The 55,788-nt window shown below is 71.0% G+C and carries 56 protein-coding genes and 3 pseudogenes (2 of these 59 only partly in view); 40 read left to right on the plus strand and 19 right to left on the minus strand.

Annotated features, from left to right (window positions below):
- Positions 1-724 carry the 5' portion of a CoA transferase subunit A gene (locus ACZ3TS_RS22790; RefSeq protein WP_467620673.1) on the minus strand. Its footprint begins 59 nt before the window's first position, so the window shows 724 of its 783 coding nt (coding positions 1-724); it begins with the start codon at positions 722-724; its stop codon lies off the left edge, out of view.
- A gap of 211 nt (positions 725-935) precedes the next feature.
- On the opposite strand from ACZ3TS_RS22790, the gene ACZ3TS_RS22795 reads away from it, so the two are divergent.
- The 3 genes from ACZ3TS_RS22795 to ACZ3TS_RS22805 all read left to right on the plus strand — a co-directional run bounded on the left by ACZ3TS_RS22795 (position 936) and on the right by ACZ3TS_RS22805 (position 2,721).
- A complete protein-coding gene (locus ACZ3TS_RS22795; protein ID WP_467620676.1) occupies positions 936-1,403 on the plus strand; it encodes a MarR family winged helix-turn-helix transcriptional regulator in 468 nt (155 codons plus the stop codon).
- Between the two features lie 93 nt (positions 1,404-1,496).
- On the plus strand, positions 1,497-2,255 hold the full coding sequence (locus tag ACZ3TS_RS22800) for an IclR family transcriptional regulator (protein WP_467620679.1): 759 nt from the start codon (positions 1,497-1,499) through the stop codon (positions 2,253-2,255).
- Positions 2,256-2,388: 133 nt separating this feature from the next.
- Entirely contained in the window at positions 2,389-2,721 is a 333-nt protein-coding gene (locus tag ACZ3TS_RS22805; RefSeq protein WP_467620682.1) for a hypothetical protein, read from the plus strand.
- A 59-nt stretch (positions 2,722-2,780) separates the two neighbouring features.
- Here ACZ3TS_RS22805 and ACZ3TS_RS22810 read toward each other — a convergent pair whose 3' ends face one another.
- Both ACZ3TS_RS22810 and ACZ3TS_RS22815 read right to left on the minus strand, forming a co-directional pair.
- Positions 2,781-3,773 (minus strand): DUF3048 domain-containing protein, encoded by a 993-nt coding sequence (locus ACZ3TS_RS22810; protein ID WP_467620684.1) that lies wholly within the window; start codon positions 3,771-3,773, stop codon positions 2,781-2,783.
- 183 nt (positions 3,774-3,956) lie between these two features.
- The gene (locus ACZ3TS_RS22815; RefSeq protein WP_467620686.1) at positions 3,957-5,027 is read right to left on the minus strand and encodes an ATP-dependent DNA ligase; all 1,071 of its coding nucleotides are present in this window, start codon (positions 5,025-5,027) and stop codon (positions 3,957-3,959) included.
- Positions 5,028-5,102: 75 nt separating this feature from the next.
- Between ACZ3TS_RS22815 and ligD the strand changes: the two genes are divergently transcribed.
- The 3 genes from ligD (at position 5,103) to ACZ3TS_RS22830 (ending at position 8,460) form a co-directional block, all read left to right on the plus strand.
- Positions 5,103-6,146 carry a non-homologous end-joining DNA ligase gene (gene ligD, locus ACZ3TS_RS22820; RefSeq protein WP_467620689.1) on the plus strand — a complete coding sequence of 348 codons (1,044 nt, stop codon included), beginning with the start codon at positions 5,103-5,105 and terminating at the stop codon, positions 6,144-6,146.
- A 203-nt stretch (positions 6,147-6,349) separates the two neighbouring features.
- Entirely contained in the window at positions 6,350-7,291 is a 942-nt protein-coding gene (locus ACZ3TS_RS22825) for a multicopper oxidase domain-containing protein (RefSeq protein WP_467620692.1), read from the plus strand.
- 113 nt (positions 7,292-7,404) lie between these two features.
- Positions 7,405-8,460, plus strand: coding sequence for a LacI family DNA-binding transcriptional regulator (locus ACZ3TS_RS22830; protein WP_467620695.1), 1,056 nt, complete (start codon positions 7,405-7,407; stop codon positions 8,458-8,460).
- Positions 8,461-8,500: 40 nt separating this feature from the next.
- Here the strand turns inward: ACZ3TS_RS22830 and ACZ3TS_RS22835 are convergent.
- Positions 8,501-8,752, minus strand: a pseudogene (locus tag ACZ3TS_RS22835) (beta-1,3-glucanase family protein); the annotation flags it as partial.
- Positions 8,753-8,882: 130 nt separating this feature from the next.
- A complete protein-coding gene (locus ACZ3TS_RS22840; RefSeq protein WP_467620698.1) occupies positions 8,883-9,674 on the minus strand; it encodes a VOC family protein in 792 nt (263 codons plus the stop codon).
- 259 nt (positions 9,675-9,933) lie between these two features.
- Between ACZ3TS_RS22840 and ACZ3TS_RS22845 the strand changes: the two genes are divergently transcribed.
- Both ACZ3TS_RS22845 and ACZ3TS_RS22850 read left to right on the plus strand, forming a co-directional pair.
- Complete coding sequence (locus tag ACZ3TS_RS22845; protein WP_467620816.1) at positions 9,934-10,182, plus strand: WhiB family transcriptional regulator; 249 nt, start codon at positions 9,934-9,936, stop codon at positions 10,180-10,182.
- Positions 10,183-10,303: 121 nt separating this feature from the next.
- Positions 10,304-10,519: a hypothetical protein gene (locus ACZ3TS_RS22850; protein WP_467620700.1), complete on the plus strand. Its 216-nt coding sequence runs from the start codon at positions 10,304-10,306 to the stop codon at positions 10,517-10,519.
- Positions 10,520-10,649: 130 nt separating this feature from the next.
- On the opposite strand, the gene ACZ3TS_RS22855 is transcribed toward ACZ3TS_RS22850, so the two are convergent.
- From ACZ3TS_RS22855 to ACZ3TS_RS22870, 4 genes are all read right to left on the minus strand, one after another.
- The gene (locus ACZ3TS_RS22855; protein WP_467620703.1) at positions 10,650-11,117 is read right to left on the minus strand and encodes a hypothetical protein; all 468 of its coding nucleotides are present in this window, start codon (positions 11,115-11,117) and stop codon (positions 10,650-10,652) included.
- 253 nt (positions 11,118-11,370) lie between these two features.
- A complete protein-coding gene (locus tag ACZ3TS_RS22860; protein WP_467620706.1) occupies positions 11,371-12,345 on the minus strand; it encodes an acyl-ACP desaturase in 975 nt (324 codons plus the stop codon).
- Positions 12,346-12,546: 201 nt separating this feature from the next.
- Positions 12,547-13,323 carry a dimethylargininase gene (ddaH, locus tag ACZ3TS_RS22865; RefSeq protein WP_467620709.1) on the minus strand — a complete coding sequence of 259 codons (777 nt, stop codon included), beginning with the start codon at positions 13,321-13,323 and terminating at the stop codon, positions 12,547-12,549.
- Positions 13,324-13,448: 125 nt separating this feature from the next.
- Entirely contained in the window at positions 13,449-15,077 is a 1,629-nt protein-coding gene (locus ACZ3TS_RS22870; RefSeq protein WP_467620711.1) for an ABC-F family ATP-binding cassette domain-containing protein, read from the minus strand.
- A gap of 289 nt (positions 15,078-15,366) precedes the next feature.
- Here ACZ3TS_RS22870 and ACZ3TS_RS22875 point away from each other — a divergent pair, with 289 nt between their 5' ends.
- Together ACZ3TS_RS22875 and ACZ3TS_RS22880 are read left to right on the plus strand one after the other, a co-directional pair.
- Positions 15,367-16,041: a GOLPH3/VPS74 family protein gene (locus ACZ3TS_RS22875; RefSeq protein WP_467620713.1), complete on the plus strand. Its 675-nt coding sequence runs from the start codon at positions 15,367-15,369 to the stop codon at positions 16,039-16,041.
- 73 nt (positions 16,042-16,114) lie between these two features.
- Entirely contained in the window at positions 16,115-16,948 is an 834-nt protein-coding gene (locus ACZ3TS_RS22880; protein ID WP_467620715.1) for an isocitrate lyase/PEP mutase family protein, read from the plus strand.
- A gap of 84 nt (positions 16,949-17,032) precedes the next feature.
- On the opposite strand, the gene ssgD is transcribed toward ACZ3TS_RS22880, so the two are convergent.
- The gene (ssgD, locus tag ACZ3TS_RS22885) at positions 17,033-17,449 is read right to left on the minus strand and encodes a spore wall synthesis regulator SsgD (protein ID WP_467620716.1); all 417 of its coding nucleotides are present in this window, start codon (positions 17,447-17,449) and stop codon (positions 17,033-17,035) included.
- Positions 17,450-17,720: 271 nt separating this feature from the next.
- Here ssgD and ACZ3TS_RS22890 point away from each other — a divergent pair, with 271 nt between their 5' ends.
- The 4 genes from ACZ3TS_RS22890 to mmpA all read left to right on the plus strand — a co-directional run bounded on the left by ACZ3TS_RS22890 (position 17,721) and on the right by mmpA (position 20,139).
- Entirely contained in the window at positions 17,721-18,800 is a 1,080-nt protein-coding gene (locus ACZ3TS_RS22890) for a WD40/YVTN/BNR-like repeat-containing protein (RefSeq protein WP_467620719.1), read from the plus strand.
- 60 nt (positions 18,801-18,860) lie between these two features.
- Entirely contained in the window at positions 18,861-19,187 is a 327-nt protein-coding gene (locus ACZ3TS_RS22895) for a plasmid stabilization protein (RefSeq protein WP_467620721.1), read from the plus strand.
- Between the two features lie 32 nt (positions 19,188-19,219).
- A complete protein-coding gene (locus ACZ3TS_RS22900; protein ID WP_467620723.1) occupies positions 19,220-19,930 on the plus strand; it encodes an endonuclease V in 711 nt (236 codons plus the stop codon).
- Positions 19,931-19,992: 62 nt separating this feature from the next.
- Complete coding sequence (mmpA, locus tag ACZ3TS_RS22905) at positions 19,993-20,139, plus strand: morphogenic membrane protein MmpA (protein WP_467620726.1); 147 nt, start codon at positions 19,993-19,995, stop codon at positions 20,137-20,139.
- A gap of 5 nt (positions 20,140-20,144) precedes the next feature.
- On the opposite strand, the gene ACZ3TS_RS22910 is transcribed toward mmpA, so the two are convergent.
- Positions 20,145-21,320, minus strand: a complete 1,176-nt coding sequence (locus ACZ3TS_RS22910; RefSeq protein ID WP_467620729.1) for a saccharopine dehydrogenase family protein — start codon at positions 21,318-21,320, stop codon at positions 20,145-20,147.
- 310 nt (positions 21,321-21,630) lie between these two features.
- On the opposite strand from ACZ3TS_RS22910, the gene ACZ3TS_RS22915 reads away from it, so the two are divergent.
- From ACZ3TS_RS22915 to ACZ3TS_RS22940, 6 genes are all read left to right on the plus strand, one after another.
- Complete coding sequence (locus ACZ3TS_RS22915) at positions 21,631-22,767, plus strand: CaiB/BaiF CoA transferase family protein (protein ID WP_467620732.1); 1,137 nt, start codon at positions 21,631-21,633, stop codon at positions 22,765-22,767.
- Entirely contained in the window at positions 22,767-23,780 is a 1,014-nt protein-coding gene (locus ACZ3TS_RS22920; RefSeq protein WP_467620734.1) for an LLM class F420-dependent oxidoreductase, read from the plus strand. Before ACZ3TS_RS22915 ends, ACZ3TS_RS22920 begins: the two co-directional genes overlap by 1 nt.
- A 16-nt stretch (positions 23,781-23,796) precedes the next feature.
- The gene (locus tag ACZ3TS_RS22925; RefSeq protein WP_467620736.1) at positions 23,797-24,939 is read left to right on the plus strand and encodes an acyl-CoA dehydrogenase family protein; all 1,143 of its coding nucleotides are present in this window, start codon (positions 23,797-23,799) and stop codon (positions 24,937-24,939) included.
- A 21-nt stretch (positions 24,940-24,960) separates the two neighbouring features.
- The gene (locus ACZ3TS_RS22930; protein ID WP_467620739.1) at positions 24,961-26,175 is read left to right on the plus strand and encodes an acetyl-CoA C-acetyltransferase; all 1,215 of its coding nucleotides are present in this window, start codon (positions 24,961-24,963) and stop codon (positions 26,173-26,175) included.
- Between the two features lie 41 nt (positions 26,176-26,216).
- Complete coding sequence (locus ACZ3TS_RS22935) at positions 26,217-28,415, plus strand: 3-hydroxyacyl-CoA dehydrogenase NAD-binding domain-containing protein (protein WP_467620742.1); 2,199 nt, start codon at positions 26,217-26,219, stop codon at positions 28,413-28,415.
- A 133-nt stretch (positions 28,416-28,548) separates the two neighbouring features.
- Positions 28,549-28,830 (plus strand): hypothetical protein, encoded by a 282-nt coding sequence (locus tag ACZ3TS_RS22940; protein ID WP_467620745.1) that lies wholly within the window; start codon positions 28,549-28,551, stop codon positions 28,828-28,830.
- A gap of 3 nt (positions 28,831-28,833) precedes the next feature.
- Here the strand turns inward: ACZ3TS_RS22940 and ACZ3TS_RS22945 are convergent, their stop codons facing one another.
- The gene (locus ACZ3TS_RS22945; RefSeq protein ID WP_467620748.1) at positions 28,834-29,547 is read right to left on the minus strand and encodes a MerR family transcriptional regulator; all 714 of its coding nucleotides are present in this window, start codon (positions 29,545-29,547) and stop codon (positions 28,834-28,836) included.
- Between the two features lie 257 nt (positions 29,548-29,804).
- Between ACZ3TS_RS22945 and ACZ3TS_RS22950 the strand changes: the two genes are divergently transcribed.
- The 3 genes and pseudogenes from ACZ3TS_RS22950 (at position 29,805) to ACZ3TS_RS22960 (ending at position 32,768) form a co-directional block, all read left to right on the plus strand.
- A complete protein-coding gene (locus ACZ3TS_RS22950) occupies positions 29,805-31,271 on the plus strand; it encodes an amino acid permease (protein WP_467620750.1) in 1,467 nt (488 codons plus the stop codon).
- 61 nt (positions 31,272-31,332) lie between these two features.
- Positions 31,333-31,824, plus strand: a pseudogene (locus ACZ3TS_RS22955) (macro domain-containing protein).
- The gene (locus ACZ3TS_RS22960) at positions 31,821-32,768 is read left to right on the plus strand and encodes an adenosine kinase (protein WP_467620752.1); all 948 of its coding nucleotides are present in this window, start codon (positions 31,821-31,823) and stop codon (positions 32,766-32,768) included. The pseudogene ACZ3TS_RS22955 and the gene ACZ3TS_RS22960 overlap by 4 nt, the downstream one beginning before the upstream one ends.
- Here ACZ3TS_RS22960 and ACZ3TS_RS22965 read toward each other — a convergent pair.
- A pseudogene (locus ACZ3TS_RS22965) lies at positions 32,740-33,276 on the minus strand (FAD-dependent oxidoreductase); the annotation flags it as partial. The gene ACZ3TS_RS22960 and the pseudogene ACZ3TS_RS22965 sit on opposite strands and share 29 nt — an antisense overlap.
- 66 nt (positions 33,277-33,342) lie before the next feature.
- Here ACZ3TS_RS22965 and ACZ3TS_RS22970 point away from each other — a divergent pair.
- The 3 genes from ACZ3TS_RS22970 to ACZ3TS_RS22980 all read left to right on the plus strand — a co-directional run bounded on the left by ACZ3TS_RS22970 (position 33,343) and on the right by ACZ3TS_RS22980 (position 36,459).
- Positions 33,343-34,362, plus strand: a complete 1,020-nt coding sequence (locus tag ACZ3TS_RS22970; protein WP_467620755.1) for an oxidoreductase — start codon at positions 33,343-33,345, stop codon at positions 34,360-34,362.
- Between the two features lie 89 nt (positions 34,363-34,451).
- On the plus strand, positions 34,452-36,092 hold the full coding sequence (locus ACZ3TS_RS22975; protein WP_467620758.1) for an ABC-F family ATP-binding cassette domain-containing protein: 1,641 nt from the start codon (positions 34,452-34,454) through the stop codon (positions 36,090-36,092).
- 163 nt (positions 36,093-36,255) lie between these two features.
- Positions 36,256-36,459 carry a hypothetical protein gene (locus tag ACZ3TS_RS22980; RefSeq protein ID WP_467620761.1) on the plus strand — a complete coding sequence of 68 codons (204 nt, stop codon included), beginning with the start codon at positions 36,256-36,258 and terminating at the stop codon, positions 36,457-36,459.
- Between the two features lie 84 nt (positions 36,460-36,543).
- Here the strand turns inward: ACZ3TS_RS22980 and ACZ3TS_RS22985 are convergent, their stop codons facing one another.
- The 3 genes from ACZ3TS_RS22985 to ACZ3TS_RS22995 form a co-directional block, all read right to left on the minus strand.
- Positions 36,544-38,898, minus strand: a complete 2,355-nt coding sequence (locus ACZ3TS_RS22985; protein WP_467620764.1) for a Tex family protein — start codon at positions 38,896-38,898, stop codon at positions 36,544-36,546.
- A gap of 144 nt (positions 38,899-39,042) precedes the next feature.
- On the minus strand, positions 39,043-39,180 hold the full coding sequence (locus ACZ3TS_RS22990) for an LPFR motif small protein (RefSeq protein WP_467620767.1): 138 nt from the start codon (positions 39,178-39,180) through the stop codon (positions 39,043-39,045).
- 52 nt (positions 39,181-39,232) lie between these two features.
- Positions 39,233-40,099: an SCO6745 family protein gene (locus tag ACZ3TS_RS22995; RefSeq protein WP_467620769.1), complete on the minus strand. Its 867-nt coding sequence runs from the start codon at positions 40,097-40,099 to the stop codon at positions 39,233-39,235.
- 211 nt (positions 40,100-40,310) lie between these two features.
- On the opposite strand from ACZ3TS_RS22995, the gene ACZ3TS_RS23000 reads away from it, so the two are divergent.
- Positions 40,311-40,946, plus strand: a complete 636-nt coding sequence (locus ACZ3TS_RS23000) for a DJ-1/PfpI family protein (protein WP_467620818.1) — start codon at positions 40,311-40,313, stop codon at positions 40,944-40,946.
- On the opposite strand, the gene ACZ3TS_RS23005 is transcribed toward ACZ3TS_RS23000, so the two are convergent.
- Complete coding sequence (locus ACZ3TS_RS23005) at positions 40,933-41,682, minus strand: enoyl-CoA hydratase/isomerase family protein (protein WP_467620771.1); 750 nt, start codon at positions 41,680-41,682, stop codon at positions 40,933-40,935. The two genes, ACZ3TS_RS23000 and ACZ3TS_RS23005, sit on opposite strands and share 14 nt — an antisense overlap.
- Before the next feature lie 270 nt (positions 41,683-41,952).
- Between ACZ3TS_RS23005 and ACZ3TS_RS23010 the strand changes: the two genes are divergently transcribed.
- Positions 41,953-42,462 (plus strand): ATP-binding protein, encoded by a 510-nt coding sequence (locus ACZ3TS_RS23010; protein WP_467620821.1) that lies wholly within the window; start codon positions 41,953-41,955, stop codon positions 42,460-42,462.
- A 67-nt stretch (positions 42,463-42,529) separates the two neighbouring features.
- Here the strand turns inward: ACZ3TS_RS23010 and idi are convergent, their stop codons facing one another.
- Both idi and galE read right to left on the minus strand, forming a co-directional pair.
- Positions 42,530-43,123: an isopentenyl-diphosphate Delta-isomerase gene (gene idi / locus ACZ3TS_RS23015; RefSeq protein ID WP_467620774.1), complete on the minus strand. Its 594-nt coding sequence runs from the start codon at positions 43,121-43,123 to the stop codon at positions 42,530-42,532.
- Positions 43,124-43,448: 325 nt separating this feature from the next.
- On the minus strand, positions 43,449-44,429 hold the full coding sequence (gene galE / locus ACZ3TS_RS23020; RefSeq protein WP_467620777.1) for a UDP-glucose 4-epimerase GalE: 981 nt from the start codon (positions 44,427-44,429) through the stop codon (positions 43,449-43,451).
- Between the two features lie 395 nt (positions 44,430-44,824).
- On the opposite strand from galE, the gene ACZ3TS_RS23025 reads away from it, so the two are divergent.
- From ACZ3TS_RS23025 to ACZ3TS_RS23080, 12 genes are all read left to right on the plus strand, one after another.
- Positions 44,825-46,645 carry a DUF5941 domain-containing protein gene (locus tag ACZ3TS_RS23025; protein ID WP_467620823.1) on the plus strand — a complete coding sequence of 607 codons (1,821 nt, stop codon included), beginning with the start codon at positions 44,825-44,827 and terminating at the stop codon, positions 46,643-46,645.
- On the plus strand, positions 46,642-47,394 hold the full coding sequence (locus ACZ3TS_RS23030) for a phosphocholine cytidylyltransferase family protein (protein WP_467620780.1): 753 nt from the start codon (positions 46,642-46,644) through the stop codon (positions 47,392-47,394). The genes ACZ3TS_RS23025 and ACZ3TS_RS23030 overlap by 4 nt, the downstream gene beginning before the upstream one ends.
- Complete coding sequence (locus ACZ3TS_RS23035; RefSeq protein WP_467620783.1) at positions 47,382-48,443, plus strand: iron-containing alcohol dehydrogenase family protein; 1,062 nt, start codon at positions 47,382-47,384, stop codon at positions 48,441-48,443. The genes ACZ3TS_RS23030 and ACZ3TS_RS23035 overlap by 13 nt, the downstream gene beginning before the upstream one ends.
- Entirely contained in the window at positions 48,421-49,200 is a 780-nt protein-coding gene (locus ACZ3TS_RS23040) for a CDP-alcohol phosphatidyltransferase family protein (protein WP_467620785.1), read from the plus strand. The genes ACZ3TS_RS23035 and ACZ3TS_RS23040 overlap by 23 nt, the downstream gene beginning before the upstream one ends.
- A gap of 8 nt (positions 49,201-49,208) precedes the next feature.
- Positions 49,209-50,090 carry a glycosyltransferase family 2 protein gene (locus ACZ3TS_RS23045; RefSeq protein ID WP_467620826.1) on the plus strand — a complete coding sequence of 294 codons (882 nt, stop codon included), beginning with the start codon at positions 49,209-49,211 and terminating at the stop codon, positions 50,088-50,090.
- Positions 50,091-50,190: 100 nt separating this feature from the next.
- Positions 50,191-51,120 carry an ABC transporter permease gene (locus ACZ3TS_RS23050; protein ID WP_467620788.1) on the plus strand — a complete coding sequence of 310 codons (930 nt, stop codon included), beginning with the start codon at positions 50,191-50,193 and terminating at the stop codon, positions 51,118-51,120.
- A complete protein-coding gene (locus tag ACZ3TS_RS23055; protein WP_467620791.1) occupies positions 51,113-51,901 on the plus strand; it encodes an ABC transporter ATP-binding protein in 789 nt (262 codons plus the stop codon). The genes ACZ3TS_RS23050 and ACZ3TS_RS23055 overlap by 8 nt, the downstream gene beginning before the upstream one ends.
- Before the next feature lie 359 nt (positions 51,902-52,260).
- Complete coding sequence (hpnC, locus tag ACZ3TS_RS23060; RefSeq protein WP_467620794.1) at positions 52,261-53,163, plus strand: squalene synthase HpnC; 903 nt, start codon at positions 52,261-52,263, stop codon at positions 53,161-53,163.
- Entirely contained in the window at positions 53,160-54,110 is a 951-nt protein-coding gene (gene hpnD / locus ACZ3TS_RS23065) for a presqualene diphosphate synthase HpnD (RefSeq protein ID WP_467620797.1), read from the plus strand. The genes hpnC and hpnD overlap by 4 nt, the downstream gene beginning before the upstream one ends.
- A complete protein-coding gene (locus tag ACZ3TS_RS23070) occupies positions 54,110-54,250 on the plus strand; it encodes a DUF6380 family protein (protein WP_467620800.1) in 141 nt (46 codons plus the stop codon). Before hpnD ends, ACZ3TS_RS23070 begins: the two co-directional genes overlap by 1 nt.
- Positions 54,247-55,695: a hydroxysqualene dehydroxylase HpnE gene (gene hpnE / locus ACZ3TS_RS23075; protein ID WP_467620803.1), complete on the plus strand. Its 1,449-nt coding sequence runs from the start codon at positions 54,247-54,249 to the stop codon at positions 55,693-55,695. Before ACZ3TS_RS23070 ends, hpnE begins: the two co-directional genes overlap by 4 nt.
- A protein-coding gene (locus tag ACZ3TS_RS23080) for a polyprenyl synthetase family protein (RefSeq protein ID WP_467620805.1) crosses the window boundary here: on the plus strand, positions 55,692-55,788 show its start. It continues 1,040 nt past the right edge of the window; only the first 97 of its 1,137 coding nucleotides appear in the window; it begins with the start codon at positions 55,692-55,694; its stop codon lies beyond the right edge, outside the window. The genes hpnE and ACZ3TS_RS23080 overlap by 4 nt, the downstream gene beginning before the upstream one ends.

The raw sequence follows: 55,788 nt of genomic DNA on the forward strand, positions 1-55,788 counted from the left end.
TGTCCGCCGCCTGCTCCGCCGTCAGCGCCAGCACCCGCTGCACGAAGATCCCCGGCAGGTGCACCGCGTCCGGATCGATCTCACCAGGCTCCACCAGCTCCTCCACCTCGGCGATCGTCACCCGTCCCGCCATCGCCGCCAGCGGGTTGAAGTTGCGGGAGGACTTGTTGAAGACGAGGTTGCCGTGCCGGTCGCCCTTCGCGGCCCGTACCAGGGCGAAGTCGGTGCGGATACCGCGCTCCAGCACGTACTCCACACCGTCGAACTCACGGACCTCCTTGGGCGGTGAGGCCAGCGCGACACCGCCGGAGCCGTCGTAGCGCCACGGCAGCCCGCCCTCGGCGACCTGCGTGCCCACGCCCGCCGGGGTGTAGAAGGCCGGGATTCCCGCCCCGCCGGCCCGCAGCCGCTCCGCCAGCGTGCCCTGCGGGATCATCTCCACTTCCAGCTCCCCGGACAGATACTGCCGCGCGAACTCCTTGTTCGCGCCGATGTAGGAACCGGTCACCCGCCCGATCCGGCCCGCCGCCAGCAGCACCGCGAGACCCGACTCCATCGCCCCGCAGTTGTTCGAGACGACCGACAGCCCCGACACCCCACGCTCGAACAGCGCCTGGATCAGCACGTTCGGCACACCACTCAACCCGAACCCGCCCACCGCCAACGACGCACCTTCCGGCACATCGGCCACCGCCTCCAGGGCCGTGGCGACCACCTTGTCCATCCGTGAAGCCCCATCTCTTCCTAGCGTCCCGACCATAAATTAATCAGGGCACTGAGTATTTCAGCGAGGTTGCCCTCACGCTGCCACTGTCGGCACGGAGGCGTCAAGGCCTCGAATTATGGTCCCGTTTGTGAGGTGTGCCGCTGCCGGACGGTGCTGTCCTGGACGAGTATCGTTCAGTACACCAACGAAAACGACCACGGGAGCACACATGGCCGCGGTGGACCTCTCCACCCACCCGGGGCACCTGGCCCGGCGGTTGCAGCAGGCGCACTACCTGCTGTGGAACACGATCGTCTCGGAGGAGATCACCTCACCGCAGTTCGCGGTCCTCAACGCGCTCGTCGCCGAGCCCGGGCTCGACCAGCGCACTGTGGGGGAGCGGGTGGGTCTCGACCGGTCCACCATCGCCGAGGTGATCAGCCGGCTCGGCCGCAGGGGCCTCCTCGACAAGGTCCGCGACCCACAGGACGGCCGCCGCTTCCTGCTGCGCCTCACGGAGGAGGGCATGCGCACGCACCGCAAGCTGACGGTGCGCACCACCCGGATGAACCAGGTCTTCCTGGCTCCGCTCTCCGCCGAGGAGCAGACCCTCTTCTTCGATCTCATCCAGCGTGTCTCGGAGGCCGCCGAGGGACTGCGCAACCCGGCGGCACCCCTCACGGCCACCAGGGCCTGAAGAGGTCCGCCCAGCGGACCTGTGCGCAGTACCGTGCAGGTGCAGGGGGGCGTCACCGGGCCGTGGTGCGGTCCTGGGTCGAGAGGATCAGTGATGGCAGCCGAGGCCGAACCAGCAGGGATGCGAACCGTGCAGCGGGCGATCGACATCCTGGGACTCTTCGACGAGAGCCGCCCCGCGCTGTCCATCCGCGAGATCGTCTCCGCGTCGGCTCTGCCCAAGACCACCGTGCTGCGTCTGCTGGGTACCCTCCGGCTCAACGGTCTGCTCTGGGTCGACGAACACGGCCGCTACATCGCGGGCCCCGCCCTGCTGCGCTGGTCCCGACTCGCCGAGCAGGCCTGGCGGCTGCCGCCCGCGGCAGGAGTGATACTGCGGGACCTGGCCGCCGAACACAGGGAGACGGTGCACCTGTACGTGCGCCGCGACATCCGCCGCGTCTGCATCGCCCAGGAGGAGGGGCCGCAGTCATTGCGGCAGGTCGTTCGGGTCGGGGACGAACTTCCGCTGTGGGCGGGCGGCGTCTCCAAGGCGCTGCTGCTGGACGCTCCCGAGTCCCTGCTGCGTCGCGTCGCGGCGACCTCGCCGTACGGGGCCGCGCATCTGGAGACGCTGCACGGGTGGATCGAGGAGGCGCGGGCCCTCGGGTACGCAACGAGCCACGCCGAGCGCGAGGAGGGGCTGTCGGCGGTGGCCGTGCCGGTGCGGGGACGGGGCGGAGCAGTGGCCGCGGCCCTGTCCTTCGGCGGGCCCAGCACCCGCTTCACCGACGAGCGCGTACGCCGCTTCGTCGACGGACTGACTGCGGCGGCGCGTGAGCTGGCCCGGGTGGGGTTGCCGTTCGAAGGGTGAGCGGGACCTGGTCGGACGGTGGCCCCTGTGGTCCGTTCAGCGGACCGGGCGCGCCATTGTCCGGATCGGCGACTTAGACTGGCGGCCTCGGCAGCGCGCCGTATGCCTACCCCTGAAGGAAGGCGGCACCACCGTGGACCGCACCGTCGTCACCCGTTCCCCGCACACCTCCGCCGACTGGTGGGTCACCGCCGACCAGGCCCGGCACGCGGCGCAGGGCGGACTCGCGGGTGCCGCGACGGCACCGGATCTGCTGCGCACGCTCGCCGAGCTCGACCGGGCCCGCCGCGAGACGGTGGTCGCCGTCGGTGCCGCCGTCGAGGCGCTGCTCGAAGGAGGCGTCGCCTGGGAGGCGATCGCGGCGGCCCTGGGGTTCGACTCCGCAGAGGAGGCCCGCCAGGCGCTCGCCGCCGCCCGCGAGGACGCGGGCGTGGCGATCGAGCGCCGACTGGGCCGCCGGGCGTAGGTCCCCCCGCTCGGCCGGCCGTCCCGCGATCGCCGAGGCTCTGTCGTCCCGGGGCTCGTTCACGCCTTCGCCAGCACGACCCAGACCTGCCCCCGCGCGAAGTTCACCGGCTTGCCGTCCGTCGTCGTGAACTGTGTGCCGTCCGCGGCGGACGCGCGCCGCCACTTCACGTCGAACACCCGGCCGTCCCGCAGTACTTGGGCCTTGCCCGAGCCCACGGTCTGCGAGTACGGCGAGTTGTTGCCGAGGACGTCGTGGAACCGGGACGTGCGCACCTGTACGTACTGCACCACCACCGTCGCCGCAGCCACCCGCGCGCCGTTCGTCGTCACCGTCGGCGTTCCGTCCATCGCCACCAGCCACCGGTGCCGCTGCGCGGACCAGGTGAAGGTGAAGCGTGCGGCGGGGAAGCGGACCGTGCGGCCGGTCACCGGAGTTCCGCCGCGCGGTGCGGCGCCGAAGCGGAACCCGGTCGTCAGCGCGGCGGCGCCCGGGGCGGACTTCATCAGCCGCTGCGGCCGCAGATAGAGGTTGTGCGGCGCCACCTTGCCGCCGCCCCGGAAGTAGGCGGCGGAGTTCTTCTCGGGCGGCTCCGGGGTCAGCGGCGCCTTGTCGATCAGGGGGAGGAGTTTGTGCTGCGCCCCGGAGAACGCGAGCGTCGGATCGTGGAACTGGCGCAGCAGCTCCAGATCCGACTCGCGTGCGCTGCGCACCGGACCGACGACCGCGGGCAGCTTGGTCGCGAACACCGCCATCAGCCTGCTGAGGCCGCCCTCGACCTGCTCCGCGTAGACGAGGTCGGCCTGGTCCAGTCCCGTCTGGGGCCGGGCTGCGGGCACGTTGTCGATCTTCACTGCGAGCACCGGTGCTGTGGGCGCGGCGGGAGTCGTGCCCACGCTCTCCCGGTGCTGCCCCTGCGGGGGCTTGTCCGGGGTGTCGTCGGCCTTGCCGCCTCCCGCATCGCAGCCCGCCACCAGGGAGCCCGTCGTCGTGACGGTCAGCAGCAGCGCCGCCGCCGTCACGCTGCGCCGTATCCGCGCAATCTGTCGCATGCCCACCGCTTCCACCGAGGCCGTGTCATCGATTGTGCGGTTATATGTCCAATGGAGGCCATACCCGGTCTGCCCTGATCGCGCGCGACGCATGGCCGAACGGCTCAGCGGACGGGACGGCGCGCGCGCCGAAGCCCCCGGCGGAGCCGATCGCGCTGGTCGGGCTGCCGATTGGTGGGGGTGTCAGCGCGGGGGGCCGAGGATCTCCTCCAGGTCGTAGCGCACCGGTTCCTCCAACTGCGTGTACGTACAGCTCTCGGGGGTCCGGTCCGGGCGCCAGCGGCGAAAGCGCGCCGTGTGCCGGAAGCGCACGCCGTTCTCCATGTGGTCGTACGCCACCTCCGCCACCCGTTCGGGCCGCAGCGGAACCCAGGACAGGTCCTTCTTGCCCGACCAGCGGCTGGGTGCGCCCGGCAGACGTGCCGTCGCGTGCGCCACCTCGTCGGACCAGGCGGCCCACGGATGCCCCGTGACATCCTCCATCCGCAGCGGCTCCAGCTCCTGCACCAGTTCCACGCGCCGCTTCATGGGGAACGCGGCGGACACGCCCACATGCTGGAGGACGCCCTGGTCGTCGTGCAGCCCGAGCAGCAGGGAACCCACGACCGGGCCGCTCTTGTGGAAGCGGTAGCCCGCGACCACGACGTCGGCCGTGCGCTCGTGCTTGACCTTGAACATCACGCGTTCGTCCGGCCGATAAGGCAGGGAAAGCGGCTTGGCGATCACACCGTCGAGGCCGGCCCCCTCGTATTGCTGGAACCACTGCTCCGCCACCGAGCGGTCCGTCGTCGCCGGGGCGAGGTGCACGGGCGGCGTCACCCCGGACAACGCCCTCTCCAGCAGGGCGCGCCGGTCACTCAGCGGGACGTCGAGCAGCGACGAGTCGTCCAGGGCCAGCAGGTCGAACGCCACGAAGGAGGCCGGGGTCTTCTGCGCGAGCATCCGCACCCGCGAGTCCGCCGGATGGATCCGCTCCGTCAGCGCGTCGAAGTCGAGATGCCCCTCCCGTGCGATCACGATCTCGCCGTCCACCACGCACCGCTCGGGCAGCCGCTCCCGCAGCGCCTCGATCAGCTCGGGAAAGTACCTGGTCAGAGGCTTTCCGGTGCGGCTGCCCAGCTCGACCTCGGCGCCGTCGCGGAAGACGATCGCCCGGAACCCGTCCCACTTCGCCTCGTACTGCATGTCCGAGGGGATCGTCGCCACGGACTTGGCGAGCATCGGTTTCACGGGTGGCATCACCGGCAGATCCATGCCTTCGATTCTCCGTCCATGCGATGTGGTTCGCCCGGTGTGCGGGGCCCGGCCCCTGCGCCTACCGTGGCTCGCATGGGTGACGCGGTGGAACTGGAGGCGGGAGGCAGGACGGTGCGGCTGTCCAGCCCGGGCAAGGTCTTCTTCCCGGAGCGCGGCTTCACCAAGCTCGATCTCGCGCGGTACTACATTGCCGTCGGCCCCGGCATTCTGCGCGCTCTGCGCAACCGTCCCACCACCCTGGAGCGCTACCCCGACGGCGTGACGGGCGAGTCCTTCTTCCAGAAGCGGGCGCCCAAGAACATGCCCGACTGGATCCCCACCGCCCACATCACCTTCCCCAGCGGCCGCAGCGCCGACGAGATGTGTCCCACCGAGGCAGCCGCCGCCGTCTGGGCCGCGCAGTACGGGACGCTCACCTTCCACCCCTGGCCGGTGCGCCGCGACGACGTGGACCACCCCGACGAACTCCGCATCGACCTCGACCCGCAGCCCGGCACCGACTACGCCGACGCGGTGCGCGCCGCCCACGAACTGCGGGCCGTCCTCGACGAGTTCGGGGGACTGCGGGGCTGGCCCAAGACCTCGGGCGGCCGGGGACTGCACATCTTCGTACCCATCCGGCCGCGCTGGACCTTCACCCAGGTGCGCCGCGCCGCGATCGCGGTCGGGCGCGAGCTGGCGCGCCGTATGCCCGAGCACGTGACCATCGCCTGGTGGAAGGAGGAGCGGGGAGAGAAGATCTTCGTCGACTACAACCAGACCGCCCGCGATCGCACCGTCGCCTCCGCCTACTCCGTACGCCCCAAGCCGCACGCCCCGGTGTCCGCGCCGCTGCGCTGGGAGGAGGTCGGTGACGCCGTGCCCCTGGACTTCGATCTGGCGACCATGCCCCGCCGGTTCGCCGAACTGGGCGACGTTCATGCGGACATGGACGACCACGCCTTCTCCCTCGAGCCGCTCCTCGAACTCGCCCGCCGCGACGAACACGACCACGGCCTCGGCGACCTGCCCTATCCACCCGAGTATCCGAAGATGCCGGGGGAGCCCAAGCGGGTGCAACCGAGCCGGGCCCGGCGAGAGGGGCCGGGGAACCCCGAGGCACCACCGGAGGGCTGACCTCCCAGCCGGGCGGGAACGCCCGCCCGCCACGCCGCTGACCAACCATCACCGGGACCGTGGAGCCATTCGGCACAAGATATGACCGAAATACCACGGTATTTGCCTTTCGTGCTTATAAGATCACGGCGTGCCGCCGCTGTCCCCTTCGTCGGTCCCGGCGGCTCGTCTTCGTGAATGCCGCACAGGATAGGGAACCCGGTATGGACAGACGCAGCTTCAACCGGCGGATGGTGCTGGGTGGCGCGGCCGCGGCGACAGCGTTCTCCGTGGGCCCGGAGGCCGTCGGCTCCGGCAAGCAGATGAGAACCGCGCCCGCCGGCGGCGCGGTCAGGCGCATCAAGCTGTATGCCGAGAAGCTTCGCGACGGACGGATGGGCTACGGCTTCGCGAGGGGACGGGCGACCGTCCCCGGGCCGCTGATCGTGATCAACGAGGGCGACACACTGCACATCGACTTCGAGAACACGATGGACGTCGGGGCGAGCCTGCACGTGCACGGACTCGACTACACGATCCATGACGACGGCACGAGGACCAGCAGAAGCAATGTGAAGCCGGGTGGCAAGCGCACGTACACCTGGCGCACACACACTCCCGGCCGCCGCGCGGACGGCACCTGGCGGGAGGGCAGCGCGGGCTACTGGCACTACCACGACCACGTCGTCGGCACGGAACACGGCACGGGCGGCATCCACAAGGGCCTGTACGGGCCGCTCATCGTACGCCGCGAGGGTGATGTCCTCCCCGACAGGACCTACACGGTCGTCTTCAACGGGACGATGATCAATCAGATGGAACACGCCGGACCCGACCTGGTGGCGACGCTCGGGGACCGCATCGAGTTCGTGATGATCACGCACGGCGACCTGTACCACACGTTCCATCTGCACGGTCACCGTTGGGCGCACAACCGCACGGGACTGCTCACCGGACCCGACGACCCGAGCCAGATCATCGACAACAGGATCGTGGGTCCGGGAGACTCCTTCGGCTTCCAGGTGATCGCGGGCGAGGGAGTCGGGGCGGGCGCCTGGATGTACCACTGCCACGTACAACGGCACGCCGACCACGGGATGGCCGGGCTGTTCATCGTGAAGAAAGCGGACGGGACGGTCCCCAAGTACGAGCCGCACAAGCACTGAGGCGAGAGCGGCTTCTTCGTCGGCCCAACCGGCTTTCCGGGGTCAGGAGCGCTCTCAGTGCCGTTGTCCGCTCGGGCTATCCTGATCGGCAACCGCCGAGGAGGAGTCCCGAAGTGACCGAGACCGCGCCGCGTCCCACGCTGGAGGCCGTGGCCGCCCGGGCCGGGGTCTCGCGGGCCACCGTGTCCCGGGTCGTCAACGGCGGTGACGGAGTGCGCAAACCTCTCGTCGAGCGGGTGCGTCGCGCCGTCGAGGAACTCGGGTACGTGCCGAACCAGGCCGCGCGCAGCCTGGTGACCAAACGGCACGAGGCGGTCGCCGTGGTGATCGCCGAGCCGGAGACGCGTGTCTTCGCCGACCCTTTCTTCGCCCTGCAACTGCGCGGTATCAGCAAGGAGCTCACGGCCCACGACTCCCAGCTCGTGCTGCTGCTCACAGAAGGGCGTGCCGATCACGCCCGGGTCGGCCGCTATCTGGCCGGCGGCCATGTCGACGGCGCGCTGGTCTTCTCGCTCCACCTCGACGACCCCCTGCCGGAGTTGGTGCAGCGGGCCGGGGTGCCGACCGTATTCGGCGGACGGCCCGGCTGGGGCGAGGGAACCCACAGCGCCGTGTACGTGGACAGCGACAACCGTGGCGGAGCCCGGGAGGCCGTACGCCATCTCGTGGGGCTCGGCCGCCGCCGTATCGCGCACATCACCGGAGCCCTGGACCAGACCTCCGCCGTGGACCGGCTGGACGGATTCCGGGACGTCATGGTCGACGCCGATCCGGGACTGATCGTCGAAGGGGACTTCACCCCGGTCGGCGGTGAACGCGCGATGCGGCAGCTGCTGGAGCGTCGCGCGGATCTGGACGCCGTCTTCGCCGCCAACGACCTCACCGCCTCCGGCGCCCTGCGTGTGCTGCGTGCGCAGGGACGCCGGGTACCCGAGGACGTCGCCGTCGTCGGCTTCGACGACATGCTGCCGGTCGCCGAGCAGACCGATCCGCCTCTGACGACGGTCCGTCAGGACATCGAGGAAATGGGGCGGTTGATGGCCCGACTGCTGCTGCGCACCCTCTACCGCCGGGGCGGCCCGCCGGGCGGGGACGGGAGGTCCGGCATGAGCGGCGGGCAGTCCAGCGTGGTGCTGCCGACCACGCTGGTGCGGCGGGCCTCCGCATAGGCCGTAGGCGGGCATCCGCCTGATCCCGCCCAAGAGCACTTCATGAACCGACCGTCACCGTGAACCGCCTCGGGTTTCCGTCGTACGCCGCTCCCGACACGTCCGGCTGGCCGTCCGGGCGTACGTCGTCGTACGGGAACGCGTAGCCGATCGGCGAGTTCGCGTGCACGATCCGCGCCCAGTGGTTGGTCATCGCGCCCTGGTAGTAGTCGGCGCTGGTCAGGCCGTTCGGCTGGTCGGAGTGGGTGAGCATGAGCGAACGGTTGAAACCGGCGGCGAGGCGGGCGAGCAATGGCAAGGGGGGTGACGGACCAGGGTCTCCCGTCCGGCGCGCGCCGGCCGGGCACGGGCGGCGCGGGTCTGCGGGGACGGGATCCACGGCCCCGCGCCGTCACTGCGCCGCCCCGACGGCGTCAGCCCTGCTAGGGCTGCTGCGGTGCGCTCTTGATGACCGCGAACCGCGCTCCGTACGGGTCGGCGAGTTTGGCGATGCGGCCCACGCCCTCCACGTCCGTCGCGGCCATCCGGACGGTGCCGCCGAGCTCCTGAGCCTTGCTCACCGTGGCGTCCGTGTCCGTGACCTCGAAGTACGACACGTAGGACGCGCCCGATCCCGTTTCCGTGGGGTCGTCGGCCAGCGGTACCAGTCCGCCGAACATGGACTCCGGGCCGCCGCCCTCGGGGTTGATACAGGTGTAGGTGCCGCCGGGGAAGGGCACGCCCTCGGTCTCCCAGCCCAGCACCTGGTGGTAGAACGCGGCGGCGCGGGCGATGTCCGGGGTGTACAGCTCGACCCAGCACAGCGAGCCCGGCTCACCGGCCGCCTCGATGCCCTTGGTCCGGCCCGGCTGCCAGATGCCGAAGGGCACGCCGGCCGGGTCGGCGAGGATGGCCATGTGGCCCTCGCCCATGACGTCCATGGGCCGCATGAGCACGCTGCCGCCGGCCTGCTCGGCGGCTTTTGCGGTGGCCTCCGCGTCGGGGCTCTGGAAGTAGACGTTCCAGGACGGCGGGCCCTGCTCGGAGGTGGTCTGCATACCGCCGGCGACGGTCCTGCCGGAGAGCTGGAAGAAGCCGTAGCCCCCGGCATCGGGCCCCGCCGACTGGAACTGCCAGCCGAAGAGACCGCTGTAGAAGGAGATGGCGCCGTCGATGTCGAAGGTGCCGACATCCAGCCAGTTCGGGGCGCCGTTGACGAAACGGGTGGTGAGCATGGACTGCCCCCTTCGAGGGTTCCCGATGCCTGCACTGCCGAGTCTTGCACCCCCCGCTGACACCCGCCGTCGAAGGACGCGGCGGCCCCAGCGGCGGGCGGTGACCGGGTCGATCGGTTTTCGATGTGGATTTCTCCGCGCGCCGTCGTGCACCTGCCCGCCGGGTGGGGACATCATCAAGGGCCGTACGAGGGGCGCCGGGCGAGCCGTTGATCCGGCGTTGATCGAACGTTTTTCGCCGCAGGGCACGCTCTCGGCCATGCACATCGAAGCGATCACTGCGTCCGACGTCGCCTGGCAGGAGCAGGCGCTGTGTGCGCAGACGGGGACCGATTTCTTCTTTCCCGAGCCGGGCAGTTCGGTGCGGGAGGCGAAGCGTATCTGCGGGCTGTGCGAGATCCGCTCCGCGTGTCTCGAGTACGCGCTCGCCAACGACGAGCGGTTCGGCGTCTGGGGCGGGCTGTCCGAGAAGGAGCGGTCGCATCTGCGGCGGTCGGAGGAGAAATGATGGGACCCGCCGGTTGAAGGACCACCGGGTGGCGGAGCGGTAGCCGGGGGTACGAGAGCGGGTCGTGGTCCGTCCCGCCCGTCCGGATGCGCGCTCGCGCGCTCGGGACGATGCTGGAGACATGTCCGGACGGGCTCCTGTCATCGTTCATCCGCCGTCGGGCACCGGCGGCCGCCGGGTGACCGCGCGCGGGGAAAGCCTGGGATTGGCGTTCTCCGACGAGGACCTGATCGAGTTCCTCGGCCGCGCCGGGCTGCCCGACGCCGAGGACCTGCTCGACGACCCGGCGTGGGTGAAGTGGCGCGGCGCGGACGCGCACCACTACGAGGCCGCGTAGGGCGGGGAACTCTACGAGGCCGGGTAGGAGGCGCGCGGCTCGGCACCGCGCACTGGGGTGGCCTCGCGGCCCGAATGGTTGCGCTACCCAACCAAAGGTCGGGGCGCGCACGGGCCCCCGCCGCGCGGAGCTAGTCCGCGCTGACGGGCGCCAGCAGGGCGAGCGTCTCGTTTGCCTGGCGCAGCGCGAGCTCCAGCGTCAGCGGTGGATGCAGCACCCCGCTCCCGTCGGGCGGGACGATCCACTCCACCGAGCCGGCCGACCGGTACGGCGGGGGCACCGCGACCCACGACCCCTTGCTCGCATGGCGGATCCCGGTCCCTACCCAGTGGCCGGCCGGATCCGGCGGCACGAAGAAGCCCACCCGGTGCGCCGCCGAGTCCACCAGCGTCGGTCCGGGCGTCCGCACGGGGTCGTACCAGAGGATGTCCAGGGCCAGCAGGCCGAGTCGCCGGGGGACGCTCACCACGTCCCAGTGGCGTCCGGCCTCCAGCAGCACCGTGCCGTCACCGCGGTCCCAGGCCCGCTTGCACGCCTGCGGGTCCGGCGCGGCGGCGGCCAGCCACTCCGCGCCCCGCATCCACATCGCATTCGTCATGACCCGCTCCAGGGGCGCCACCCGGCGACCAGGCGTACGACAGGGACTGTGCCGGGAAGGTGCCTGTGGGGAAGAGCCGACCCGGCATATTCATGGTGTAGATATTTCTACCCCGCGGAAAGGGTGGCGCGACGTGGCGTTTGCTGCCGAAACGTTCTGTCCCTGGGTCGGCGGAGCGTCGCCTGCCGCCAACCGCCGAGCGGGCGAAGCCACTTCGGGGCGGATACGTCGCCCCGCGGGCCGCCCGTTCGGGTCACGCGCCCTCGCGTGCCGCCATCCGGGCCTTGCGGGCCGCGAGCTTCTCGTCGAACTTCGCGGCCTCGGCGTCCAGTCCGCCCATGAACAGCCCCAGTTCCTCCTGGGCCTGGCGGCCCTCGGGGCCGAGACCGTCGATCTCCAAGACCCTCAGGAAGCGCAGCACCGGCTGCAGGACGTCGTCGTGGTGGATGCGCAGATTGTAGACCTCGCCGATCGCCATCTGCGCGGCGGCGCGCTCGAATCCGGGGATACCGTGGCCCGGCATGCGGAAGTTCACCACGACGTCCCGGACCGCCTGCATGGTCGGGTCGGGCGCGATCTCGAACGCGGCCTTCAGCAGGTTGCGGTAGAAGACCATGTGGAGGTTCTCGTCGGTCGCGATGCGGGCCAGCATCCGGTCGCAGACCGGGTCCCCGGACTGGTGGCCGGTGTTGCGGTGGGAGATGCGGGTGGCCAGCTCCTGGAAGGCGACGTACGCGACGGAGTGGAGCATCGAGTGCCGGTTGTCCGACTCGAAGCCCTCGCTCATGTGCGACATGCGGAACCGCTCCAGTTTGTCGGGGTCGACCGCGCGCGAGGCGAGCAGGTAGTCGCGCATCACGATCCCGTGGCGGCCCTCCTCGGCGGTCCAGCGGTGCACCCATGTGCCCCAGGCGCCGTCGCGGCCGAAGAGCGTGGCGATCTCGTGGTGGTAGCTCGGGAGGTTGTCCTCCGTCAGCAGGTTCACCACCAGAGCGATACGGCCGATCTCGGTGACCTTGGACTGCTCCTTGTCCCAGGCCGTGCCGTCCTCGAAGAATCCGGGGAAGTTGCGGGCGTCGGTCCAGGGCACATACTCGTGCGGCATCCAGTCCTTGGCGACCTTCAGATGCCGGTTCAGCTCGTTTTCGACCACTTCCTCCAGTGCGTACAGCAGCCGGGCGTCGGTCCAGACGGAGGGGCTGCCGAGGTGGGGAGGTGTGATCGTCACAGGAACTCCAGGGGGACGCTGATCAAACCGGCGAGCGGTGCCGGAACGGAACTTACGGGATCGTAGGCTACGAGACCGTAGGTTACGAAGCCGTAGGTTAAGTTCGCTGTAAAGATCGCTGTTCAGCCGATGCGCGACAGGGAACACAAAGTCCCCCTGGAGTGTGGTGTTCACGGGAACGCACGGGGAGGATTCGTTCCGTCAGACGTACAACTCCCGCATGCGCACCGAGAGGCATGTCACACAGCCCTCGAGCTTCTCGAACTCGCCGATGTCCACGAGGACCGGTTCGTGGCCGAGGTCGGCGAGCAGTTCCGCCGTCTTGGGGGCGCTCGCCGCCATGAGGAGCTTGCCGCCGCCCAGCAGCACGACGTGCGAGCCGGACTCCTCCGGGACCGGCAGGAAGCGTGGGAACAGCGCCGGCTTGTCCACCAGGGGCACATGGCCGATGACCGTGCCGTCGGGCAGCGCGGTGACCGCCGACTTCAGGTGCAGCACCCGGGTGACCGGCACCGAGACCACCCGGGCGCCCAGCGGTTCGAAGGCGGCGCGCACCTGCTGGACGGCGGCGGCGTCGGTACGCCCGCTGCGGCCCACGTAGATCGTGTCGTCGACCTTCAGGACGTCGCCGCCGTCGAGGGTGCCCGGTTCCCAGATCCAGTTCACCGAACAGCCGAGCCGCGCCACGGCCTCCTCGACGCCCGCGGTCTCCTCGCGGCGGGACTCCGCGCCGGGCCGGGCGATCAGCGCGACGTTCTTGTACATCACCACCGCGTCCTCGACGAACACCGAGTCCGGGCAGTCGTCGGCCGGGTCCACCTCGACCGTCTCCCAGCCGTGCGTACGCAGGGCCTCCGCGTACGCCTCCCACTGCTCGAGCGCGAGGTCGACGTCGACCTTCTCCCGCTCGATGTGCGTCACCAGCCCCTCGGCGAGGCGCGGGCTGGGTCGGCGGATCAGGGCCTTCTTGCTGGGCACGTGAAAACTCCGTCTCGGCTGATGGTTTCGCCCGCCATCATGCAGGCCCGGTCCCCGGTGACAAAGCCCCGGGGACCGGCCGCGGCCCGCCCGGGACGCCCGGCGGCCCACCGTGCCCGCTCGTGTCACACGGGATCCCCGAGCGCCTCCGGCGCGGTTTCCCGGAGCTCTCCGTCGAGCAGCAGCCAGCGCGTGATCCCGACCGACTCCAGGAACGGCAGGTCGTGGCTTGCCACGATCAGCGCCCCCTCGTACGACTCCAGGGCCGTGGTGAGCTGTCGCACGCTCGCCATGTCGAGGTTGTTCGTCGGCTCGTCGAGCATCAGCAGTTGCGGCGCCGGCTCGGCGAGCATCAGCGCGGCCAGCGCAGCGCGGAAGCGCTCACCGCCCGACAGGGTCCCGGCTGCCTGGTCGGCTCGCGCGCCACGGAAGAGGAAGCGGGCCAGGCGGGCCCGGATCCGGTTGTTGGTGGTGCCCGGCGCGAACCGGGCCACGTTCTGCGCGACCGTCAGCCTGTCGTCGAGGACGTCCAGCCGCTGCGGCAGGAAGCGCAGCGGCACGTGCGCCGTCGCCTCGCCCGCGACCGGTTCCAGCTCGCCGGCGATCGTGCGCAGCAGGGTGGTCTTGCCCGCGCCGTTGCGTCCGATCAGCGCGATCCGCTCGGGACCGCGCAGGTCGAAGGTGCCCTCCGCCCGCGGGCCGTACGTCAGTTCCAGATTCCGGAGCGTCAGGACGGACCGTCCCTCGGGCACCGCCGTGTACGGCAGGTCGACGCGGATCTCGTCGTCCTCCCGCACCGCCTCGACCGCCTCGTCGAGCCACCCCTCGGCCTCGGCGAGCCTCTCCTCGTGCATGATGCGGTGCTTGCCCGCGGATTCCTGCGCCGCCCGCTTGCGCGCCCCCATGACGATCTTCGGTTCGCGTTTGCTGTCCCACATCCTCTGGCCGTACCGCTTGCGGCGGGCCAGCTTGACCTGGGCGTCGGCCAGTTCGCGCTTCTGCCTGCGCAAGTCGGCCTCGGCGACGCGCACCATGCGCTCCGCCGCCTTCTGCTCGACGGCCAGCGCCTCCTCGTACGCGGAGAAGTTGCCGCCGAACCAGGCCACCTCCCCGGAGCGCAGATCCGCGATCTGGTCGACCAGGTCGAGGAGTTCCCGGTCGTGGCTGACCACGACCATGACGCCCGACCAGGCGCCGACCGCCGCGTACAGGCGCCGGCGCGCGTACAGGTCGAGGTTGTTGGTGGGCTCGTCGAGCAGCAGCACGTCCGGGCGGCGCAGCAGCAGCGCGGCCAGCCGCAGCAGGACGGACTCGCCGCCGGAGACCTCGCCGATGGTGCGGTCGAGACTGATGTGGCCGAGGCCGAGTTCGCCGAGCATCGCCTCGGCGCGCTCCTCCACGTCCCAGTCGTCGCCGACGGTCGTGAAGTGCTCCTCGGCCACGTCGCCGGCCTCGATGGCGTGCAGCGCGGCCCGCTTCGCGGCGATGCCGAGCGCGTCGTCGACCCGTAGGGAAGTGTCGAGCGTGACGTTCTGCGGCAGATGGCCGACCTCGCCGGCGACACGCACGAAGCCGCCGGTCGGGGCGAGCTCACCGGCGATCAGCTTCAGCAGGGTGGACTTCCCCGACCCGTTGACACCGACGAGGCCGGTCCGGCCGGCCCCGAACGATGCCTGAAACTCGTCGAAGACGGAGGTTCCGTCGGGCCAGGAGAAGGACAGGGACGTACAGGTGACGGAAGGATGGTGTGACATGCGGGCCTCGCGCTTGCTCGGAGTGGGCTTGGGCAACGCGTGTGAGACACCGCGGGGGCGACGGTCCACGAAACAGGGAAAAGCCCTGCTGCGGAGGATGGACGGCTCGTACGCCGAGGTCGCACGCGACGCACACGGACGCGGACAGCGTGGTGTGACGCGGTGTCTCAGGACCTCAGACGAGCAACGTCCTTCTCCTATCGACGGCAACAGGACCGCTGAACACCGTAGGAACGGGTACGAAGAGTGTCAACGGATTTACGTGGACCACACCGGCAAGGGAGGCCCCGTGCCCGACGGATCCAGCTCGCTGCCCGTTCGGCTGTACCTACTGGCCTGGGACACCGCCACGCTCAGGCTCACCGGTGCGACCCGGCTCGCGGAGCTGGTGCGGGCGGGCGCCCTGACCGAGCTGGCGCAGCGGGGACTGCTCATCGACGTGGACGGCATCACCACCCCGGCCGACCTCGACGCCGGGACCGGTGACCCCGTCCTCGACGGCCTCCTGGAACTCGTCGAGGAGTCCCTGCCCCGCCCCTGGAAGACCTGGGTGACCCTGCACGCCGGCGTCACCCTGGATGCCGTCCGCGCACAGCTCGCCGCCGACGGCCTGCTGCGCGCCGACAAGAAGCGGGTGCTCGGGCTCTTCCCGTCCGTGGAGTACGAGCTGGAGCGGGTGCAGGTGGTGGAGGCGTTGCGGCAGGAGGCGCGGCAGCTGCTCGCGGGCCCGGCGCCCGTCACGGAGATCTCCGACCGTGACGCGGCCCTGGTGACCCTGGCCGCGGCGGGCGGACTGCGTACGGTGGTGACCGCCGCGGACCGCAAGGGCCACAAGGAGCGCATCGAGGCACTGACGGATCGCGCCGGCGCCGCGGCACCGGCGCTGAAGAAGGTCGTCCACGAGGTCCGCACGGCGGTGATCACGGCGGTCACGGCGGCGGCTGCGGCGGGAGCGGAGAACTGATGCCTTCGAGGGCGCACGTATCCGTCGGATTCATGCCAGCCACGGCCCCGCTCCCGCTGGTTGGCTTGTTCCCATGACCCACCACAGCCTTCTGCGCGAGCAGGCCCTCGCGTTCCGTGCCCTCCATGTGCCCGGCCGTCCGCTCGTCCTGCCGAACGCCTGGGACACGGCCAGTGCGCGGCTGGCCGAGGAGGCCGGCGCGGCGGCCGTCGCCACCACCAGTGCCGGGCTCGCCTGGGAGCTGGGCGCCGCCGACGGCGACCGGCTGTCCCGCGACGACGCCCTCGCGGCGGTCGCACGGATCGCGGACGCCGTGTCCGTGCCCGTGAGCGCGGACATCGAGACCGGTTACGCGGACGATGCCGCGGGCGTCGGCGACACCATCGAGGCGGTGCTCGCGGCGGGCGCCGTCGGCGTGAACATCGAGGACGGTCTCCACGTCGGCGGCGCCCCGCTTCGTCCGGTCGCCGAGCAGGCCCAACGCATCGCCGCCGCGCGTGCGGCCGCCGACGCGGCCGGGGTTCCGCTCTTCGTCAACGCCCGCATCGACACATATCTGCGGGGTGCGGGGGGACTGACGGAGACGCTGGAGCGGGCCGCCGCCTTCCTTGCCGCCGGAGCGGACGGCGTCTTCGTGCCCGGGGCCGTCGACCCGGTGACCGTGAAGGCGCTCGCCGAGGGCATCGAGGGTCCGCTGAACGTGCTGGTCGGACCCAGCGCGCCCCCTGTCGGCGAGCTGGCCGCGCTCGGCGTCGCCCGGGTCAGCGCAGGGGCGGGCATCGCGGAGGCGGTCCACGGCCTGGTCCTCCGCGCCGCACGGGAGCTGCTGGACGCGGGAACGTACGGGCCACTGGCCGACGGTGCCGGCTATGCCGAGCTCAACAGGCTGCTGGGCGGCGGTCGTTAGCTCCGGGGGCGCGGTTTCGGCCGTTCCCGACTCACCGCTGCCGGGTGCCGGTGGTTGCTGAACGGCCACCTGAGCGGGGAACGTTCAGCACGCGTCCCGCATCAGCTCCGCGAGGTCGTGGTCCAGGTCCACCTGCAGGTGCTCCAGGCCGACCGGCACGAGCTCCGTGGTCCGCTGCAGGAAGCGCCGGACCAAGCTCGAGTGGACGTGCACCACGGCGGTGCCCTCCGGGGCGTGGAACTCCAGGACGGTGCGGTCGTAGCCGTACGGTCGCACCCGGACGTCGCCGTGGCCCTCCGGGCCTTCCAGGCCCGCGCTGAGAAGCGCGCGGGCAAAGGTCCAGCAGACCTCCACGCCCTCCAGCGTGGCCGGGGCCGGGAAGGTCATGCGGACGGCGAACGGGTCGCGCCGGTCGTAGTGGAGCGTGGCCGGAATGCTCTGCATCCGCGGCGCGGCGGCGACGAGACGGGCCTCCACGGGCTGCTCGATGAGGGTGGACAACGCCTTGCTCCCTTGTGACGGCTGGACGGACTCAGGGCGGATGTGGCACGGCACTTGAAGAGACGATGGAATCGGCCCATCCGTGCACATGAAATGCGAGTGACCTCTGTCACCGCGTCCATGCCAGTGAGGCGACCCACAAGATCTCGATGTCTCCGCCCCGCGGTCTGCGGGATACCCGAGAGGACACCCGCAGCGGGCGTGCGGTTCCCGGGCGCGGGCATCTGGACGGCACCGGGGGAGTGGGCTAGCTTCGCGCGCCATGACGGGCATGGGGAACACGAGACGTACGGGCCGGACGGTGGCCGCGGGGCTCGCCGCGGCGGCGCTCGCCGCGCTGTCGGCGGCACCCGCGCAGGCGCAGGGCACACCGCGGCCGGCGCCGCACTGGCAACTCAAGGACAGCGGCACGGACGTGCGCTTCCGGGGACTGTCCGCGGTCAGCCGCGACACCGCCTGGCTGGCCGGGTCCAAAGGCACCGTGCTGCGCACCACGGACGGCGGCACGCACTGGCGGAACGTCTCCCCGCCCGGCGCCGCGGACCTGGAATTCCGCGACGTCGAGGCGTTCGACGCCCGGCACGCGGTGGTCCTCGCCATCGGCGAGGGCGAGGCCTCCCGGGTCTTCCGCACCGATGACGGGGGCGCGACGTGGACCGAGGCCTTCCGCAACCCCGACACCAAGGCCTTCTACGACTGCCTCACCTTCTTCGACCGCCGCCACGGCCTCGCCATGAGCGACCCGGTCGAGGGAAGGTTCCGCATCCTCTCCACCAGCGACGGCGGCCGCTCCTGGACGGTTGTGCCGGGCGCCGGAATGCCCGAAGCTCAGGCCGGGGAGGCCGGGTTCGCGGCCAGTGGCCAGTGCCTGGTCGCCTCCGGGCCGCACGACGTCTGGCTCGCCACGGGCGGAGGCGCACGCGCGCGTGTGCTGCACTCCGCCGACCGCGGACTGACCTGGACGGCCGCCGACGCCCCCGTCCCGGCGGGCGATCCGGCGCGCGGCGTCTTCGCACTCGCCTTCCGTGACCGCACGCACGGCATCGCGGTCGGCGGCGACTACCGCGCAGACCAGCCGTCACCGCGGGCGGCGGCGGTGAGCGAGGACGGCGGTCGTACCTGGAAACCCGCCGCCGAACCGCCGCCCGCCTACCGCTCCGGGGCCACGTGGCTCCCGCACAGCCGGACGACCGCGCTCGCCGTCGGCCCGACCGGCACGGACCTCACCACGGACGGCGGCCGCACCTGGCGGACCGTCGACACAGGCTCGTACGACACCGTGGACTGCGCCCCGGATCTGGGGTGCTGGGCCTCCGGCGAGAAGGGACGGGTGGCACGGCTCGAGCCCTGACGGTGATCTCTGGTGAAAACGGGTACTCGTGGACCACCATCCCAGAAAGGAAGTGAGGTCATGCCACGCGGCTCGAGTCCCAAACGGGAACGCCAGTACGAGCACATCAAGGAGAGCGCGCGCGACCGCGGGGAGAGCGAGGAGCGCGCCAAGGAGATCGCGGCGCGAACCGTCAACAAGGAGCGCGCCCGCTCCGGCGAGTCCAAGACCGCGAGCCGTACCTCGACCCAGGACATGTCGTCCGGCAGGCGGGGCGGACTGCGCTCGGGCAAGGGCTCCCAGGGGCCTACGTACGACCAGCTGTACGAGGAGGCGAAGCGGCGAGGCATCCGCGGCCGTTCGGACATGAACAAGAGCGAACTGCAGCGTGCTCTGGGCGGTAAGTGACAGCGGACGGCGGGGTCGTACGCGGCACCACCATGACGACCGTACGCATCCCCGCGGCCTGGCCCGCGACCGAAGCAGAAGCCCGCGCCGTGCAGGACGAATTGCGCGGCCGGGTGGTCCTCGACGAGCCCGGGCCGCCGCCCGGAACGGGCCGTGTGACGGGGGTGGACGTCGCCTATGACGACGAGCGCGGCGTGGTCGCGGCGGCGGCCGTCGTGCTGGACGCGGCCACGCTCGCCGTGGTCGCCGAGGCCATCGCCGTCGGCGAGGTCTCCTTCCCCTACGTGCCGGGCCTGCTGGCCTTCCGGGAGATCCCCACGGTCCTGGGTGCTCTGGAGGCTCTCGCCCGGGATCCCGGGCTGGTGGTCTGCGACGGCTACGGACTGGCCCACCCGCGCCGCTTCGGCCTGGCCAGCCACCTCGGCGTCCTCACCGGGCTGCCCACCATCGGCGTGGCCAAGAACTCCTTCACCTTCACCTACGCGGAGCCGGCGCCTGCGCGCGGCAGCGCGGTCCCTCTGCTCGCGGGTACCGACGAGGTCGGCCGTGCCCTGCGCACCCAGGAGGGTGTCAAACCGGTGTTCGTCTCCGTGGGGCACCGGGTGAGTCTCGACAACGCCTGCACCCACACCCTCGCCCTCGCCCCGAAGTACCGCATCCCCGAATCGACCCGGCGGGCCGACTCCCTGTGCCGGGAGGTACTGAGGGATGCGGTCGCCCGGCCCTGCCCGCCCACGGGCTGAGTACGGCGACTGAGTACCCGTACGGATGTGGCCGGGCGGTCCCGCTCGGCAGGCTGGGGCCCATGACGACGCACCGTGCCCCCAAGACCATGAACCACCCCGCCCAGCCCGTCGAGCGTGCCGTGACGGTCGCGCTCCTGCTCGCCGTCATCGCCGGGCTCGCCTGGATCGGCGGGATGATCTACACCGTTCTGGGGTGGCCGCTCTAGGACCCCTACCGCCGGGCCGCCGTCCGGAAGGTGATGCCCGCCGCGCGGAGGCGGTCGATGAGGGCGTCGCCCATCGCCTCGACCGTCGTGACCTGGCCGGACGTGTGCGGCAGGTCGTCGAGAGCGAGGGAGAGGGCCGACTCGGCGAACATCTTCGCCGTCTCGTCGTACCCCGGATCGCCGCCCGCGACCTCCGTGAACACGCGCCGCCCGCCGCCCTCGCCCACGAACCGCACCGAGAACCAGCTCTTGGCCCGCCGCTCGGGACTCGGCCCGTCCCCGGGGCGGATCCGGTCCGACAGCCAGCGCCGCGCCGGCGGCACCTGCGCCGCCGCGAACAGGGCGCCCGCGGCCGCGGCACCGCCCAGGGCGTACGGCAGGGTCTCCACCGCGGCGTAGTGCCGGTAGCGGAAGTCGGGGCCGTACCGCTTCAGGGCCCGCGCCGACCGGCGCACCACCTGCGCGTCGATCGTGGGCAACGGCAGCGCCCACGCCCCGACCTCCTTCGCGAACCGCGGTGCGCCCAGCGGGGCCTGCGCCCGCCGCCCCATGAGGCGCGGCTCGTGGCGCCCGCGGTCCCGGGCAGCGGCCAGCAGCTGCGGGCCGCGCGCGAGCTGGCCGAGCGCGGAGGCGAAGGTGCCGCCGGAGAACATCGCCTGCGAACGGACGAATCCGTCGACCGTCAGCGGCACTCCTTCGGGCAGTTGCCGAACGGTGAAGTACGCCCCCAGGTCGTGCGGAACGGAGTCGAACCCGCAGGCGTGCAGGAGCCGTGCACCGGTCTCCCTCGCGCGTGCGTCGTGCCGCACGTACATGAGGTCGACGAATTCGGCCTCGCCGGACAGGTCCAGATAGTCGGTGCCCGCGTCGGCGCAGGCCGCCACCAGTTCCTCGCCGTACTCCAGATAGGGCCCGACCGTGGTGGCGAGCACGCGTGCGTGGCGGGCGAGTTCGTGCAGCGACTCCGGATCCGAGACATCCGCGTGGAGCACACCGGGGCGGGCGGCGCCGCCGAGGCGTTCCCGCAGCCGCTCCAGCTTCTCGGCGCTGCGGCCCGCCACCGCCCAGCGCAGCCCCTCGGGCGCGTGCGCGGCGAGGTACTCCGCGGTGAGCGCACCCACGAAACCCGTGGCCCCGAAGAGCACGATGTCGTACGTGCGATCCGTGTTCAGCCTGCTCATGACACCCCTCAGCCCGCGCCGTCGTCGGTGGCCGAGGCTAGCGTGAGGGACGAGCGGTCGAGCGAGGAGGTCGGCGTGGCACTCGCCCTGACCGCGCCGGGCGCGGAGCGTGCCGGGTACGGGCTTGGGCCGGGCCGGGTGGATCGCGGAGCTGGACGTCTGCCGATCTGTCCCGTTCCATGGGGTAATCATCCGGTTTGACGGCCGGAATTCGACTAAGCGCTTGCTCGTCAGGGTATTGTCCGGACTGCAACGCGTTCTTAACATCACTGATGTCACATCGGTTGTGTCACAGAGCTTTGGGGGCTCGATGGCAGTGGCAAGGACGTGGGGGCACGGCCCCCTCGCCGGCGTGCGCGTCGTCGAGCTCGCGGGCATCGGTCCCGGCCCGTTCGCCGGCATGCTCCTCGCCGACCTCGGTGCCGACGTCGTCCGCGTGGACCGCCCGCACGGCTCGGGTCTCGCGATCAACCCCGAGTACGACGTCACCAATCGCAACAAGCGCTCGGTGATCGTCGACCTGAAGGCCGAAGGAGGCCCCGACCGCGTCCTGGACCTGGTAGAACGTGCCGACATCCTCATCGAGGGCTACCGCCCCGGCGTGGCCGAACGCCTCGGCGTCGGCCCCGAGACCTGCCACGCCCGCAACCCCCGGCTCGTCTACGGCCGCATGACCGGCTGGGGCCAGGAGGGCCCGCTCGCCCCGCGCGCCGGACACGACATCGTGTACATCGCGCTCACCGGCACCCTCGGCATGATCGGTGACCCGGACACGCCGCCCGCGATCCCCGCGAACCTGGTCGGCGACTACGCGGGCGGCTCGCTCTACCTGGTCGTCGGCGTCCTCGCCGCCCTCCACCACGCGCGGGCGACCGGCGCCGGGCAGGTGGTGGACGCGGCCATCGTCGACGGCGCCGCGCACCTGGCCTCGATGATCCACGGCATGCTCGCCGCCGGCGGCTGGCAGGACCGCCGCCGCGCCAACCTCCTCGACGGAGGCTGTCCCTTCTACGGCACCTACGAGACCGCCGACGGACGGTACATGGCCGTCGGCGCCCTGGAGCAGCAGTTCTACGAGGAGTTCGTGGAGTTGCTCGGCATCGGTGACGAGGCTCCGGCCCGCAAGGACGTGGCCCGCTGGGGCGAGCTGCGGGAGGCGGTCGCGGCGCGCTTCAAGACCCGTACCCGCGACGAGTGGACCGCGGTCTTCGAGGGCTCCGACGCGTGCGTGGCCCCCGTCCTCTCGCTCCACGAGGCCCCCGCGCACCCCCACCTCGCCGCCCGCGGCACCTTCACCGACCACGGCGGGATCACCCAGCCGGCGCCCGCGCCCCGGTTCTCGCTCACCCATACGTCGGTGCGCAGCGGACCCGCGCAGCCTGGTGCCGACACCACGGAGGTGGCGGGCGACTGGGACGTACCCCGACTACTCCAGGGCGGCCACTGATGGAGCTCTCGATCCCCCTCGACTATGCGGCCGACCCCCGGCAGGCCGCCGACGAGGCCGCCGCGCTGGAGTCCGTGGGCCTGGACGCCGTCTGGGTCGCCGAGGCCTACGGCTTCGACGCGCCGACGATCATGGGCTACCTGGCCGCCCGCACGAAACGCATGAAGATCGGCTCCGCGATCCTCAACGTCTATTCGCGCACTCCCGCCCTCATCGCCCAGACGGCCGCCGGACTGGACGCCATCTCCGGTGGACGCGCCGTCATCGGACTCGGCGCCTCCGGTCCGCAGGTCGTCGAGGGCTGGCACGGACGGCCGTACGACAAACCCCTCGGCCGGACCCGCGAGACCATCGAGCTGACCCGCCGCATCCTGCGCCGCGAGGTCATCGACCACCACGGCATCACCGACATGCCCCTCCCCGGGGGTCTCGGCAAACCCCTGAAGATCCTCACCAGGCCGGTTCGCCCCTATGTGCCGCTGTACGTCGCCTCGCTGGGACCGGCGAACGTCCGCATGACCGCCGAGGTCGCCGACGGCTGGCTGCCGACCCTGTTCGTCCCGGAGAAGGCCCATGAGGTGTGGGGCGCCGCCCTCGCCGAGGGCGCCGCACGCCGGGACCCCGCCCTCGGGCCGCTGCGGACGGTCGCGGGCGGACTGCTCGCCATCGGCGAGGACGCGGCGGCCGTACGGGACCTCGCGCGCCCGAGGATCGCTCTGTACGTGGGAGGCATGGGCGCACCGGGGAAGAACTTCTACAACGACCTGGCGGTGGCGTACGGGTACGAGAAGGAGGCCCGGATCGTTCAGGAGCTGTATCTGTCCGGTCGCAAGAGGGAGGCCGAGGCCGCCGTCCCGGAGGAGCTCTGTGAGCTGACCTCGCTGTGCGGGCCGGAAAGCTACGTCCGCGAGCGTGTCGAGGCCTTCCGCGCCGCCGGTGTCGACATGCTGAACGTCACTCCGGTCGGCTCCGAGCCGGCCCGGCTGATCGAGACCGTCAAGGGCTGGCTGTGAGAAGGGCGTACGCCATATGAAGCGGCAGATCTACACCGCCGAGCACGAGGCGTTCCGCGAGACCGTGCGCGCCTTTCTCGCCAGGGAGGTGCTGCCCCACTACGACGAGTGGGAGAAGGACGGCATCGTCTCCCACGACGCCTGGCGGGCGGCCGGAAAGCAGGGCCTGCTCGGACTCGCCGTGCCCGAGGAGTACGGAGGCGGCGGCACCGACGACTTCCGCTACAGCGCCGTCCTCGTGGAGGAGTTCACGCGCGCCGGGGCGTCCGGGCTCGCGCTCGAACTGCACAACGACATCATCGGTCCCTATCTGACGGGCCTCGCCACCGAGGAGCAGAAGCAGCGCTGGCTGCCCGGCTTCTGCGACGGCTCGCTGATCACCGCCATCGCCATGACCGAGCCCGGCGCCGACTCCGACCTCCAGGGCATCAGGACCCTCGCCGAGGACAAGGGCGACCACTGGCTGCTCAACGGCTCCAAGACCTTCATCTCCAACGGCATCCTCGCCGACCTGGTGATCGTGGTGGCCCGGACGACCCCCGAGGGCGGGGCCCATGGGCTCTCGCTGCTCGTGGTCGAGCGGGGCACGGAGGGCTTCGAACGCGGCCGCAACCTCGACAAGATCGGCCAGAAGGCGCAGGACACGGCCGAACTGTTCTTCCACGACGTGCGCGTGCCCAAGGACAATCTGCTCGGTGATCTCAACGGCGCCTTCGGGCACCTGATGACGAACCTGGCCCAGGAGCGGCTGAACATCGCCGTCGCCGGGATCGCGGCGGCCGAGCACGTACTGGAGATCACCATCGAGTACGTCAAGGAGCGCGAGGCCTTCGGACGGCCGCTCGCACGGCTCCAGCACATCCGCTTCGAGATAGCCGAGATGGCGACCGAGTGCGCCGTCACCCGAACCTTCCTCGATCGCTGCGTCGCCGACCACGCGAGGGGAGATCTCGACGCCGTGCACGCTTCCATGGCCAAGTGGTGGGCGACCGAGCTGCAGAAGCGGGTCGCGGACCGCTGTCTGCAGCTGCACGGCGGCTACGGCTACATGACGGAGCACCGCGTCGCCAGGGCCTTCACCGACGGCCGCATCCAGACCATCTACGGCGGGACCACCGAGATCATGAAGGAGATCATCGGTCGTTCCCTGCTCGGCTGACCCTCCCCGAAAGGCTTACCAGTGAGCACCGAAGCGTATGTGTACGACGCGATCCGCACCCCGCGCGGACGTGGCAAGGCGAACGGCGCCCTGCACGGCACCAAGCCCATCGACCTGGTGACCGGACTCATCCATGAGGTCAAGCGGCGTTTCCCGGACCTCGACCCGGCCGCGATCGACGACATCGTGCTCGGTGTCGTGGGCCCGGTCGGCGACCAGGGTTCCGACATCGCCCGCATCGCCGCGATCGCCGCCGGACTGCCCGACACCGTCGCCGGCGTCCAGGAGAACCGCTTCTGCGCGTCCGGTCTGGAGGCCGTCAACATGGCGGCCGCGAAGGTCCGTTCGGGCTGGGAGGACCTGGTGCTCGCCGGCGGCGTCGAGTCGATGTCGCGGGTGCCGATGGCCTCCGACGGCGGCGCCTGGTTCGCCGACCCGATGACGAACATGGCCACCAACTTCGTGCCGCAGGGCATCGGCGCCGACCTCATCGCCACCATCGAGGGCTTCTCCCGGCGGGACGTCGACGAATACGCGGCGTTGTCCCAGGAGCGGGCCGCGGCCGCCTGGAAGGACGGCCGCTTCGAGAAGTCCGTGGTGCCCGTGAAGGACCGCAGCGGCCTTGTCGTCCTCGACCACGACGAGCACATGCGGCCCGGGACCACTGCCGACTCGCTCGCCAAGCTCAAGCCGTCGTTCTCGGACATCGGCGAGCTGGGCGGCTTCGACGCGGTGGCGCTGCAGAAGTACCACTGGGTCGAGCAGATCGACCACGTCCACCACGCCGGCAACTCCTCCGGCATCGTCGACGGCGCGGCGCTCGTCGCCATCGGCTCCAAGGAGGTCGGCGAGCGGTACGGGCTGCGGCCGCGGGCCCGGATCGTCTCCGCGGCGGTCTCCGGCTCCGAGCCGACGATCATGCTGACCGGTCCGGCCCCCGCCACCCGCAAGGCTCTGGCCAGGGCGGGCCTGACGATCGACGACATCGACCTGATCGAGATCAACGAGGCGTTCGCCGCGGTGGTCCTGCGCTTCGCGAAGGACATGGGGATCTCGCTGGACAAGGTCAACGTCAACGGCGGCGCCATCGCGCTGGGTCACCCGCTGGGCGCGACCGGCGCGATGATCCTCGGCACGCTGGTGGACGAACTGGAGCGGCAGGACAAGCGGTACGGGCTGGCCACGCTGTGCGTGGGCGGCGGCATGGGCATCGCCACCGTCGTCGAGCGCGTCTGACCTTCCCCAACGGATCGAACGGATCTTACGGAGCACCCCTGATGAGCACTGAGTCCACCACCATCCGCTGGGAGCAGGACGACACCGGCATCGTCACCCTCGTCCTGGACGACCCCAACCAGTCCGCGAACACGATGAACCAGGCGTTCAAGGAGTCGATCGCGGCGATCGCCGAGCGGGCCGAAGCCGAGAAGGACTCCATCCGCGGCATCATCTACACCTCCGCCAAGAAGACCTTCTTCGCGGGCGGCGACCTGAAGGACATGATGAAGGCCGGCCCGGCCGACGCCCAGGCGGCCTTCGACACCGGTGTGGCGATCAAGAGCGCCCTGCGCCGCATCGAGACCCTCGGCAAGCCGGTCGTCGCGGCCATCAACGGCGCGGCTCTGGGCGGCGGCTACGAGATCGCGCTCGCCTCCCACCACCGCATCGCCCTCGACGCCCCCGGCTCCAAGATCGGCCTCCCGGAGGTCACCCTGGGCCTGCTTCCCGCGGGCGGTGGCGTCACCCGCACCGTACGCCTGATGGGCATCGCCGACGCCCTGTTGAAGGTGCTGCTCCAGGGCACCCAGTACGCGCCACGGCGCGCCCTGGAGAGCGGCCTCGTCCACGAGGTGGCCGCCACCCGCGAGGAGATGCTGGCCAAGGCCCGCGCCTTCATCGACGCCAACCCCGAGTCCCAGCAGCCCTGGGACAAGCCGGGCTACAAGATCCCGGGCGGTACGCCGTCCAACCCGAAGTTCGCCGCCAACCTGCCCGCCTTCCCGGCCAACCTGAAGAAGCAGCTGAACGGCGCCCCTTACCCGGCACCGCGCAACATCCTCGCCGCCGCCGTCGAGGGCTCCCAGGTCGACTTCGAGACCGCCCTGACCATCGAGGCGCGCTACTTCACCGAGCTGGTCACCGGGCAGACCGCGAAGAACATGATCCAGGCGTTCTTCTTCGACCTGCAGGCCGTCAACTCCGGCGCCAACCGCCCGAAGGGCGTCGAGCCCCGACAGGTCCGTAAGGTCGCCGTGCTCGGCGCAGGGATGATGGGTGCCGGCATCGCCTACTCGTGCGCCCGCGCAGGGATCGAGGTCGTCCTCAAGGACGTCTCCCTGGACGCCGCGGTCAAGGGCAAGGGCTACTCCGAGAAGCTGTCCTCCAAGGCGGTCGCAAAGGGGCGTACGACCCAGGAGAAGGCTGACGCGCTGCTCGCCCGCATCACGCCCACCGCCGAGGCCACCGACCTCGCGGGCTGCGACGCCGTCATCGAGGCCGTGTTCGAGGACCCGGCACTCAAGCACAAGGTGTTCCAGGAGATCGAGAACATCGTCGGGCCCGACGCGCTGCTGTGCTCGAACACCTCCACCCTGCCGATCACCGCGCTCGCCGAGGGTGTGGAGCGACAGGCCGACTTCATCGGGCTGCACTTCTTCTCGCCTGTCGACAAGATGCCGCTGGTCGAGATCATCAAGGGGAAGCGGACCGGCGACGAGGCGCTGGCACGCGCCTTCGACCTGGTCCGGCAGATCAACAAGACGCCGATCGTGGTCAACGACTCGCGCGGATTCTTCACCTCCCGGGTCATCGGGCACTTCATCAACGAGGGCGTCGCGATGGTGGGCGAGGGCATCGAGCCCGCGTCCGTCGAGCAGGCGGCGGCCCAGGCCGGCTACCCGGCCAAGGTGCTCTCCCTGATGGACGAGCTGACGCTGACCCTGCCGCGCAAGATCCGCAACGAGTCGAAGCGGGCCGTCGAGGAGGCGGGCGGTACCTGGTCCCCGCACCCCGCCGAGGCCGTCATCGACCGCATGGTCGACGAGTTCGGCCGCACCGGGCGCAGCGGCGGCGCCGGCTTCTACGAGTACGGTGAGGACGGCAAGCGCGGGCGCCTGTGGCCCGGCCTGCGGGAGCACTTCACCAAGGCCGGGTACCAGATCCCGTTCGAGGACATGCAGGAGCGCATGCTGTTCTCCGAGGCGCTGGACACCGTCCGGCTCCTGGAGGAGGGCGTGCTGACGTCCGTCGCCGACGCCAACATCGGCTCGATCTTCGGGATCGGCTTCCCCGGCTGGACCGGTGGCGTCCTGCAGTACATCAACGGCTACGACGGCGGCGCCGGGGCAGGTGCCGGGCTCCCCGGCTTCGTGGCCCGCGCCCGGGAACTGGCCGAGCGCTACGGCGAGCGGTTCACGCCGCCCGCGCTGCTGGTGGAGAAGGCGGAGAAGGGGGAGCGGTTCACCGACGCGCGCTGACGCCACACCACCCGGCGCAGCACCGCCGCGTCACCGCATATCACTGAGCGACACGCCGCTCCTGCCCCGTGGGGACGGGGCCCGGACGCTGACGGGCGAACCGGTACCCGCCCCGTCCCCACGAGGAGCTCCCATGGGATGCCGTCCCGTCCTCGCCCTCCTGGAGATCGGTGAGGGCGTGGACCGCGTCTTCGGCAACCCCGGCACCGCCGAACTGCCGTTCCTGGCCGCCCTCGTGGACGCCGACTGCGCGCCCGGTGGGCGCCGACGGCGGCTTCGAGCACGTGCCCGCGCAGCAGGTGGTCCCCATGAGCCGGCCGACCTGATCTCCACGCTGCTGCACGTGATGGACGAGGGCAGCGGCTTCCTGACCGGGCAGACCCTCGAGGTGGCGGGCGGGTCGGCCTTCCTGTAGCGGTCAGGACTCCGGGGCGGGCGGCGTTTCCCTGAGCCACTCGCGCAGCTCCTCCTTCAGGGAGCGCTGGAAGGTGGTGAGCAGGGCCTGCACCACCAGTGGGTGCATGTGCGCGGACAGCGACTTCACGGCCGTGGAGTCACTGTCCGCGACCGCGTCGCGGAACAGGCGCGACAGCTCGTGTGCCGCCGCGCGCGAATGTCCGATGAGTACGCCGCGGGCCGCGAGGATCGTCTCCAGGTCGAAGGGCACGTCGAGGAGCTGGACGCCGAGCCGGAGCAGGCCCGGGTCCACGCGGTACGCGCCGTCGCACGGCACGGCCACGTTCATCGCCGCGAGCCGCTCGAGATCGTCCTCGCCGAGCGGCCGCCCGGCCCGCCGCTCGAGCTCCTCACGCGTCATCGTCTCCACCGCGTCCGGCGCCCAGGACGCCACGACGGCGCGGTGGATGGCGAGGTCCCGGGCGCTCAGGTCCGCCGGCAGCTGCTGCAGATAGCGCTCGATCGCCGCCAGGGTCATGCCCTGCTGCTGCAACTCCTCGATGAGCGCCAGCCGGGCCAGATGCTCGGGGCCGTAGTGACCCACGCGCCGGGGGCCGATCACGGGCGGCGGCAGCAGACCCTTGGCGCTGTAGAAGCGGACGGTGCGGACCGTGACGCCCGCACGCGCGGCCACCTCGTCGACAGTGAGCTTGGACTCCTCGGTCTCGGTCGTCATGTGCAGCAGTATCGCTGTCTCACCACTGCTGTGACACCTGGACGGGACCAAGCGCGACGATGTGACCACCAGTCGACGGCCAGGTGGCGATCACGTGAGAAGTGCCGCTCTGTGACGTGTGCCATCGCATGCGGAGCGATCTCTGAGGGAAGGTGGCTCCTTGGTCGGCGCCGTGTCAGCGGTGGCCCGGACCGAGGCACATTCCGGAAGCCCGCGCACCACCCCCGCGCCGGGCGCACCAGAGAGTAGATCCACTCGTGAGCAAGGACGCCGTGAACACGGCCGCGGCCGCATCCGACACCGATGCGGCCCGGACGCCCGCGGACGCGGGCGACGCCGGTTACAGCAAGGACCTCAAGGGCCGCCACGTCAACATGATCGCGATCGGTGGAGCCATCGGCACCGGTCTCTTCCTCGGCGCCGGGGGCCGGCTGCACAACGCCGGCCCCGCCCTCGCGCTTGCCTACCTCGTCTGCGGCGTCTTCGCCTTCTTCGTGGTGCGCGCCCTCGGCGAGCTGGTCCTGTACCGCCCGTCGTCCGGGTCCTTCGTGTCGTACGCCCGCGAGTTCCTCGGCGAGAAGGGCGCCTACGTCGCCGGCTGGATGTACTTCCTCAACTGGTCGACGACCGGTATCGCCGACATCACCGCCATCGCGCTGTACACGCACTACTGGAGCTTCTTCACCTCCATCCCGCAGTGGGTTCTCGCCCTGATCGCGCTTGCGGTCGTCCTGGCCGTGAACCTGATTTCGGTGAAGATCTTCGGCGAGATGGAGTTCTGGTTCGCGATCATCAAGGTCGCCACGCTGGTGAGCTTCATGTTCGTGGGCATCTTCCTGCTGGCCACCCAGCACGAGGTGGGCGGCCGGAAGCCGGGCCTGAGCATGATCACCGACCACGGCGGTGTCCTGCCGCACGGGCTCATGCCCGTCGTCCTCGTGATGCAGGGCGTGATCTTCGCGTACGCGGCCCTCGAGCTGGTCGGCGTCGCCGCGGGCGAGACCGCCGAGCCGGAGAAGGTCGTCCCGCGCGCGGTGAACTCGATCATGTGGCGCGTGGGTCTCTTCTACGTCGGTTCGGTGGTCCTGCTCGCGCTGCTGCTGCCGGGCTCTGTGTACTCCGCGGACGAGAGCCCCTTCGTCACCGTGCTGTCGAAGATCGGCGTCCAAGGGGCGGGTGACGTGATGAACCTGGTCGTCCTGACCGCCGCGATGTCCTCGCTGAACTCCGGGCTGTACTCGACCGGCCGCATCCTGCGCTCCATGGCCGTGGCGGGTTCGGCGCCGAAGTTCACGGCGCGGATGAACCGCAGCCAGGTCCCCTACGGCGGCATTCTGCTCACCTGCGCGGTCTGCGTGCTCGGCGTCGGACTGAACTACCTCATGCCGAGCCAGGCCTTCGAGATCGTGCTGAACGTGGCCTCCCTCGGGATCATCAGCACCTGGATGATCATCATGGTCTGCCACCTGGTCTTCGTCCGCCGCGCGAAGGCGGGCCTGGTGGCCCGGCCGTCCTTCCGGCTGCCCGGCAGCCCGGTCACGGAGATCGTCACCATCGCCTTCCTGCTGGCGGTGCTGGGCCTGATGTGGAATGACCCGGACGTCGGCCGCAAGACGCTGCTGCTGGTCCCCGTGATCGCCGTCCTTCTCGTCGGCGGCTGGTTCGCCCTGCGCCGCCGGATCTGCGACGCCACGGACCAGGAGCTGGCCGAGCTCACGAAGTAGCCGAGCTCACGAAGCAACAGGACGGGCCACTGATGTCAGTGGCTGCCCCTACGGTGGCGTCATGTCGGAGATCACGTATGTCCGGGGTGACGCCATCGTGCCGCAGGGCGAGGGCGTCAAGGTGATCGCCCACGTCTGCAATGACATCGGGGGCTGGGGCAAGGGTTTCGTGCGTGCGCTCTCGCGGCGCCGGCCGGAAGCCGGAGGCGGCATACCGCGCCTGGTACCGCGAGCGTGCGGTGGACGACTTCGGTCTGGGCGCGGTCCAGCTCGTCCAGGTCGAGCGGGACCTGTGGGCGGCCAACATGGTCAGGCAGCGAGTGATACGGAGAGGCGGCAGCAAGGCCGTGCCGTGCGCTACGAGACGGTCGACGCGGCGCTCGAGGCGCTGGCCGAGAAAGTCATCCGACTCGGCGCCTCCGTCCACATGCCGCGCATAGGGTCTGGCCTGGCGGGAGGCACGTGGTCCCGCGTGGAGCCGCTGATCATCGAGCGGCTCGTCATGCGGGGGATACCCGTGACCGTGTACGACCACGGGGAGGGGCAGGCGTGAGCCGTGACACCGACGTTCTCGTCCTGGGCGGCGCCGGGGTGGACACCATCGTGTACGTGCCGGAGCTGCCACTGCCTTACGCCGACAGTTACATGATCCAATCCGGGATCGCGACCCGGGCGGGGCAGACCGGTGACTTCGTGGCGCTCGGCCTGAGCGCACTGGGCCTTCGCACCCATCACCTCGACATGCTCGGCGACGACCCGGAGGGGGACCTGGTCCGTGCGCTGCACCGCGACCGGGGCATCGGGCTCACTGCCGTGCCCCAGCCCGCCGGTACGAAGCGGGCAGTCAACCTCGTCGGCCCGGACGGCCGGCGGCTGTCCCTGTACGACACCAGTCGTTCGTACGCCGAAGACCGGTTCCCCGAGCCGACGGTCCGGTCCCTGGCGGCGGGCAGCCGCCACGTCCACGTCGCCATCACCCACCCCTGCTCCCACGCCCTGCCTTTGCTGCACGAGGCCGGGGTGACCCTCTCGACCGACCTGCACGACTGGGACGGCGTCAACCCGTACCACGAGCCCTTCGCGTACGCGGCGGACGTCGTCTTCGTGTCGGCGGCCCGTCTCACCGCCCCCGAGCGGACGATGCGGCAGATCGCGGAGCGGGGCCGGGCCCGGGCGGTCGTCGCCACGGCCGGGGCCGAGGGGGCGTATCTCCTTGCCGACGACGAGCTGACCCGCATACCGGCCGTCAGGCCACCCGCACCGGTGGTGGACTCCAACGGCGCGGGAGACGCCTTCGCCGCCGGCTTCCTCTTCGGCCACCTGAACGGCGAGCCGCCCCGTCGCTGCGCCCTGTACGGCGCGGTGGCCGGGGCGCATGCGTGCACGGTGACGGCCACGGAGACGGACGCGATCGTCCGGGACGCGCTCCTGGCCCGCGCGGCCGAGTGGGATTCCGCGAGGCCGTGCGCTCGCGGGCGCCAAGCCCCGTGCAGTTGACCACGACGGGTGCCGCGGCGGCCGGTTCCTCCAGATCCGCGACCGACCGTTCCTCGACCCGCCCGCCGGCCCGTAGCAGCCGGCCGAGCAGCCATGGGAGATGGGTCGACATGTCGATGAGGGGAAGCCGTGCCCACAGACCGGTCCCGGCGTACTCGGCGTCCGTCGAGGCCCGAAGTCCCTCGACAGAGGCGGCCCACGGGCCGAGGCCGTCCGGCCGCGTCTCGCGGTGTACGCCCTCGACCATGCGTACGCCCGTCTCCTCGGGCCGCGCGGCCAGCGCCTCGTAGACGCCGAGAGACTCCAGGGCCCATTCGCCCACCCGGGACCCGGGTTCGATCCGGTACGGCCACCACACCGCGCCGGCGACCGCTGAGGTGGTCCGCTCGGCGGGCTCCCGCGTCCACACCCGCACGTGCCGGCCGCTCTCCGCCAGGACGATCGCCGTCGTCAGCCCGATGACGCCGCCGCCCACCACGATCACATCACCGCTCTGATCTCTGTCCACGCCGGGACGCTAGCCGAATGCGTCCTGCCGTGCTCACATCACGCCCAGTGTGGGGATACTCACAGCATGTCTGCCGAGTACGCGACCTTCGGCCTGGCACCGGCGATGCGTGCCGGTGGCGTCCTCGCCAACGGTGTCCAGCAGGTGCATCGGGACTTCATGGACTTCGTCGTCGACGGGTGTCCGCTGCTGTTCCGGCTCTCCGACCTGGACGCCGTCTCCCCGCTCGCCTCCGACATCCCGCCCTCGATCTTCACCGCTCAGGTACGCGGCCTGCTGTTGGAGGCCGACGCGCCGCTGGAGGGCGGCCGTCATGTCATCTACGGCTGTCCGGAGTGCGAGGACCTGGCCTGCGGGGCCGTCACGGCGGTCATCGAGAGGGACGGCGACGACTTCGTGTGGCGGGACCTCGCCTGGCAGACCGACGAGCGGGTGGACCTGGAGCTCAACGGCTACCACGGGACAGGGCCGTTCCGCTTCCGCGGCGACGAGTACCGCCGCGCCCTTCACGCCCTGCTCGCCGGCGACTCGGCGGTGCGGCGCCGGGTGCTGCTGATCGGCGCGCGTGTCGCCGTCCTCGCCCGGCTCGCCGCCGCACTGCGGACGATCGGCATCGGTGCGGAGATCGCGCACGACGTCACCGGTGTGCCCGCCGAGGAACTGCGCACCTACGGCGCGGTGGCCTTCGGGCAGGCGGTCGGTGAGCGGGAACGTGCCGCCGTACGGGACTCGTTCGAGCGCGCCGGGGTCGAGATGGCGTACGTCGACGGACTCGCCCCCATCGTTCCCCTCCTCGTCGCGCAGATCCAGCACGCCCTGGATCGCAGCCTCGTGGAGCAGCGGCGCCTCACGCGTCTGGCGGTCGCCGGCGGGGCGGCGGACGTCGAGGTCGCCGCCATGTGCCGGGTCAGCCTCATCACGTACCGCCAGGACCGACTGCACCGCGTCCACACGCATCAGGCCTTCGACGACGTCCTGGAGCCGGGCCGCCATCGCATCGCCCTCGACCCCAGGACGACCAAGGGGAAGTCGTTCCTGGTGGCCCGGACCTCGGGCACCGTGCTGGTGACGGCGGTGCCGCGCTGAGCGGGTGACTGAGGGCCTTTCCCGCCGGGCCGGCCGGTTCCTGGTGCCGTTGGGCCGGTCGTCCCCCGCTCGTTAGGATCGGCGGTCTGATGACTGCCACTCTCGTCGCCAAGGACCTCGCCGCCGGGCACGGCGACCGCTCGCTCTTCTCCGGGCTCGACCTCGTCGTCGCGCCCGGCGACGTGATCGGACTCGTCGGTGCCAACGGGGCGGGCAAGTCCACTTTGCTGCGGATGCTCGCCGGACTGCTGACCCCGGAGCGGGGCGAACTGCGCCTGTCCCCGCCGACCGCGACGGTCGGCCATCTCCCGCAGGAGCCCGAGCGGCGGCCGGGCGAGACGGTGCGGGAGTTCCTGTCGCGCCGCACTGGCGTGGCGGAGGCCCAGCGCCGGATGGACGAGGCGACGCAAGGGCTCGTCGACGGGACGCCCGGTGCCGAGGACGCGTACGCGGTGAGCCTGGAGCGCTGGCTCGGCCTCGGCGGTGCGGACCTCGACGAACGGGCCGAGGAGGTCGCCGGCTCGCTCGGCCTGGGCGTCGGCCTCGACCAGCCGATGACGTCCCTGTCCGGCGGTCAGGCGGCCCGCGCCGGGCTCGCCTCGCTGCTGCTGTCCCGGTACGACGTGTTCCTGCTCGACGAGCCGACGAACGACCTCGACCTGGACGGCCTGGAGCGCCTGGAACGCTTCGTCGGCGGACTGCGGGCCGGGACCGTGGTCGTCAGTCACGACCGTGAGTTCCTCACGCGCACGGTCACCAAGGTCCTCGAACTCGACCTCGCACAGCGGCAGATCAATCTCTACGGCGGCGGCTACGAGGCCTACCTGGAGGAGCGCGAGACGGCTCGCCGGCACGCCCGCGACGAGTACGAGGAGTACGCCGACAGGAAGGCCGCCCTCCAGGACCGTGCCCAGATGCAGCGCGGCTGGATGGACAAGGGCGTGAAGAACGCCCGGCGCAAGGCGGGCAACGACAACGACAAGATCGGCCGTAAGTTCCGCAGCGAGGCCAGCGAGAAGCAGGCCGCCAAGGCCCGGCAGACCCAGCGCATGATCGAGCGCCTCGAGGTCGTCGAGGAGCCCCGCAAAGAGTGGGATCTGCGCATGGAGATCGCGGCGGCCCCCCGCTCGGGCGCCGTCGTCGCCGTGCTCCGGGACGCGGAGGTACGGCGCGGCGACTTCACGTTCGGTCCCGTGTCCCTGCAACTCGACTGGGCGGACCGGGTGGCGGTGACGGGTGCGAACGGGGCGGGCAAGTCGACGCTGCTCGGCGCATTGCTGGGCCGTGTCCCCCTGGACGCCGGCCATGCCGCCCTCGGCTCGGGCGTCCTGGTCGGCGAGGTCGACCAGGCACGGGGATTCTTCCACGGCCCGGAGTCCCTGCTGGACGCGTTCCGCGCGGCGGTCCCGGACACGGACCCGGTGGACGTCCGCACGCTGCTGGCCAAGTTCGGCCTGAAGACGGACCACGTCCTGCGCCCGGCGGCGACCCTCTCCCCGGGCGAGCGCACAAGGGCCGCGCTCGCCCTCCTCCAAGGCAGGGGAGTCAACCTCCTGGTCCTGGACGAGCCGACCAACCACCTCGACCTCCCGGCCATCGAGCAACTCGAGTCGGCCCTGGATTCCTACGCGGGCACACTGCTGCTGGTCACCCATGACCGCCGCATGCTGGACGCGGTCCGGGTCACCCGCCGCCTGGAGGTGGCGGACGGCAAGGTGACAGAGCGCTAGAAGGGCTCGGGCATGTTGGTATCGGGGATCGGGGCGGGTCTGTCGCGGTGGCAGATGGGCAGGGCCCGGACGGGGAGAAGGGTCTGGAGCTCGCGGACTACTCGGTAGAGCCTCGGCCCTCCGCATCGTCGCGCAGGTCGACGTCTCGCTCGGTGCGCAGGAAGTGGTCGATGAAGCCCGGGCCGCCCTGCACGCGTACGACGCCTTCACCGGCATGGCCGACCGGATGGTCGCCGGCCTGCTCACCACTGCGGCGGAGATCCGTGCGGCGATCGCGGACTTCGCCGAGCTCGGCGCCGACGAGGTGATGCTCTGTCGCTACGGCCTCGACCCGGCCCAGGCGGACCGCCACGTCGACGTCCTGTGAGGGCCTGATCGCACACGGACAGACGCCCGCGACGAACGGGCCCGGACCCTCCGCGTCGCAGCGGAAGGTCCGGGCCGGGTCGGCTCAGCGGCGGCCGTTCTTCGGGTCGAGCAGACCCGCGCGGCGCAGCGCGTCGGCCATCGCGCTGTTCGCCGGCGGGGGCGCCTGCCGCGAGCCGCCGCCCTGGCGGGCCTGCCGCTGCTGCGGAGGACGCCCGCCACGCTGCTGGCGCCCACCGCCGCCACCCTGCTGCGGAGCGGCTTCGTCGTCGAGACGCAGCGTCAGCGAGATCCGCTTGCGCGGGATGTCGACGTCCAGGACCTTCACCTTGACGATGTCGCCCGGCTTCACCACGTCCCGCGGGTCCTTGACGAACGTCTTCGACATCGCGGAGACGTGCACGAGGCCGTCCTGGTGGACGCCGACGTCCACGAAGGCGCCGAAGGCGGCGACATTCGTGACGACGCCCTCGAGGATCATGCCGGCCGACAGGTCGGAGATCTTCTCGACGCCCTCCTTGAACGTGGCCGTCTTGAATGCGGGCCGCGGGTCGCGCCCCGGCTTCTCCAGCTCCTTGAGGATGTCGGTCACGGTCGGCAGACCGAACGTCTCGTCCACGAAGTCGGAGGGCCTCAGGGAACGCAGCATCGACGTGTTGCCGATCAGCGAGGCCACCTCCTGGCCCGCGGTCTTCACCATGCGCCGGACGACCGGGTACGCCTCCGGGTGCACGCTGGACGAGTCCAGCGGATCGTCGCCGCCCCGGATCCGCAGGAAGCCCGCGCACTGCTCGTAGGCCTTGGGGCCGAGCCGCGCCACGTCCTTCAGCTGCGAGCGCGATGTGAAGGGGCCGTTGGCGTCGCGGTGCGCCACGATGTTCTCCGCGAGCCCGGAGGAGATGCCGGAGACCCGGGCCAGCAGCGGCGTCGACGCCGTGTTGACGTCCACGCCCACGCCGTTCACACAGTCCTCGACCACCGCGTCCAGCGAGCGCGAGAGCTTCACGTCGGACAGGTCGTGCTGGTACTGGCCGACGCCGATCGACTTCGGGTCGATCTTCACCAGCTCGGCGAGCGGGTCCTGCAGACGGCGGGCGATGGAGACCGCACCGCGCAGCGACACGTCCATGTCCGGCAGTTCCTGCGAGGCGAAGGCGGAGGCCGAGTACACCGATGCGCCGGCCTCGGACACCATCACCTTGGTGAGCTTCAGCTCCGGGTGTTCGGCGATCAGTTCACCGGCGAGTTTGTCGGTCTCGCGGGACGCCGTGCCGTTGCCGATCGCGATGAGCTCGACCGCGTGCTCCTTGGCCAGGCGCGCCAGCTTGGCGATCGCCTCGTCCCACTTGTTGGCCGGCACGTGCGGGTAGATGACGTCGGTGGCCACCACCTTGCCGGTCGCGTCCACCACGGCCACCTTCACGCCCGTACGGAATCCGGGGTCGAGGCCCAGCGTCGCCCGCGTGCCGGCCGGGGCAGCGAGCAGCAGGTCGCGCAGGTTGGCCGCAAAGACCGCCACCGCCTCGTCCTCGGCGGCCGTGCGCAGCCTGAGGCGCAGGTCGATGCCGAGGTGTACGAGGATGCGGGTGCGCCAGGCCCAGCGGACCGTGTCGACCAGCCACTTGTCGGCGGGACGGCCGCGGTCGGCGATCCCGAACCGGTTCGCCACGATCCCTTCGTACGACGAGGGGCCCTCCGTCGGCTCCTCCGGCTCCAGGACGAGGTCGAGGACCTCCTCCTTCTCGCCACGCAGCATGGCGAGAACGCGGTGCGAGGGAAGCTCGGTGAACGGCTCGGCGAAGTCGAAGTAGTCGGCGAACTTGGCGCCCGCCTCCTCCTTGCCCTCCCGCACCTTGGCGGCCAGGCGCCCGCGGACCCACATGCGCTCGCGCAGCTCGCCGATCAGGTCGGCGTCCTCCGAGAACCGCTCGGCGAGGATCGCCCGCGCCCCGTCGAGCGCGGCCTGGGGATCGGCGACCCCCTTGTCGGCGTCGACGAAGGCGGCGGCCGCGGCGTGCGGTTCCACCGTCGGGTCGCCGAGCAGGCCCTCGGCCAGGGGTTCGAGACCCGCCTCGCGCGCGATCTGCGCCTTGGTGCGCCGCTTCGGCTTGAACGGCAGGTAGATGTCCTCCAGGCGCGCCTTGGTCTCGGCGCCCCGGATCTGGGCCTCCAGCTCGTCGGTCAGCTTGCCCTGCTCGCGCACCGACTCCAGGATCGCCGTGCGCCGCTCCTCCAGCTCCCGCAGGTACCGCAGCCGCTCCTCGATGGTGCGCAGCTGCGCGTCATCGAGCATCTCGGTCGCTTCCTTGCGGTAGCGGGCGATGAAGGGCACCGTCGAACCGCCGTCGAGCAGCTCGACCGCGGCCTTCACCTGCCGCTCCCGTACGCCGAGCTCCTCGGCGATCCTGCCTTCGATGGACCCTACGAGGGGTGTCGTCACGATCCCGTACCGCCTTCTCCACTGAGGTTGCGCGGCAATTGTGGCAGGTCGCACCGACAACACGGGCTCAGGGCGGGGACACGGACGGCATCCGGGTCGCACGGGACGGCCTCCGTCACTCGGCCGCCCCGTGCGACCGGCTCCTCAGACCCGGCGGGCGCCGCCCCGTGCCGAGGCCGAAGCCCCGCCGAACAGCCGGGCCAGAGCCCGGAACGGCAGAGCCACCACCGTGGCGAGGGCACCGCCGATCTGGCGCAGGACATCTGCTGTCGCACGGAGCACAGTTTCCCCTTCCGTCGTGCCGGCGTGTCCACATGGGACGACGTCCGGTACCTCACCCCTTGCCGATCATGCCCTCAGGGAAGGCCCCGGCCGCGAGCGCCCTCATCAGCAGCCCGCCCGCCAGCTCCGTCAGCCGCTCGACGCCCGCTGCGCCGAGGTGCTCGTAGGGAGCCCGGTCGAGGCGGTCGGTCGCCGCCTCGATCTCCTTGCGCAGCGCGGTGCCGGCCTCGGTCAACTCGCCCTCCGCGTCGATCAGCCCGCGCTCGCGCAGCCGCCCGGACGCCGCGTCCCAGTCCTGACGGCTCCAGCCGCGTGTGGCGAGGGCCCACTTCGGGGCCATGCCCTTGCCCGTCGCCGTGTGTGTCACCAGCGCCTCCACGGGGTCGAGTTCCACGTCGAGCAGCACGGTCAGATGGCCGTCGCCGCGGTGCTCGCGCAGCAGCGTGGCCGCGTGCCAGAACGCCAGGTGCGGTTCGTCGGGCACGGGCAGACCGGCGTGCGCGGCATACAACGGGCGCGCGTGCGGGGTGCACGCCTCCGTCGCGCGCAGCGCGAGTTCCGCCGCCTCGGCCATCTCCTTGGAGGCGACGGTCTCTTCGCCGAGCAGTCGGCGCAGCGTCGTGTCGACGGCACGCGTGCGTGCCGCGAGCACCACCTCGGGGGACGCCGTTTCCCACATGGCGGGCACGTGCCGTGCCACCAGCTCGGGCTGGAAGTTGTAGAACGTCGCCGTCACCACGCCCGCGCCCACCGGTCCCATCGCGGCGGCACGGACCGCGAAGTAGGCGGCCCTCTGGTCGCCGATGCCCACGGCGGTCAGTTCCCGTTCCAGATCCGGCGAGAAGTAGTGCGTCGAGTGGAGCGGATTGATCACGTTGTGGCAGCGCCGCCCGGCGCGCTCCGGCAGGGGAGTCGTCATGGCCGACACGTTACCGACTGGTCGGTACGCAGAGAACGACGGGGAGCGCGATGGCGGGAAAAGTGGGCTGTTCGGCGTTGCGGCCATCCCCGGGTCCGCCAACAATCGCTGTGCGGGTCGGCCACTTCGGCGAGGGCGTGGCTTCCGCCTGGCAGCCACTCACTGATCACCTCGGACCACACGGCCACCGACCATGACCGAAGGGAAGCGCATGCAGATCGCGATCGTCCTCTTTGACCGGTTCACCGCCCTCGACGCTGTGGGCCCGTACGAGACGCTCGGCCGACTCCCCGACGCCGAGACCGTCTTCGTCGCCGAGCGGACGGGGCCCGTGCGCAGCGACACCGGCGCCCTCGCCCTCACCGCCGACCGGGCCCTGGCCGAGGTGCCGGCCCCGGACATCGTGGTCGTCCCCGGTGGCCCCGGCCAGACGCCGCAGATGGAGAACGAGCCACTCCTGGACTGGCTGCGCTCGGCCGACTCCACCAGCACCTGGACGACGTCCGTGTGCACCGGTTCGCTGCTGCTCGCAGCCGCCGGGCTCCTCGAGGGGCGCCGGGCCACCTCGCACTGGCTGGCCCTGGACTTCCTCGGGCGGTTCGGCGCGCAGCCCACCGGCGAGCGCGTCGTGTTCGACGGCAAGTACGTCACCGCCGCCGGTGTGTCCTCCGGGATCGACATGGGGCTCGCGCTGCTCGGCCGTATCGCGGGCGACGAACACGCCCAGGCCGTACAGCTGCTGACCGAGTACGACCCACAGCCGCCCTACGACGCGGGGTCCCCGCACAAGGCGCCCGCCCACCTCGTCGAGGAGTTCCGCGCCAAGAGCCGCTTCATCCTGACGTAGTCCACGTGAACCGCGGCTGCCTGCGCTCCAGGAACGCGGCGACGCCCTCCGCGGTGTCGCCGCTCCCGCGCGCCTGCTCGGCCCAGTACGCGTCCCGGTCCGTGCGCCCGTTCGCGAACTCTTTGGCCGCGGCCTGCGTCAGCTGCGAGCGTGCGGCCAGTGCGCGGGTGAACTCGGCGACACGCTTGTCGAGTTCACCCTCGGGCAGCACCTCGTCGAGCAGGCCCGTCCGCAGGGCCCGCGCCGCATCCATCAACTCGCCTGAGAACAACAGGTACTTCGCGGTGCCGGGCCCCACCAGCGACACCAGCCGACGGGTGGAGGAGGCCGGGTAGACTATCCCCAGCTTGGCCGGGGTCACCCCGAACAGCGCGCCGTCCTGCGCGAACCGCAGGTCGCAGGCCGCCGCCAGCTGTGACCCGCCCCCCACGCAGTGGCCTCGGACCGCCGCCAGGGTCGGCATCGGAAACGCGGCCAGCGCCTCCTCGGCCAGCACGGCCAGGGTCTGTGCCTTCTCGGGTGACTCCCGCAAGGTGGAGATGTCGGCGCCCGCGCAGAACGTCCCGCCCTCACCGGTGAGCACCAGCACCCGGACGGCCGGATCGGCGGCCAGCTCGTCGAGCAGCGGCGGAAGCGCCTCCCACATGCCGGCCGTCATGGCGTTCCGCTTGGCCGGGTGGTGGATGACGACGGTCGCGACCCCGTCGGTGACGCGGTGCAGCAGCTGCGGCTCCATACGCCGGATGCTATCCGCACCCCCGCAACGCGCGATCAAGAAGGGTCCGGCGCAACGTACCGGACGAGCGGACGCGGAACCCGTACAACCCGAAGAGTTCCGAAGTCGGCGCAACGGGGGCAGGACCGGTCATCCAGCCGACCGCGCCAGGCGCCAACGGTCAGATGCCGTCGATAGCGGCTTACTTCTGGTCAGTCATTCGGGACGGACCAGCGCATTCCCAACACTCGACGTGTGGTGACAATCGAGCGCAAGGGTGGCGACCGGACGATGGACAACCAAGGGCGAGGGTCTGGCCCACGCCCTGAAGGCGACGGGAACCCTCCGGACAGCCGCAGAGCACCGGGCCCGCTGCCGTACGAGGGGGTGTGGCGATTCACCGCCGCCGCCGTGGACGCCTCGGTGCCGCAGGCGCGGCACGCCGTCCGGGACCTGCTCGCCCGCCAGGGCGTGCCCGCTTCGGACGACACCGTGCAGTCGCTGCTGCTGATCGTGTCCGAACTGGTCACCAACGCGGTCCGGCACGCGGCGCTGCTGTCGCCGATGCTCGCCGTGGAGGTCGCCGTCGGTCCCGAGTGGGTGCGGGTGTCGGTGGAGGACGAGCACCCCTACCGCCCGAGCGCCCTGGAGGCCGACCACGGCCGGACCGGCGGCCGGGGACTGCTTCTGGTCCGCGAGATCACCAGGGAGGAGGGCGGGGTGTGCGACGTCGAGCACACGGCGAGCGGCGGCAAGGTGATCTGGGCCGCCCTTCCGCTCAAACCCCCGGGGTTCCTGTGAGGGATGTCAGGCATGCGCGGACCGGGTGAGTCCGTCCCGGCCGTGCGGGCCGGGACGGACCCTGGTGTCACCAGCCCGCGGACGGACCGGTCAGCTCCCTGATCGCCGGCCGCGCGGCGTCCAGGACCGTCGTGAACCACGACGAGAACGTGTCCTTCACGTGCCGCTCCGCCAGTTCGTCGGGGGTCACGAAGACCGTGGCTCCCACCTCCTGCGGGTCCGGGTGCAGGGTGGACTGCACGAGACCGACGAAGAGATGGTTGTACTCCTGCTCCACCAGGCCCGAGTCCGGGTCCGGGTGGTTGTAGCGGACGGTGCCCGCCTCCCCCAGCAGCGACGGGGAGATCCCCAGCTCCTCGTAGGTCCGCCGGGCCGCCGCCGCGAACGGCGCCTCGCCCGGGTAGGGATGGCCGCAGCAGGTGTTCGACCAGACACCGGGGGAGTGGTACTTGCCCAGCGCCCGCTGCTGGAGCAGCAGCCGTCCGCGCTCGTCGAAGAGGAACACCGAGAACGCCCGGTGGAGTCGGCCCGGCGGCTGATGGGCGGCGAGCTTCTCCGCCGTGCCGATGGTGGTGCCGTTCTCGTCGACGAGCTCCAGCAAGATGGCCTCGGCGGTGCCGTTCGACGAACGGTCCGTCGCGCTGGCAGGTGTGATCGGCATACCCATCCTTCGCATCGGTTGTCCAGCCCCAAGTCTGCCGTACGAATCCGGCACTCCCGGCACTTCGTAACCCCCCGCATGTCCCGCTCCGCCCGTCCGGACGGGGCCGTACGGCCCCACGGAACAGACGCCGTAAGAGGCGGGACACCTGATCGTGCCCGGCGTCGGCGAGGGGGAACCGCCCCGCCGGATTGCGTCCCGGACGCACGGGGCCCGGTATGTGTCGTACACCCGGCGCACACGCGTCCCTCACACGCCCGTGTGCTGCCGGGCCCGGTTGTAGTGTGACCCTCTCCCGCGTCGCGCGTACGCCGGGTGCACCCGGTCAGTCGTGGCGCCCCTGAGGGTGGTGCAGCAGCCAGCCCCGCCAGGCCGACTCCACCATCTCGTGCACCCCGAGCCGGGCGCTCCAGCCCAGCTCCCGCTCGGCCAGCGCCGAGGACCCGACCGCGCGGGGGGCGTCACCGGGACGGCGCGGCTCGACGACCGCGGGCGTGGTGTCCCCGGTCACCTCGCCGATGAGCGTGACGAGCTCCCGTACCGACACGCCTTCGCCGCGGCCGATGTTGACGGTCAGATCGCCCGTCGCGCCCCCAGCCAGCCGCCGGGCCGCCGCGAGGTGCGCGTCGGCGAGGTCGGCGACGTGGATGTAGTCGCGCACGCAGGTGCCGTCCGGCGTCGGATAGTCGTCGCCGAAGATCCGCGGGGCATCGCCGCGGGTCAGCCGGTCGAAGACCATCGGCACGACGTTGAAGACGCCCGTGTCGGCCAGCTCCGGCTCGGCCGCGCCCGCCACGTTGAAGTACCGAAGGCACGCGGTTGCGATGCCGTGCGCCCGGCCCGCCGCCCGCACCAGCCACTCGCCCGCGAGCTTCGTCTCGCCGTACGGGCTCATAGGGGCGCAGGGAGTGTCCTCCGTGATGAGGTCCACATCGGGGTTGCCGTAGACGGCGGCGGACGAGGAGAACAGGAACCGTTCGACTCCCGCCCCCGCCACCGCGTCCAGCAGCGTCGCCAGACCGCCCACGTTCTCCTGGTAGTAGCGCGTGGGCTGGGCCACGGACTCGCCGACCTGCTTGCGCGCGGCGAGGTGCACCACACCGGTCACCGCGTGTTCGGCAAGGACCCGCTTCAGCAGCTCGCCGTCCAGCGTGGAGCCCTGGACCAGCGGAATGCTCTCCGGCAGCCGCGTCGGCACACCGGAAGAGAGATCGTCCAGAACGAGGACGCGCTCACCTTGCCCGGCCATCGCCCGCGCCACGTGTGCCCCGATGTATCCGGCCCCGCCGGTGATCAGCCATGTCATGGCCCCTCACCCTATGTCCGCCCGGCGAACAGGGTCCCTGTCCGGGAAGGTGGAGAAGGCCCCTATAGAGGTGGAGAAGGCCTCTATGAAGGAGAAGTCCCCTATGAATAAGTCATGGCATGAATGTTCCCTCACGTGACAAGTGCGATGTCGCGATTGCAGGGATATTGCAGGGATATGGACGCGCAGTTTGTGGCGCGCCTGTCCGATCGATGATGATGATCGCGGCGGCAGTCGGGCAGACCGGGTTGATCAGTCTATGAACGGCCGGTGAACACCGGCTTCCAGGCATCCGATAACCTCTGCCGACATGCCGCCCGGCCCCTGCTCCGGGTGTCCCACACCACACATATGACCGACGTTCGTACACGTCGGGCCTCAGGGAGTGAGTTCGTCTGTCGACCGCCATCCTCACCGGTCAGCCGGTTCCCGGATCGTCGCTCGAGGGCGATCTGCGGTCCCTCGGCTTCGACGTGCGGGTCGCCACCGACGCCGGTGACGCCGAGACACTCCTCGCCGCCGTGCCGGCGAACCAGCGGGTCGCGGTCGTCGACGCCCGCTTCGTTGGCCATCTGCACGCGCTGCGCCTCGGTCTCACCGATCCCCGCTTCCCGGCCGCCGCCGTGCCCGGTGCCGTCACCGCCCAGCCCGCCGCCCGCCAGGCGCTGACCCGCGCGCTGGCCCGCGAGAACTCGGCCGCGACCGGCGGTGCGGCGGTCGTCACCGAGAACCTCGCCGAGCGCGTCACCGCGGCCCTCGACGCCGACGGCATTCCGGTCCATCACCCCGAACTCGGCACGCTGGTCGCCGCCGTCCCCGCCGACCCCCAGACCCGCAACGAGGCCCGCCAGGCGGTCTCAGCCATCGACGACGAGGCCGTGCGTCTGCGGAGCGCCGTCAAGGCTCGCGACGGTTTCTTCACCACGCACTTCATCAGCCCGTACTCGCGTTACCTCGCTCGCTGGTGCGCCCGCCGCGGCCTCACCCCCAACCAGGTCACCACCGCCTCGCTGCTCACCGCCCTGATCGCGGCGGGCTGCGCGGCCACCGGTACCCGCGGCGGTTTCGTCGCCGCGGGCATCCTGCTGCTCCTCTCCTTCGTCCTCGACTGCACCGACGGCCAGCTCGCCCGCTACTCGCTGCAGTACTCGACGCTCGGTGCCTGGCTGGACGCCACCTTCGACCGCGCCAAGGAGTACGCCTACTACGCAGGCCTCGCCCTCGGCGCTGCCCGTGGCGGTGACGACGTCTGGGCGCTCGCCCTGGGCGCGATGGTCCTGCAGACCTGCCGGCACGTAGTGGACTTCGCCTTCAACGAGGCAAACGTCGGGGATCCTGCCGCGACCGCGAACACCAGTCCCACCGCTGCCCTCTCGGACCGCCTCGACAGCGTCGGCTGGACGGTGTGGGTGCGCCGGATGATCGTCCTGCCGATCGGTGAACGGTGGGCGATGATCGCCGTTCTGACGGCCGTCACCACTCCCCGCATCACCTTCTACGCCCTGCTCATCGGCTGCGCCTTCGCCGCCGCGTACACCAGCGCGGGCCGCGTGCTGCGCTCGCTGACGCGCAGGGCGCGGCGAACCGAACAGGCTGCGCGGGCGCTGGCCGACCTGGCGGACAGCGGGCCGTTCGCCGATTACGTGGCCAAGTTGCGCGGTCCGAACACGCGGATCCGCCCCGGTGCTCCCATGCCGCTGGCGGTGATCGGTGTCGCGGTCCTCGCCTCGGCCCTCCTCTCCGGTGACCTCTGGGCGGTCGTCGGGGGAGCCGTCGTCTACGCCGTCACGTCCGGCCTGGCTCTGTCCCAGCCTCTCAAGGGCCCCCTGGACTGGCTCGTCCCCCCGCTCTTCCGGGTGGCCGAATACGCCACCGTCCTGGTGCTGGCAGCCAAATCCGGGGTAAACGGAGTGCTTCCAGCGGCTTTCGGACTGGTGGCGGCTGTCGCCTACCATCACTACGACACGGTGTACCGCATCCGCGGCGACGCCGGCGCGCCGCCGCACTGGCTGGTGCGCGCAATCGGGGGGCACGAAGGCCGGACGCTGCTGGTCACGGCCCTCGCCGCGCTGCTCACCGCGGCGCAGTTCAAGGTCGCGCTCACGGCCCTCGCGGTCTACGTGGCCCTGGTGGTGCTCGTCGAGAGCATCCGGTTCTGGGTGACCGCTCACAAGAGTGGTGCGCCCGCCGTACACGATGAAGGAGAACCTGCATGATCGGCCTTGTGCTGGCGGCCGGCGCCGGACGGCGTCTGCGCCCTTATACCGACACCCTGCCCAAGGCTCTGGTGCCGGTGGGGCCCGCGGGCACAGAGGAGAGCCTCACGGTCCTGGACCTCACCCTCGGCAACTTCGCCGAGATCGGTCTGACCGAGGCCGCGATCATCGTGGGCTACTGCAAGGAGGCCGTCTACGAGCGCCAGGCGGCTCTGGAGGAGAAGTACGGCCTCAAGCTCACCCTCATCGACAACGACAAGGCCGAGGAGTGGAACAACGCCTACTCCCTGTGGTGCGGCCGTGACGCCCTCAAGGACGGTGTGATCCTCGCCAACGGTGACACGGTGCACCCGGTCTCCGTCGAGAAGACGCTGCTCGCCGCCCGCGGTGACGGCAAGAAGATCATCCTGGCCCTCGACACGGTGAAGAAGCTCGCCGACGAGGAGATGAAGGTGGTCGTCGACCCCGACCGGGGCGTGAAGAGGATCACCAAGCTGATGGATCCGGCCGAGGCGACCGGCGAGTACATCGGCGTCACCCTGATCGAGGGCGACGCGGCCGCCGAGCTGGTCGACGCCCTGCGTGCCACGTTCGAGCGGGACCCCCAGCTCTACTACGAGGACGGGTACCAGGAGCTGGTCGACCGAGGCTTCCGTATCGACGTCGCGCCGATCGGTGACGTTCGGTGGGTCGAGATCGACAACCACGACGACCTCGCCAAGGGCCGGGAGATCGCGTGCCGGTACTGACGAGGCTCATCCCCTCACCCGTCGTCGTCGACATCCGCCCGGGTGCCCTCGACGACCTGGCGAGTGTGCTCGCCGACGAACGCATCTCGCACTCGGGGAAGCTGGCCGTCGCGGTCAGCGACGGTTCGGGGGCCCGGCTGCGTGAGCGACTCACCCCCAGTCTGCCCGGCGCCACCTGGTACGAGGTCGGCGGCGGAACCCTCGACGACGCGGTCCGGCTGGCCGCTGACATGAGGGCCGGCCACTACGACGCACTCGTGGGCCTGGGCGGTGGCAAGATCATCGACTGCGCCAAGTTCGCCGCCGCGCGCGTCGGCCTGCCGCTGGTCGCCGTACCCACGAACCTGGCGCACGACGGCCTGTGCTCGCCGGTGGCCACCCTCGACAACGACGCCGGCCGCGGCTCGTACGGTGTGCCGAACCCGATCGCAGTCGTCATCGACCTCGACGTCATCCGCGAGGCCCCGGCGCGTTTCGTGCGCGCGGGTATCGGCGACGCCGTTTCGAACATCTCCGCGATCGCGGACTGGGAGCTGGCCAACCGCGTCAACGGCGAGAAGATCGACGGTCTCGCCGCGGCGATGGCCCGACAGGCCGGCGAGTCCGTGCTGCGCCACCCCGGCGGCATCGGCGACAACGACTTCCTCCAGGTGCTGGCCGAGGCGCTGGTCCTCAGCGGTATCGCCATGTCGGTCTCGGGCGACTCCCGACCGTCCTCCGGCGCGTGCCACGAGATCAACCACGCCTTCGACCTGCTGTTCCCCCAGCGCGCGGCCGCCCATGGCGAGCAGTGCGGCCTGGGCGCCGCCTTCGCGATGTATCTGCGAGGGGCGCACGACGAGTCGGCATTCATGGCTCAGGTGCTGCGCCGGCACGGGCTGCCCGTGCTGCCGGAGGAGATCGGCTTCACGGTGGACGAGTTCGTCCAGGCCGTGGAGTTCGCCCCGCAGACCCGGCCCGGCCGCTACACGATCCTCGAACACCTCGACCTGAAGACCGACCAGATCAAGGACGCATACGCCGACTATGTCAAGGCCATCGGTAGCTGAACTCCGTCCCGTCGTTCATCCTTCCGGGGTGAAGGACCGGCGCAGCGGTGAGCACTGGGCGGGACGCCTCTACATGCGGGAGATCTCGCTGCGGATCGACCGTTACCTGGTGAACACCGGGGTCACGCCCAACCAGCTGACGTACCTGATGACCGTCTTCGGTGTCCTCGCCGCCCCGGCCCTGCTGGTGCCGGGTGTGGCGGGCGCCGTACTCGGGGTGGTGTTGGTCCAGCTCTACCTGCTGCTGGACTGCGTCGACGGCGAGATCGCCCGCTGGAAGAAGCAGTACTCGCTCGCCGGGGTGTACCTGGACCGGGTCGGGGCGTATCTGTGCGACGCCGCGGTCCTGGTCGGCTTCGGCCTGCGCGCCGCCGACCTGTGGGGCTCCGGGCGGATCGACTGGTTGTGGGCCTTCCTCGGCACCCTCGCCGCCCTCGGCGCCGTCCTGATCAAGGCCGAGACCGATCTCGTGGGGGTCGCCCGTCACCAGGCCGGGCTGCCGCCGGTCAAGGAGGCGGCGTCCGAGCCGCGGTCCTCCGGTCTGGCGCTGGCCCGCAGGGCCGCCGGGGCGCTGAAGTTCCACCGGCTCGTCCTCGGTATAGAGGCGTCCCTGCTGATCCTGGTTCTGGCGATCCTGGACGCGGTCCGGGGCGACCTCTTCTTCTCCCGGCTCGGCGTCGCGGTGCTGGCCGGTATCGCGATGCTGCAGACGCTGCTCCACCTCGTGTCCGTCCTCGCCTCGAGCAGGCTGAAGTGAGCGGCGCCATAAAGGTCGGGGCCGTCGTCATCACGATGGGCAACCGTCCCGCCGAGCTCCGCGCCCTCCTCGACTCGGTGGCCAAGCAGGACGGCGACCCGGTCGAGGTGGTCGTGGTCGGCAACGGCTCGCCCGTCCCGGACGTCCCCGACGGCGTCCGCACGGTGGAGCTGCCCGAGAACCTCGGCATCCCCGGCGGCCGCAACGTCGGCATCGCGGCCTTCCGTCGCGGCAGCACCGACGGGTATGACGTCGATGTCATCCTCTTCCTGGACGACGACGGCCTCCTGGCCCGCAACGACACCGCCGAGCTGTGCCGCCAGGCCTTCGCCGCCGACCCGGAGCTCGGCATCATCAGCTTCCGCATCGCCGACCCCGACACCGGCGAGACCCAGCGGCGCCATGTGCCGCGGCTGCGCGCCTCGGACCCGATGCGCTCCTCCCGGGTCACGACCTTCCTGGGCGGCGCCAACGCCGTCCGTACGAAGGTCTTCGCCGAGGTCGGCGGTCTGCCGGGCGAGTTCTTCTACGCCCACGAGGAGACCGACCTGGCCTGGCGGGCCCTGGACGCGGGCTGGATGATCGACTACCGCTCGGACATGGTGCTGTACCACCCCACGACAGCCCCCTCCCGGCACGCGGTCTACCACCGGATGGTCGCCCGCAACCGGGTCTGGCTGGCCCGTCGCAACCTGCCCGCCGTCCTCGTCCCGGTCTACCTGGGCGTCTGGATGATCCTGACGCTGCTGCGCCGCCCGTCGCGGGCCGCGCTCAGGGCGTGGTTCGGCGGGTTCCGGGAGGGCTGGACGGCTCCGAGCGGCCCCCGGCGCCCCATGAGGTGGCGTACGGTGTGGCGGCTTACCCGACTGGGCCGCCCTCCGGTCATCTGACAAGCTCGATAGACGGAACCCAGCGGGTGGGACCCACATCCCGGCTCCCATCCGTGCGCGGGCAGGCCGTGCGACCCGAAGACGGAGAGTTTGCCAACCTGTGAGTGAGACAACGCATGACGGCGGCGTCGCGGTGAGCGACCGTCCGTCGCCCGATGACGGGCTGACCGCGGCCGAGTTGGCCGCCAAGTACGGGCTCTCGGTCAGCGGTGCCCGGCCCGGACTCGTCGAGTACGTCCGCCAGCTGTGGGGACGCCGTCACTTCATCCTCGCCTTCTCGCAGGCGAAGCTCACCGCCCAGTACAGCCAGGCCAAGCTGGGCCAGCTGTGGCAGGTGGCCACCCCGCTGCTGAACGCGTGCGTGTACTTCCTGATCTTCGGGCTGATCCTGAAGGCCAGCCGCGGCATGTCGCACGGCACGTACATCCCGTTCCTGGTGACCGGCGTTTTCGTCTTCACGTTCACCCAGAGCTCGATCATGGCCGGCGTCCGCGCGATCTCCGGCAATCTGGGCCTGGTGCGCGCACTGCACTTCCCGCGGGCCTCGCTGCCCGTCTCGTTCGCGCTGCAGCAGCTCCAGCAGCTGCTGTTCTCGATGATCGTGCTGTTCGCCGTGGTGGTGGGGTTCGGCAGCTATCCGCGCCTGTCCTGGCTGCTGATCGTTCCGGTGCTGGTGCTGCAGTTCCTCTTCAACACCGGTCTCGCGCTGATCGTGGCGCGGCTGGGTGCCAAGACGCCGGACCTCGCCCAGCTGATGCCGTTCGTCCTGCGGACCTGGATGTACGCCTCCGGCGTCATGTTCTCCATCCACAACATGCTCGTCGGCCGCCCCGAATGGGTCATCCGCGCGTTGCAGGTGAACCCGGCCGCCGTCTACATGGACCTGATGCGTTTCGTGGTCATCAAGGACTACGGTTCCGAGAACCTCCCGCCGCACGTCTGGGCCATCGCGCTGTTCTGGGCCGTCGTCGTCTTCGTCGGCGGGTTCGTGTACTTCTGGAAGGCGGAGGAGCGGTACGGCCGTGGCTGAGAAGGACACCGGGGCCAGGGTGCCCACCGTCATCGCGGACGAGCTGCACATCGTCTATCGCGTCAACGGCGCCAGGACGGGCAAGGGCAGTGCGACCGCCGCCCTCAGCCGCATCCTCAGGCGAGGCTCCGACGACGCGGCGCGCGGCGTACGCAAGGTGCACGCGGTCAGGGGCGTCTCGTTCGTCGCCTACCGGGGCGAGGCCATCGGTCTGATCGGTTCGAACGGCTCCGGCAAGTCCACGCTGCTGCGGGCCATCGCCGGTCTGCTGCCCGCCGAGCGGGGGAGGGTCTACACCGACGGCCAGCCCTCGCTGCTCGGCGTGAACGCGGCCCTGATGAACGACCTGACGGGCGAGCGCAACGTCATCCTGGGCGGCCTTGCGATGGGTATGTCCAGCGAGGAGATCAAAGCCAGATACCAGGACATCGTCGACTTCTCGGGCATCAACGAGAAGGGTGACTTCATCACGCTGCCGATGCGCACCTACTCCTCCGGCATGGCGGCGCGGCTGCGCTTCTCCATCGCGGCCGCCAAGGACCACGACGTCCTCATGATCGACGAGGCCCTCGCCACCGGTGACCGCAAGTTCCAGAAGCGGTCCGAGGAGCGTATCCGCGAGCTGCGCAAGGAGGCGGGCACGGTGTTTCTGGTCAGTCACAACAACAAGTCGATCCGGGACACCTGTGACCGGGTGCTGTGGCTGGAGCGCGGTGAGCTGCGGATGGACGGTCCCACCGAAGAGGTCCTGAAGGAGTACGAGAAATTCACGGGCAAGTAGCCCTTTCATGCCCAGGGCCCCGCCGGAACGGTCCGGCGGGGCCCTGCGTCTGCAAAGAAAACGCCAACTCTGTTTGCGGCAAGGAATCTTGACGCAAATCGGTGTGTTGTTGTGATGTGCAGGACACCCCGACGAACCTCGCTGCGTTGTACAACGTAAGCTGTACCGGTGCTGATTCGCGGCAAGTGGGGCGATAATGCCCTGCACCCACACCTGCCGCGCTGTGCGGATGGTCGGGCGGCGTGTCCGAAATAGGATGTATTAGGTGGGCAGTGTAGAACGGGAGATGTGACGGCAATGGCTACGGAAAGTCTCCAGCTCCGCGAGGCATGTGCCGTCTCCGCGTCGGGCGGCGAGCGGTGACCCAAGCCGGGACGGCGCGCATCGGCGACCTGGAGCGCCACACCCTCGACAAGGCCGCGGACGAGAACTTCCCTGTGGCACCCTTCTTCCTGCCCAGGGCCTGGCGTGCCGACCTGATGGCCGTCTACGGCTTCGCTCGTCTGGTCGACGACATCGGTGACGGCGACCTCGCTTCGGGTGGCGCCGACGCCCGTCTGCTCGGCGTGTCGCCCGAGGAAGCCGAGGACCGCCTCGTTCTCCTGGACGCTTTCGAGGCCGATCTGCACAGGGTCTTCGACTCGACGCCGCGTCACCCCCTCCTGCGCCGCCTGCAGCCCACGGTCCGGCGCGCCGGTCTCACCCCCGAGCCGTTTCTCGGTCTGATCGCCGCCAACCGCCAGGACCAGCTCATCGGCCGGTACGAGAGGTACGACGACCTCCTCGCGTACTGCGAGCTGTCCGCGAACCCGGTCGGCCGGCTCGTTCTGGGCGTCACCGGCACCTCCACTCCCGAGCGCATCCGCCGCTCCGACGCGATCTGCACGGCGCTGCAGATCGTGGAACACCTCCAGGACGTCGCCGAGGACCTCGGCCGCGACCGCATCTATCTGCCCGCCGAGGACATGAAGCGCTTTCATGTCCAGGAGACGGATCTCGCCACGAAGACAGCAGGCGCATCGGTGCGCGCACTGGTTGCGTACGAAGCAGAACGCGCCCGCGATCTCCTGAATGAAGGCGCCCCCCTCGTGGGTAGCGTCCACGGCAGGCTCAGACTGCTGCTGGCGGGCTTCGTGGCGGGAGGAAGGGCGGCGATCCAGGCGATCGCCGCCGCCGAATACGACGTACTTCCCGGCCCGCCCAAGCCCGGAAAGCTCCGGTTGCTGCGCGAGGTGGGCGTGACTCTGCGAGGAGAGGGGTGATCCGGACCGTGGAGTCTCCACCGCACATGTCCCCACCGGTACTCGCCGCGTACAGCTACTGCGAGGCCGTCACCGGGCAGCAGGCCCGTAACTTCGCGTACGGCATCAGACTCCTGCCGACGCCCAAGCGTCGTGCCATGTCCGCGCTCTACGCGTTCTCACGGCGGGTCGACGACATCGGCGACGGCGCGTTGTCGGCCGAGGTCAAGACCGAGCGGCTGGAGGAGACCCGGGCGCTGCTGGGCCGGATCCGCGAGGGAGAGGTGGCCGAGGACGACACCGACCCGGTCGCGGTCGCCCTCGCCCACGCTGCCCGGCACTTCCCGATCCCGCTCGGCGGCCTCGACGAGCTCATCGACGGCGTCCTCATGGACGTCCGCGGCGAAACCTACGAGACCTGGGACGACCTGAAGGTCTACTGCCGCTGCGTGGCCGGGGCCATCGGGCGGCTCTCGCTCGGCGTGTTCGGCACCGAGCCGGGGGCGCGCGGCGCCGAGCGCGCGCCGGAGTATGCCGACACGCTCGGGCTCGCGCTGCAACTCACCAATATCCTCCGGGACATCCGCGAGGACGCCGAGGGCGGGCGGGTCTATCTGCCCGCCGACGACCTGGCCAAGTTCGGCTGCTCGACCGGCTTCCACGGACCGACCCCACCCGAGGGCTCCGACTTCGCGGGCCTCGTGCACTTCGAAGTGCGTCGGGCCCGCACCCTTTTCGCCGAGGGCTACCGGCTGCTCCCCATGCTCGACCGGCGCAGCGGCGCCTGCGTGGCCGCCATGGCCGGCATCTACCGCCGGCTGCTCGACCGTATCGAGCGCGAGCCGGAGGCGGTGCTGCGCGGCCGGGTCTCGCTGCCCGGCCGGGAGAAGGCGTACGTCGCCGTGCGCGGTCTGTCGGGCCTGGACGCGCGGAGCGTGTCCCGGCGGACCGTCAGGAGGCGTGTGTGATGGACAATCCGGTCCAAGGTGACTCGACCGCCGAAAAGCGGCAGGCAACCCTCCGGTGCGGCGCGGCGTCCATGACTGCGACGGACTGCCGTGCATCGTTCAAGCACCACGGCGGACCGGCAGGGGAGGAAGCACGATGAGCGACGGCACACAGCCGGGGGGCCCGGCCGAGGACGCCTCTGGTCGCCCCGGGGCGCCGCCGTCCGCCTCGGGGACGTCCGCCGTGGTCGTCGGGGGAGGGCTCGCAGGCATCACGGCCGCGCTCGCGCTCGCCGATGCCGGCGTGCGGGTCACCCTGCTGGAGGGACGTCCCCGCCTGGGCGGTCTCGCCTTCTCCTTCCAACGTGGTGGCCTGACCGTCGACAACGGCCAGCACGTCTATCTGCGGTGCTGCACCGCCTACCGCTGGTTCCTCGACCGCATCGACGCGGCCGCGCTGGCACCGATGCAGGATCGTCTCGACGTGCCCGTTCTCGACGCGGAGGGCGCACCCGGAAGACGGCTCGGCAGACTACGTCGCGACGCACTGCCCGTCCCCCTGCATCTCGGGCGCAGCCTGGCGACCTACCCCCATCTCTCGCTCGCCGAGCGCGCCAAGGTCGGGCGTGCCGCACTGGCGCTCCGAGCACTGGACCTCGCGGATCCCGCGCTCGACGCGCAGGACTTCGGCAGCTGGCTGGCCGCGCACGGTCAGTCGGCGCGTGCCGTCGAGGCACTGTGGGACCTGGTCGGGGTCGCCACCCTCAACGCGGTGGCCGGCGATGCATCGCTCGGGCTCGCCGCGATGGTGTTCAAGACCGGTCTGCTGTCCGACCCGGGCGCGGCCGACATCGGATGGGCTCGCGTCCCGCTGGGCGAACTGCACGACCGGCTGGCCCGCAAGGCGCTCGACTCCGCGGGCGTCCGTACCGAGGTCCGTACACGCGTCACCTCCATCTCTACTGACGAAAACGGGAACTGGAGCGTTCAGGTTCCCGGCGAGCGCCTCGAGGCCGACGCGGTGGTCCTCGCCGTACCGCAGCGCGAGGCGCACGATCTACTGCCCGCCGGAGCCCTCGACGCCCCCGAGCGGCTGCTCGAGATCGGCACCGCGCCGATCCTCAACGTCCATGTCGTCTACGACCGCAAGGTGCTGGGCCGGCCGTTCTTCGCCGCGCTCGGCTCCCCGGTGCAGTGGGTGTTCGACCGCACCGAGGCCTCCGGGCTGCGCGAGGGCCAGTACCTGGCGCTGTCGCAGTCGGCCGCGCAGGACGAGATCGACGAACCCGTGTCGGTGCTGCGCGAGCGCTATCTGCCGGAGCTGGAGCGGCTGTTGCCCGCCACCCGTGGCGCCGAGGTGAAGGACTTCTTCGTGACCCGGGAGCGCACGGCGACGTTCGCCCCCACCCCCGGCGTCGGGCGGCTGCGGCCCGGCGCCCGCACCAAGGCCCCCGGCCTCTACCTGGCCGGAGCGTGGACCGCCACCGGGTGGCCCGCAACCATGGAGAGTGCGGTCCGCAGTGGAGTCAGTGCGGCGGGCGCCGCGCTGGGCGCCCTCGGCCGGTCCGGCGCACATCTCCCCGGCCTCTTCGAGGAGGCGGCATGAGCGTCGATCCGCACGGGGCAGGCCCCCGCACCCCCGGTATCGCGACAAGAGGAGAGACTGTGCCCACTGTGCCCCCGGCCGAGACGGCCGCTC

This window comes from Streptomyces sp. NPDC022910 (genome assembly GCF_055561075.1).

Coding starts and splice junctions, on each gene's coding strand:
- ACZ3TS_RS22795 (WP_467620676.1), top strand. CDS start 936: ATGGCCGCGGTGGACCTCTCCACCCACCCGGGGCACCTGGCCCGGCGG.
- ACZ3TS_RS22800 (WP_467620679.1), top strand. CDS start 1,497: ATGGCAGCCGAGGCCGAACCAGCAGGGATGCGAACCGTGCAGCGGGCG.
- ACZ3TS_RS22810 (WP_467620684.1), bottom strand. CDS start 3,773: ATGCGACAGATTGCGCGGATACGGCGCAGCGTGACGGCGGCGGCGCTG.
- ACZ3TS_RS22815 (WP_467620686.1), bottom strand. CDS start 5,027: ATGGATCTGCCGGTGATGCCACCCGTGAAACCGATGCTCGCCAAGTCC.
- ligD (WP_467620689.1), top strand. CDS start 5,103: ATGGGTGACGCGGTGGAACTGGAGGCGGGAGGCAGGACGGTGCGGCTG.
- ACZ3TS_RS22825 (WP_467620692.1), top strand. CDS start 6,350: ATGGACAGACGCAGCTTCAACCGGCGGATGGTGCTGGGTGGCGCGGCC.
- ACZ3TS_RS22840 (WP_467620698.1), bottom strand. CDS start 9,674: ATGCTCACCACCCGTTTCGTCAACGGCGCCCCGAACTGGCTGGATGTC.
- ACZ3TS_RS22845 (WP_467620816.1), top strand. CDS start 9,934: ATGCACATCGAAGCGATCACTGCGTCCGACGTCGCCTGGCAGGAGCAG.
- ACZ3TS_RS22850 (WP_467620700.1), top strand. CDS start 10,304: ATGTCCGGACGGGCTCCTGTCATCGTTCATCCGCCGTCGGGCACCGGC.
- ACZ3TS_RS22855 (WP_467620703.1), bottom strand. CDS start 11,117: ATGACGAATGCGATGTGGATGCGGGGCGCGGAGTGGCTGGCCGCCGCC.
- ACZ3TS_RS22870 (WP_467620711.1), bottom strand. CDS start 15,077: ATGTCACACCATCCTTCCGTCACCTGTACGTCCCTGTCCTTCTCCTGG.
- ACZ3TS_RS22880 (WP_467620715.1), top strand. CDS start 16,115: ATGACCCACCACAGCCTTCTGCGCGAGCAGGCCCTCGCGTTCCGTGCC.
- ACZ3TS_RS22890 (WP_467620719.1), top strand. CDS start 17,721: ATGGGGAACACGAGACGTACGGGCCGGACGGTGGCCGCGGGGCTCGCC.
- ACZ3TS_RS22895 (WP_467620721.1), top strand. CDS start 18,861: ATGCCACGCGGCTCGAGTCCCAAACGGGAACGCCAGTACGAGCACATC.
- ACZ3TS_RS22900 (WP_467620723.1), top strand. CDS start 19,220: ATGACGACCGTACGCATCCCCGCGGCCTGGCCCGCGACCGAAGCAGAA.
- mmpA (WP_467620726.1), top strand. CDS start 19,993: ATGACGACGCACCGTGCCCCCAAGACCATGAACCACCCCGCCCAGCCC.
- ACZ3TS_RS22910 (WP_467620729.1), bottom strand. CDS start 21,320: ATGAGCAGGCTGAACACGGATCGCACGTACGACATCGTGCTCTTCGGG.
- ACZ3TS_RS22915 (WP_467620732.1), top strand. CDS start 21,631: ATGGCAGTGGCAAGGACGTGGGGGCACGGCCCCCTCGCCGGCGTGCGC.
- ACZ3TS_RS22920 (WP_467620734.1), top strand. CDS start 22,767: ATGGAGCTCTCGATCCCCCTCGACTATGCGGCCGACCCCCGGCAGGCC.
- ACZ3TS_RS22925 (WP_467620736.1), top strand. CDS start 23,797: ATGAAGCGGCAGATCTACACCGCCGAGCACGAGGCGTTCCGCGAGACC.
- ACZ3TS_RS22935 (WP_467620742.1), top strand. CDS start 26,217: ATGAGCACTGAGTCCACCACCATCCGCTGGGAGCAGGACGACACCGGC.
- ACZ3TS_RS22940 (WP_467620745.1), top strand. CDS start 28,549: ATGGGATGCCGTCCCGTCCTCGCCCTCCTGGAGATCGGTGAGGGCGTG.
- ACZ3TS_RS22945 (WP_467620748.1), bottom strand. CDS start 29,547: ATGACGACCGAGACCGAGGAGTCCAAGCTCACTGTCGACGAGGTGGCC.
- ACZ3TS_RS22970 (WP_467620755.1), top strand. CDS start 33,343: ATGTCTGCCGAGTACGCGACCTTCGGCCTGGCACCGGCGATGCGTGCC.
- ACZ3TS_RS22975 (WP_467620758.1), top strand. CDS start 34,452: ATGACTGCCACTCTCGTCGCCAAGGACCTCGCCGCCGGGCACGGCGAC.
- ACZ3TS_RS22995 (WP_467620769.1), bottom strand. CDS start 40,099: ATGACGACTCCCCTGCCGGAGCGCGCCGGGCGGCGCTGCCACAACGTG.
- ACZ3TS_RS23000 (WP_467620818.1), top strand. CDS start 40,311: ATGCAGATCGCGATCGTCCTCTTTGACCGGTTCACCGCCCTCGACGCT.
- ACZ3TS_RS23005 (WP_467620771.1), bottom strand. CDS start 41,682: ATGGAGCCGCAGCTGCTGCACCGCGTCACCGACGGGGTCGCGACCGTC.
- ACZ3TS_RS23010 (WP_467620821.1), top strand. CDS start 41,953: ATGGACAACCAAGGGCGAGGGTCTGGCCCACGCCCTGAAGGCGACGGG.
- idi (WP_467620774.1), bottom strand. CDS start 43,123: ATGCCGATCACACCTGCCAGCGCGACGGACCGTTCGTCGAACGGCACC.
- galE (WP_467620777.1), bottom strand. CDS start 44,429: ATGACATGGCTGATCACCGGCGGGGCCGGATACATCGGGGCACACGTG.
- ACZ3TS_RS23030 (WP_467620780.1), top strand. CDS start 46,642: ATGATCGGCCTTGTGCTGGCGGCCGGCGCCGGACGGCGTCTGCGCCCT.
- ACZ3TS_RS23040 (WP_467620785.1), top strand. CDS start 48,421: ATGTCAAGGCCATCGGTAGCTGAACTCCGTCCCGTCGTTCATCCTTCC.
- ACZ3TS_RS23070 (WP_467620800.1), top strand. CDS start 54,110: ATGGACAATCCGGTCCAAGGTGACTCGACCGCCGAAAAGCGGCAGGCA.
- hpnE (WP_467620803.1), top strand. CDS start 54,247: ATGAGCGACGGCACACAGCCGGGGGGCCCGGCCGAGGACGCCTCTGGT.